Origin of the sequence: Pelosinus sp. UFO1 (genome assembly GCF_000725345.1) — a bacterium.
Lineage (GTDB): Bacteria > Bacillota > Negativicutes > DSM-13327 > DSM-13327 > Pelosinus.
Map to the genome: position 1 here is coordinate 2,512,701 of NZ_CP008852.1, position 57,671 is coordinate 2,570,371.

Annotated in this window: 61 protein-coding genes, 2 riboswitches and 1 other annotated feature (2 of these 64 cut by a window edge); of the genes, 3 read left to right on the plus strand and 58 right to left on the minus strand. The window is 37.6% G+C overall.

Features of this window, described 5'->3' with window-relative positions; translation table 11 throughout:
- The 8 genes from surE to UFO1_RS11830 all read right to left on the minus strand — a co-directional run.
- Positions 1–454: the 5' portion of a 5'/3'-nucleotidase SurE gene (gene surE, locus UFO1_RS11795; RefSeq protein WP_038670979.1), read on the minus strand. It extends 302 nt beyond the left edge of the window; 454 of the gene's 756 nt are visible here — the first part of the coding sequence; its start codon is at positions 452–454; its stop codon lies beyond the left edge, outside the window.
- A 19-nt stretch (positions 455–473) separates the two neighbouring features.
- Positions 474–1,208 (minus strand): 7-carboxy-7-deazaguanine synthase QueE, encoded by a 735-nt coding sequence (locus UFO1_RS11800; protein WP_038670981.1) that lies wholly within the window; start codon positions 1,206–1,208, stop codon positions 474–476.
- 2 nt (positions 1,209–1,210) lie between these two features.
- Positions 1,211–1,588: a 6-carboxytetrahydropterin synthase QueD gene (gene queD / locus UFO1_RS11805; RefSeq protein WP_038670983.1), complete on the minus strand. Its 378-nt coding sequence runs from the start codon at positions 1,586–1,588 to the stop codon at positions 1,211–1,213.
- 167 nt (positions 1,589–1,755) lie between these two features.
- The gene (locus UFO1_RS11810; RefSeq protein WP_038670985.1) at positions 1,756–3,039 is read right to left on the minus strand and encodes a glycosyltransferase family 2 protein; all 1,284 of its coding nucleotides are present in this window, start codon (positions 3,037–3,039) and stop codon (positions 1,756–1,758) included.
- Between the two features lie 193 nt (positions 3,040–3,232).
- The gene (pssA, locus tag UFO1_RS11815) at positions 3,233–3,910 is read right to left on the minus strand and encodes a CDP-diacylglycerol--serine O-phosphatidyltransferase (RefSeq protein WP_038670987.1); all 678 of its coding nucleotides are present in this window, start codon (positions 3,908–3,910) and stop codon (positions 3,233–3,235) included.
- On the minus strand, positions 3,907–4,545 hold the full coding sequence (locus UFO1_RS11820) for a phosphatidylserine decarboxylase family protein (RefSeq protein ID WP_038670989.1): 639 nt from the start codon (positions 4,543–4,545) through the stop codon (positions 3,907–3,909). Before UFO1_RS11820 ends, pssA begins: the two co-directional genes overlap by 4 nt.
- 69 nt (positions 4,546–4,614) lie before the next feature.
- A complete protein-coding gene (locus tag UFO1_RS11825) occupies positions 4,615–5,358 on the minus strand; it encodes a WecB/TagA/CpsF family glycosyltransferase (RefSeq protein WP_038670991.1) in 744 nt (247 codons plus the stop codon).
- Between the two features lie 69 nt (positions 5,359–5,427).
- Entirely contained in the window at positions 5,428–7,392 is a 1,965-nt protein-coding gene (locus tag UFO1_RS11830; protein WP_038670992.1) for a transglycosylase domain-containing protein, read from the minus strand.
- A 150-nt stretch (positions 7,393–7,542) separates the two neighbouring features.
- Between UFO1_RS11830 and UFO1_RS11835 the strand changes: the two genes are divergently transcribed.
- Positions 7,543–8,433, plus strand: a complete 891-nt coding sequence (locus UFO1_RS11835; RefSeq protein ID WP_038670994.1) for a polysaccharide deacetylase family protein — start codon at positions 7,543–7,545, stop codon at positions 8,431–8,433.
- A gap of 32 nt (positions 8,434–8,465) precedes the next feature.
- On the opposite strand, the gene guaB is transcribed toward UFO1_RS11835, so the two are convergent.
- The 6 genes from guaB to UFO1_RS11865 form a co-directional block, all read right to left on the minus strand.
- Positions 8,466–9,920: an IMP dehydrogenase gene (gene guaB / locus UFO1_RS11840; RefSeq protein ID WP_038670996.1), complete on the minus strand. Its 1,455-nt coding sequence runs from the start codon at positions 9,918–9,920 to the stop codon at positions 8,466–8,468.
- A 217-nt stretch (positions 9,921–10,137) separates the two neighbouring features.
- Entirely contained in the window at positions 10,138–10,323 is a 186-nt protein-coding gene (locus UFO1_RS11845; protein ID WP_038670999.1) for a 2-hydroxymuconate tautomerase, read from the minus strand.
- 76 nt (positions 10,324–10,399) lie between these two features.
- Positions 10,400–11,080, minus strand: a complete 681-nt coding sequence (locus UFO1_RS11850; protein WP_038671001.1) for a TVP38/TMEM64 family protein — start codon at positions 11,078–11,080, stop codon at positions 10,400–10,402.
- 96 nt (positions 11,081–11,176) lie between these two features.
- Positions 11,177–11,377, minus strand: coding sequence for a hypothetical protein (locus UFO1_RS11855; RefSeq protein WP_038671003.1), 201 nt, complete (start codon positions 11,375–11,377; stop codon positions 11,177–11,179).
- Positions 11,378–11,561: 184 nt separating this feature from the next.
- Positions 11,562–13,607: an ATP-dependent DNA helicase RecG gene (gene recG / locus UFO1_RS11860; RefSeq protein ID WP_038671005.1), complete on the minus strand. Its 2,046-nt coding sequence runs from the start codon at positions 13,605–13,607 to the stop codon at positions 11,562–11,564.
- 102 nt (positions 13,608–13,709) lie between these two features.
- Positions 13,710–13,907, minus strand: coding sequence for a DUF1858 domain-containing protein (locus UFO1_RS11865; RefSeq protein ID WP_038671008.1), 198 nt, complete (start codon positions 13,905–13,907; stop codon positions 13,710–13,712).
- A 186-nt stretch (positions 13,908–14,093) separates the two neighbouring features.
- On the opposite strand from UFO1_RS11865, the gene rpmB reads away from it, so the two are divergent.
- Positions 14,094–14,285, plus strand: coding sequence for a 50S ribosomal protein L28 (gene rpmB, locus UFO1_RS11870; protein ID WP_038671010.1), 192 nt, complete (start codon positions 14,094–14,096; stop codon positions 14,283–14,285).
- A 76-nt stretch (positions 14,286–14,361) separates the two neighbouring features.
- On the opposite strand, the gene hslO is transcribed toward rpmB, so the two are convergent.
- The 29 genes from hslO to UFO1_RS12015 all read right to left on the minus strand — a co-directional run bounded on the left by hslO (position 14,362) and on the right by UFO1_RS12015 (position 44,202).
- Positions 14,362–15,237 carry an Hsp33 family molecular chaperone HslO gene (gene hslO, locus UFO1_RS11875; RefSeq protein ID WP_038671012.1) on the minus strand — a complete coding sequence of 292 codons (876 nt, stop codon included), beginning with the start codon at positions 15,235–15,237 and terminating at the stop codon, positions 14,362–14,364.
- A 10-nt stretch (positions 15,238–15,247) separates the two neighbouring features.
- Positions 15,248–15,802: a phosphodiesterase gene (gene yfcE / locus UFO1_RS11880; RefSeq protein WP_038671016.1), complete on the minus strand. Its 555-nt coding sequence runs from the start codon at positions 15,800–15,802 to the stop codon at positions 15,248–15,250.
- 39 nt (positions 15,803–15,841) lie between these two features.
- Positions 15,842–16,306 (minus strand): 6,7-dimethyl-8-ribityllumazine synthase, encoded by a 465-nt coding sequence (ribE, locus tag UFO1_RS11885; protein ID WP_084159820.1) that lies wholly within the window; start codon positions 16,304–16,306, stop codon positions 15,842–15,844.
- A 3-nt stretch (positions 16,307–16,309) separates the two neighbouring features.
- Positions 16,310–17,518, minus strand: coding sequence for a bifunctional 3,4-dihydroxy-2-butanone-4-phosphate synthase/GTP cyclohydrolase II (locus UFO1_RS11890; protein ID WP_038671018.1), 1,209 nt, complete (start codon positions 17,516–17,518; stop codon positions 16,310–16,312).
- 28 nt (positions 17,519–17,546) lie between these two features.
- On the minus strand, positions 17,547–18,206 hold the full coding sequence (gene ribE / locus UFO1_RS11895; RefSeq protein ID WP_038671020.1) for a riboflavin synthase: 660 nt from the start codon (positions 18,204–18,206) through the stop codon (positions 17,547–17,549).
- Positions 18,175–19,305 (minus strand): bifunctional diaminohydroxyphosphoribosylaminopyrimidine deaminase/5-amino-6-(5-phosphoribosylamino)uracil reductase RibD, encoded by a 1,131-nt coding sequence (gene ribD, locus UFO1_RS11900; protein ID WP_038671022.1) that lies wholly within the window; start codon positions 19,303–19,305, stop codon positions 18,175–18,177. The genes ribE (UFO1_RS11895) and ribD overlap by 32 nt, the downstream gene beginning before the upstream one ends.
- A gap of 110 nt (positions 19,306–19,415) precedes the next feature.
- A riboswitch (FMN riboswitch) is annotated at positions 19,416–19,547 on the minus strand.
- Positions 19,548–19,587: 40 nt separating this feature from the next.
- Entirely contained in the window at positions 19,588–20,235 is a 648-nt protein-coding gene (gene rpe / locus UFO1_RS11905) for a ribulose-phosphate 3-epimerase (RefSeq protein WP_038671024.1), read from the minus strand.
- A gap of 3 nt (positions 20,236–20,238) precedes the next feature.
- Positions 20,239–21,114, minus strand: a complete 876-nt coding sequence (gene rsgA / locus UFO1_RS11910) for a ribosome small subunit-dependent GTPase A (RefSeq protein WP_038671026.1) — start codon at positions 21,112–21,114, stop codon at positions 20,239–20,241.
- 12 nt (positions 21,115–21,126) lie between these two features.
- The gene (pknB, locus tag UFO1_RS11915) at positions 21,127–23,001 is read right to left on the minus strand and encodes a Stk1 family PASTA domain-containing Ser/Thr kinase (RefSeq protein WP_038671028.1); all 1,875 of its coding nucleotides are present in this window, start codon (positions 22,999–23,001) and stop codon (positions 21,127–21,129) included.
- Positions 23,002–23,017: 16 nt separating this feature from the next.
- Positions 23,018–24,430, minus strand: a complete 1,413-nt coding sequence (locus UFO1_RS11920; RefSeq protein WP_038671030.1) for a penicillin-binding protein 2 — start codon at positions 24,428–24,430, stop codon at positions 23,018–23,020.
- Positions 24,420–25,685, minus strand: a complete 1,266-nt coding sequence (locus UFO1_RS11925) for an FtsW/RodA/SpoVE family cell cycle protein (RefSeq protein ID WP_038671032.1) — start codon at positions 25,683–25,685, stop codon at positions 24,420–24,422. Before UFO1_RS11925 ends, UFO1_RS11920 begins: the two co-directional genes overlap by 11 nt.
- Before the next feature lie 2 nt (positions 25,686–25,687).
- Entirely contained in the window at positions 25,688–26,407 is a 720-nt protein-coding gene (locus UFO1_RS11930) for a Stp1/IreP family PP2C-type Ser/Thr phosphatase (protein ID WP_038671034.1), read from the minus strand.
- 6 nt (positions 26,408–26,413) lie between these two features.
- Positions 26,414–26,884, minus strand: a complete 471-nt coding sequence (locus UFO1_RS11935; protein WP_038671036.1) for an FHA domain-containing protein — start codon at positions 26,882–26,884, stop codon at positions 26,414–26,416.
- A gap of 1 nt (position 26,885) precedes the next feature.
- Complete coding sequence (locus UFO1_RS11940) at positions 26,886–27,650, minus strand: DUF3662 and FHA domain-containing protein (RefSeq protein ID WP_038671038.1); 765 nt, start codon at positions 27,648–27,650, stop codon at positions 26,886–26,888.
- A gap of 120 nt (positions 27,651–27,770) precedes the next feature.
- Complete coding sequence (gene rlmN, locus UFO1_RS11945; RefSeq protein ID WP_038671040.1) at positions 27,771–28,826, minus strand: 23S rRNA (adenine(2503)-C(2))-methyltransferase RlmN; 1,056 nt, start codon at positions 28,824–28,826, stop codon at positions 27,771–27,773.
- A gap of 10 nt (positions 28,827–28,836) precedes the next feature.
- A complete protein-coding gene (gene rsmB / locus UFO1_RS11950) occupies positions 28,837–30,168 on the minus strand; it encodes a 16S rRNA (cytosine(967)-C(5))-methyltransferase RsmB (protein ID WP_038671042.1) in 1,332 nt (443 codons plus the stop codon).
- 26 nt (positions 30,169–30,194) lie between these two features.
- Positions 30,195–30,956 carry a DUF116 domain-containing protein gene (locus UFO1_RS11955; protein WP_038671044.1) on the minus strand — a complete coding sequence of 254 codons (762 nt, stop codon included), beginning with the start codon at positions 30,954–30,956 and terminating at the stop codon, positions 30,195–30,197.
- Between the two features lie 13 nt (positions 30,957–30,969).
- Positions 30,970–31,911, minus strand: a complete 942-nt coding sequence (fmt, locus tag UFO1_RS11960) for a methionyl-tRNA formyltransferase (protein ID WP_038671046.1) — start codon at positions 31,909–31,911, stop codon at positions 30,970–30,972.
- 1 nt (position 31,912) lies between these two features.
- Positions 31,913–32,368, minus strand: coding sequence for a peptide deformylase (gene def, locus UFO1_RS11965; RefSeq protein WP_038671048.1), 456 nt, complete (start codon positions 32,366–32,368; stop codon positions 31,913–31,915).
- Between the two features lie 82 nt (positions 32,369–32,450).
- Positions 32,451–34,883 carry a primosomal protein N' gene (gene priA / locus UFO1_RS11970; protein ID WP_038675150.1) on the minus strand — a complete coding sequence of 811 codons (2,433 nt, stop codon included), beginning with the start codon at positions 34,881–34,883 and terminating at the stop codon, positions 32,451–32,453.
- 129 nt (positions 34,884–35,012) lie between these two features.
- Positions 35,013–36,203 carry a methionine adenosyltransferase gene (gene metK / locus UFO1_RS11975; protein WP_038671050.1) on the minus strand — a complete coding sequence of 397 codons (1,191 nt, stop codon included), beginning with the start codon at positions 36,201–36,203 and terminating at the stop codon, positions 35,013–35,015.
- A gap of 62 nt (positions 36,204–36,265) precedes the next feature.
- Positions 36,266–36,371, minus strand: a riboswitch (SAM riboswitch).
- A 53-nt stretch (positions 36,372–36,424) separates the two neighbouring features.
- Positions 36,425–37,621, minus strand: a complete 1,197-nt coding sequence (gene coaBC / locus UFO1_RS11980) for a bifunctional phosphopantothenoylcysteine decarboxylase/phosphopantothenate--cysteine ligase CoaBC (RefSeq protein ID WP_038671052.1) — start codon at positions 37,619–37,621, stop codon at positions 36,425–36,427.
- Between the two features lie 9 nt (positions 37,622–37,630).
- Positions 37,631–37,837, minus strand: coding sequence for a DNA-directed RNA polymerase subunit omega (gene rpoZ, locus UFO1_RS11985; protein WP_038671054.1), 207 nt, complete (start codon positions 37,835–37,837; stop codon positions 37,631–37,633).
- A 17-nt stretch (positions 37,838–37,854) separates the two neighbouring features.
- The gene (gene gmk, locus UFO1_RS11990; RefSeq protein WP_038671056.1) at positions 37,855–38,472 is read right to left on the minus strand and encodes a guanylate kinase; all 618 of its coding nucleotides are present in this window, start codon (positions 38,470–38,472) and stop codon (positions 37,855–37,857) included.
- Between the two features lie 24 nt (positions 38,473–38,496).
- Positions 38,497–38,763 carry an extracellular matrix/biofilm regulator RemA gene (gene remA / locus UFO1_RS11995; RefSeq protein WP_007934670.1) on the minus strand — a complete coding sequence of 89 codons (267 nt, stop codon included), beginning with the start codon at positions 38,761–38,763 and terminating at the stop codon, positions 38,497–38,499.
- A gap of 58 nt (positions 38,764–38,821) precedes the next feature.
- Positions 38,822–39,706 carry a YicC/YloC family endoribonuclease gene (locus UFO1_RS12000; protein WP_038671059.1) on the minus strand — a complete coding sequence of 295 codons (885 nt, stop codon included), beginning with the start codon at positions 39,704–39,706 and terminating at the stop codon, positions 38,822–38,824.
- Between the two features lie 141 nt (positions 39,707–39,847).
- Complete coding sequence (locus UFO1_RS12005) at positions 39,848–40,447, minus strand: hypothetical protein (RefSeq protein ID WP_038671061.1); 600 nt, start codon at positions 40,445–40,447, stop codon at positions 39,848–39,850.
- Positions 40,448–40,571: 124 nt separating this feature from the next.
- A complete protein-coding gene (dapF, locus tag UFO1_RS12010; protein ID WP_038671063.1) occupies positions 40,572–41,408 on the minus strand; it encodes a diaminopimelate epimerase in 837 nt (278 codons plus the stop codon).
- A 40-nt stretch (positions 41,409–41,448) separates the two neighbouring features.
- A complete protein-coding gene (locus UFO1_RS12015) occupies positions 41,449–44,202 on the minus strand; it encodes a calcium-transporting P-type ATPase, PMR1-type (protein WP_038671064.1) in 2,754 nt (917 codons plus the stop codon).
- Between the two features lie 173 nt (positions 44,203–44,375).
- On the opposite strand from UFO1_RS12015, the gene UFO1_RS12020 reads away from it, so the two are divergent.
- Positions 44,376–46,133 (plus strand): NFACT family protein, encoded by a 1,758-nt coding sequence (locus tag UFO1_RS12020; protein WP_038671066.1) that lies wholly within the window; start codon positions 44,376–44,378, stop codon positions 46,131–46,133.
- Positions 46,134–46,197: 64 nt separating this feature from the next.
- On the opposite strand, the gene pyrR is transcribed toward UFO1_RS12020, so the two are convergent.
- The 15 genes from pyrR to UFO1_RS12095 all read right to left on the minus strand — a co-directional run.
- A complete protein-coding gene (gene pyrR, locus UFO1_RS12025; protein ID WP_038671068.1) occupies positions 46,198–46,749 on the minus strand; it encodes a bifunctional pyr operon transcriptional regulator/uracil phosphoribosyltransferase PyrR in 552 nt (183 codons plus the stop codon).
- A 12-nt stretch (positions 46,750–46,761) separates the two neighbouring features.
- Positions 46,762–47,685, minus strand: coding sequence for an RluA family pseudouridine synthase (locus UFO1_RS12030; protein WP_038671070.1), 924 nt, complete (start codon positions 47,683–47,685; stop codon positions 46,762–46,764).
- Positions 47,678–48,133 carry a signal peptidase II gene (lspA, locus tag UFO1_RS12035; protein WP_038671072.1) on the minus strand — a complete coding sequence of 152 codons (456 nt, stop codon included), beginning with the start codon at positions 48,131–48,133 and terminating at the stop codon, positions 47,678–47,680. The genes UFO1_RS12030 and lspA overlap by 8 nt, the downstream gene beginning before the upstream one ends.
- 164 nt (positions 48,134–48,297) lie before the next feature.
- Positions 48,298–48,657 carry a carboxymuconolactone decarboxylase family protein gene (locus tag UFO1_RS12040; RefSeq protein WP_038671074.1) on the minus strand — a complete coding sequence of 120 codons (360 nt, stop codon included), beginning with the start codon at positions 48,655–48,657 and terminating at the stop codon, positions 48,298–48,300.
- Positions 48,658–48,959: 302 nt separating this feature from the next.
- On the minus strand, positions 48,960–49,124 hold the full coding sequence (locus UFO1_RS12045; protein WP_038671076.1) for a DUF362 domain-containing protein: 165 nt from the start codon (positions 49,122–49,124) through the stop codon (positions 48,960–48,962).
- 129 nt (positions 49,125–49,253) lie between these two features.
- A complete protein-coding gene (locus UFO1_RS12050; RefSeq protein ID WP_038671078.1) occupies positions 49,254–49,958 on the minus strand; it encodes a TVP38/TMEM64 family protein in 705 nt (234 codons plus the stop codon).
- Positions 49,959–50,146: 188 nt separating this feature from the next.
- Positions 50,147–50,797 (minus strand): TraR/DksA C4-type zinc finger protein, encoded by a 651-nt coding sequence (locus UFO1_RS12055; RefSeq protein ID WP_051788918.1) that lies wholly within the window; start codon positions 50,795–50,797, stop codon positions 50,147–50,149.
- An 11-nt stretch (positions 50,798–50,808) separates the two neighbouring features.
- Entirely contained in the window at positions 50,809–51,336 is a 528-nt protein-coding gene (locus UFO1_RS12060; RefSeq protein ID WP_038671080.1) for a nitroreductase family protein, read from the minus strand.
- 18 nt (positions 51,337–51,354) lie between these two features.
- On the minus strand, positions 51,355–51,642 hold the full coding sequence (locus tag UFO1_RS12065) for a DUF5665 domain-containing protein (protein WP_236639181.1): 288 nt from the start codon (positions 51,640–51,642) through the stop codon (positions 51,355–51,357).
- A gap of 77 nt (positions 51,643–51,719) precedes the next feature.
- Entirely contained in the window at positions 51,720–54,506 is a 2,787-nt protein-coding gene (gene ileS / locus UFO1_RS12070) for an isoleucine--tRNA ligase (RefSeq protein WP_038671084.1), read from the minus strand.
- A 36-nt stretch (positions 54,507–54,542) separates the two neighbouring features.
- Positions 54,543–54,759, minus strand: a binding site (T-box leader).
- A 99-nt stretch (positions 54,760–54,858) separates the two neighbouring features.
- Positions 54,859–55,308, minus strand: a complete 450-nt coding sequence (locus UFO1_RS12075) for a DivIVA domain-containing protein (protein WP_038671086.1) — start codon at positions 55,306–55,308, stop codon at positions 54,859–54,861.
- A 19-nt stretch (positions 55,309–55,327) separates the two neighbouring features.
- Positions 55,328–56,113, minus strand: a complete 786-nt coding sequence (locus UFO1_RS12080; protein WP_038671088.1) for an RNA-binding protein — start codon at positions 56,111–56,113, stop codon at positions 55,328–55,330.
- Positions 56,106–56,927, minus strand: coding sequence for a pyrroline-5-carboxylate reductase (proC, locus tag UFO1_RS12085; protein ID WP_038671091.1), 822 nt, complete (start codon positions 56,925–56,927; stop codon positions 56,106–56,108). The genes UFO1_RS12080 and proC overlap by 8 nt, the downstream gene beginning before the upstream one ends.
- 27 nt (positions 56,928–56,954) lie before the next feature.
- Positions 56,955–57,383 (minus strand): cell division protein SepF, encoded by a 429-nt coding sequence (locus tag UFO1_RS12090; RefSeq protein ID WP_038671093.1) that lies wholly within the window; start codon positions 57,381–57,383, stop codon positions 56,955–56,957.
- Positions 57,384–57,400: 17 nt separating this feature from the next.
- On the minus strand, positions 57,401–57,671 hold the end of the coding sequence (locus UFO1_RS12095) for a YggS family pyridoxal phosphate-dependent enzyme (RefSeq protein ID WP_038671095.1). It continues 431 nt past the right edge of the window; the window shows 271 of its 702 coding nt (coding positions 432–702); its start codon lies beyond the right edge, outside the window — the gene reads right to left on this strand; the stop codon is at positions 57,401–57,403.

Below are 57,671 nucleotides of genomic sequence, written 5' to 3' on the forward strand. Positions count from 1 at the left end.
CTATATTCTGTATTAATTTGCTCGTATATTCAGCCGCTGGTGTAAAGTCATAAGATTCCCAAGAATCAAGTGAGACTGCCACTGATGGTACGCCATGCAAAGCACCTTCTATTGCAGCACTCACTGTTCCAGAATATAATACATCTGTGCCGAGATTAGGACCATGATTAATTCCCGATATTACAAAATCTTGTTTTTCACTAATTAAAGTTTCTAAAGCAATCTTTACACAATCGGCAGGAGTACCACCTATACGCCAGCCACAAAGGGAAGAACCTTCAGAACAATATTTATCTACCCGTATAGGGCTATGTACAGTAATCGCTTGGCTAGTAGCACTACGTTCACTATCTGGTGCCACTACTACGACTTCGGCTATCTTAGAAAGTTCTTTCCAAAGAGCTTGAATACCAGCTGCATCAATTCCATCATCGTTTGTTAATAAAATACGCAAACCTATCCCCCCACATTCATTATAGTTGCCCGATGAATTTATGTGTTTGCGGAATAACCCGTACATCATTTAAGGAACTAAGGGCTTGTTCTTGGTATAACAATACTGTATCCGGTTTAACCCCTTCGCAATTGTTAATAGGCGTCACCGGTTGTATTATTAATGGAATATTTTTATCAACGCTTGCTATCAAATTTACAGCCTTGAGAAACTCCGTTGTATTGGTACTACCTGTAACTACTATTTTAACAAAAACATTTCGAGTAGCAGCTAAACGTAAGAATTCACTATGCTCTTGCCACATTTCTTGTCGAATTATACTAGGTAACTTTATGTCCATACTAATGATATCAATATGTGGCAAAACAAGTTCCAATTCATTAGGTAATGTACCATTGCTTTCTAAATAAATACGCCCCTTTATTTGGGGGAGGATTTCAGCAAGAACCTTTGCTTGACATAAAGGTTCTCCACCGGTAAAACTAACAGAATGGTGAGGTATTACTAACAAGCTATTAATATAGTTTGACAACTCTATCACTGAAATTGGATTTACAATTGTCTGAAAATCGCGCCTGCCAGCCGTCTTTTCTATCTGAGCCGCGTTCACCATAGTTCTTGAGGAAGGTGTATCGCAAAATTCACACTCTAGATTACAACCTGCTAAACGCACAAATACTTGTCGATAGCCAACAAATTGTCCTTCCCCTTGAATCGAAGAAAATATTTCCACTACGTTTACGTTTTGAGACACAACTAAGCCTCCTGGGTATAAGCCGCTGCTGAATTCGGCGATTCCCATACTCTAACGGAACGTAATTTTACATCCGGATTAAAAACTGCTGTTTCAGCCAGCTTTTCATATATGTATTGGGCAAGGTTTTCTGCCGTAGGGTTTATTTTGCAAAATGGCTCAATTTCATTAAGATAATAATGATCTAAATTTAGCATAATATCATTTACTGCTGCCTTTAAATCACCAAAGTCGATTAACATTCCTAATTCATCTAGTTTACTACCATAAATATTTACTTCTACCTTCCAATTATGACCATGTATGCGGCTGCACTTTCCTGGATAATTTCTAATACAATGAGCAGCTTCAAAATTAACTGCAATTGTTAATTCAAACATTACGTTATCCTCCTTGTTTTTACAATAATTAATAATACTACATAGATTTAATATTATAAGAAAAACTAAAAATTATTATGATTAATAAACTATTCAAAATTCTAGTCATCTTAATTAAAACTTTATATTCAGTATGTGTAAAAAAAGATGAGTATATTACTCATCTTTTATTTAACAGCTTGCTTGCCTAAAAAATCTTCTTTAGTGAATTCATTTTTTTGTGTTAGCAATACATCCTTATAACTAATGCTCCGTGTATGCTGAGTATGGCTCCACTCACGATCATTACGATGTATAAAACCTAAAATAGTAATAGGTATCCAACTATAAACAAAAAGTGGATAAAAAATCAAATACCACCAAGATTTCCCTTTAGCACCAATTTGCGCTAAGACAAGTACTGGAAATAAGTATTGACCAACACCTATCGCTGTCATAACTTCTACAGGCAATACTTTGTTTATAATATTAGTATAAAAGGGGAAGATGGTATATACATAGCTCATTAAAACAAAACTAGTCGATAAGATTAAAAAATAGGGTTGAAACAAATGTAATACTCCATCTAATATTCTAATATCACGTTGTTTAATTCCCTCATATAGCATACTTGGAATATATCTACCAGCTATATCAAAATGTCCTTGCGCCCAGCGTTTACGTTGCCGCCAAGACTGTTCAAAGGTTAATGGCTTTTCATCATATACAATGGCATCATGTGCCCAGGTGGTCGGAATTCCTTTAAGCAGTACCTTCATTGTAAATTCCATGTCTTCGGTAAGGCAGGTTGCTCCCCAACCAAACTTACGCAGTACTTCAGTAGATATACACATACCAGTGCCACCAAGAACACTTGATAACCCAATATTATATTTCGCTAAATGCCAAATATGGTTGACTACCCAAAATGAAATAGCAAAGGTACCTGCAATCCAGGTATCATGAGGATTTTTAGAATCAAGATATCCCTGAATTACTTTTTCACCTTTACATAATCGATTGTTCATTTCTAACAGAAAATTTCGATCCACTAAATTATCCGCATCAAATATAACTACACCATCATAATTACGTTGCAATTTAAAAAGCTTTGCAAACATCCACTCCATGGCATACCCTTTACCACGTTGTTCTAGGTTAAATCGTTCATAAACAATTGCACCTGATTTTCGAGCAATTTCTGCTGTATTATCTTTGCAATTATCAGCAATAACAAAAATATCATATAGCTCACGAGGATATTTTAATACATGGAGATTTTCCACTAATTGCCCAATTACCTGTTCCTCATTATGTGCAGCGACAATAACAGCAAAGCTGTTTTTAGGTGTCAAAATTTTGATTTCTTTTTTGCGCCATATACCAAAAAAAGCGATAATAAAATAATATAAAGTAAAAAATACTATAATAAGTTGTAACGGGATCATAATATAGTCAGAAATATAATTCATGGATTTTTCTCCTTTAAAGCCTGTTTTTTAAAGTATATCTAGTATACTTTAACTTAAAACACACATAACATTCTAATTCTAATTCCAATAGATTGTCAAGATAAGAATCTTTTCTTATAACATTATAGTTCCTAAAATCACAAAAAAATAAGCATCCAATAATGCGGATACAATTATTTTTTCAATAATAGGATTACGTAACAGATTTAGAATCGAATAACCCAAAAACAGTATTCAGAATCCCAAATAAAGCATATGCAAAAAATGGTGAAAATAGGATTGCATCTTTTGTGATAAAAAGAATATAGCCCGATATAAAAATCGTTATTATAGCTGGAATAATTCTAATTTTTTCACCTTTGCCTTTAAAGTCAGGATATTTTATCGTACTAACCATCAAGTAAGCAAAGATAGTAACTATTATTGGAAATATCCATCCCTCAGGTTTAATCCCAAGCATAATAAATGTAGCTACTACACAACCAGCTGCTGGAATTGGTAATCCCATAAAATATCCTTTGACCGTGCCTGCATTAACATTAAAACGTGCTAAACGTAATGCACCACAAGTTGCAAAAAACGCAGCAACAATATATCCAATAATACCAAAATCTTTTAATAAAAAGGCATATGCTAAAATTGCAGGCGCTACACCAAATGATACTAAATCACACAAAGAATCTAACTCTTTGCCAAACTCACTACTCACCTTTAAATATCTAGCTACTCTACCATCTAATCCATCGCTAATCATTGCTGCCACGACAAATAATGCTGCTCGATAGAACTCACCATTAAAGGTAGAAATAATTGCACATACACCTAAGACCAAATTTAAAGCTGTCAAAGCATTTGGAATTATGCTTCTCATTGTAACAACCTCCCTATAACTGTCTCGCCACCCTTAACTCTGTCACCTTTTTTTACAAGGATTTCTACTGTTTTAGGTACAATCACTTCTGTACATGATGCAAATTTTATCAAACCATATCGCTCACCCAGCTGCAAAATACTCCCAAGCGTAACCCAAGAAACAATACGCCTAGCTAAAATACCAGCTATCTGTGTTACTAATACTTTCATATTATCATTTTCTATTCCTATAGAGTGACGTTCATTTTCACACCCTACAGATTCCTTATAGGCAGGTCGAAACCGTCCACAAGTGTATTGCTGAAATTTTATTTCACCGGCAATAGGACTGCGATTTACGTGTACATCAAAAACCGATAAAAATATGGTCACCTTAAGGCCTACTTGATTTAAGAATTGGTCATCGTAAACTTCACAAACACTCATTACCTTACCATCTGCAGGTGATAAAACTAGACTATTATCATAAGGAATCTTCCTCTTAGGATTACGAAAAAAGAAAGTAATAAATCCCATTAAAACAGCAGGGATAATACTCCAATATGGATCGACAGTTACATAAATTACTACCGTAATAATAGCAAGAACAACAATGTATATGTAACCCTCTTTAACTATAGGCGCTTTAACCATTTATCCACCCCATCTTACTAACCATTTTTTTGTGCAAAACAACTGAGTTCACTTCATATTCTTTTTGCATTATGTATCCTGCATTTTGTGCTTTTTACTAGCTACTACCTTCATAACAAAACGTGGTAAAGCCAGCATACGGATTGCACGTTTAGGCTCTGACAATAATCGGAACAACCATTCTACATTAGCATGTTGCATCCAAACTGGTGCCCGACGTACAACTCCAGCCATTACATCAAATGTTCCACCTACTCCAATTGATACAGGAACATTTATTTGCTCTTTATATTCATTTAACCACTTTTCTTGTCTTGGTACACCTAAAGCAACTAATAATATATCTGGCTGACAAGCTCGAATGTCATTTATAATATCAGGTTCTTCTTTTTTAGTAAAGAAGCCATTACGTGTACCGACAATTTGTACACCTGGATAACGCTCTTGTGCTATCTGCTTCGCTTTTTCAGCGATACCAGGCGCTCCACCAAGCATATAAATCGTATATTTTTCTTTAGTAGCTTCAACTAACAAATTTTGTACTAAATCGAATCCAGCCACACGTTCTGGCATGCTATCACCTTGGTAACGTGCCGCCCAAACCACCCCTGCACCATCAGGTACAACCAAATCTGCATGATTAATAATATCCGCTAATTGTTTATCTTGATTAGCCATCATTATCATTTCTGCGTTAGGGGTGACAACTAGGTGGGACTTCTTTTGAAGAATAAATCCTTTAACTACATTTACTGCTTCTTTCATTGTCACAACATCAATCATCACATTTAAAACAGCTACTCTATTGCGCACTATACATATAGTCTCCTTACTATTTTAAAAATCAAACTTTTAAATTATCTAATATATTGTATCACACTATTACATGCTGGGCAATCGTGGTAACGGAAGTTTCCACCAAGGTGTTTTTTCTTTCTCCTTATCAGACGGCTCTGGTTTTTCCTTTGGTTGATTTTTAGGACGAATTTGGGTATCAATAACTATAGGTTCTGTTCCCTTAACAAAGGCACTGTACTCGATCTCTAAACACCCAGGTGTAGCCCTTTTACCAGAGTCCGTACAAATCGGTATATTAGTTACTACATTGGGGGGGATAATAAAAGTTGTCGGTTTAGTGCCACTGACTACTTGTGTCATCATTTTTCCCCACAATCCCGCTACCTGGGTACCTGAAATGCCTACTGGTGTCCTATTATCATTTCCAACATAAATGCCAACTAATAATTCAGGCGTGTAACCCATAAACCAGGCTGTTTCATAATTATCAGTTGTTCCTGTTTTACCAGCTGCCATACGCCCAATATTAGCAGGTGTACCCGTACCATCTTCAATGACACTTTGTAACATGTTTGTTAGAATATAGGCAACCTCGCTACTAAGTACAGATTGCTGTGTTATATGTGCCTCTTCTAACAACTGATCATTTTCATCAAGTACTTTCAAAATCGATATTGGCCTAGATACTATACCGCCATTTGCAAAAGCAGTATAAGCAGTTGCCATTTCAAACAAATTAACACCTTGTGTTAAGCCACCCAAAGCGGCAGCTAAATTATTATCTTGTGGAACCAAAGTGGTGATCCCCATATTCTTCGCCAAATCAAGTACTTTATCAATTCCCACCTGCTGTCCAAGCTTCACAGATGCTACATTGACTGATAAGCGAATTGCTTTTTTTAAGGTGATTGGTCCATGGAATTTTTTATCATAATTTTGTGGAGCATACCCGTTAATATTAATTGGTTGATCAATAATAACTGAATTGGCAGTCAATCCTTGACTAAGGGCAACAGCATATACGAATGGTTTAAAAGCAGAGCCTGGCTGACGTACTTCTACCATGGTTCTATTTAGTTGACTTTCTTCATAACTACGTCCACCTACCATAGCTTTGATATAACCCGTGCGAGGATCAAGTGCTAATACCCCACCTTGATACTGGCCTAAGACTGCTTCGGCCCCCTGCTGGACAACACTATCTAGTGTTGTATAAACTTTTAAGCCGCCCTTATATACCCGGTTGGCACCATACCGTCCAACAAGTTCATTTGCAACATAATCAAGAAAATAAGATGCCTGTACCACTCTTTTCTTTTTGCCGATTAATACGATAGGCTGTCTTTGTGCTTCTTCGGCTTGCTTTTGTGTAACATACCCTTCCTTCACCATACCCGCGAGGACAGTCTTCCTACGTTCCAAAGCTGCCTGATTATCAATATATGGCGAATAAAGATTTGGTCCACGTGGCAACCCTGCCAACAACGCACTTTCTCCTAACGTAAGCTCACTTGCATGTTTCCCAAAGTATACTTGAGACGCTGCTTCTACTCCATAGGCACCTTCACCAAAATATACTTGATTTAAATATGCCTGTAAAATTTCCTGTTTGGAAAACTTACGTTCAATGATAATAGCCCAAAAAGCTTCTTTTATTTTCCGTGTAAAAGTACGCTCCTGAGTTAAAAACATGTTTTTAGCTAGCTGTTGTGTTAACGTACTTCCCCCTTCTACTAAGCCACCTGACCGCAAATTAACCCAAATAGCACGAACAATACCGATAGGATCTATACCAATATGGTTAAAAAATCGACTATCTTCGTTAGCAACAATCGCTTGCTGCAGATAGGGAGATATATTATTTATTGAAACCACAATGCGATTTTCTTCAAACAATTTCGAAATAAGCTTTCCATTAGAATCAAAAACTTGGGTTGCTGCGACTAAATTTAAGTTTTCCAAAGAATCAATTTGTGGTGTAAAAAAAGCACATCCATTATTTGCAAATAGGCTTACAATCAGTATAACGATAATACATAAACGCTGCATTTCACCACTCCCTTCTTAGCTTTAGTATTCCAAATCTAGGCGAAATTTACGCGCAGGAATATACCCTTACATGTCGAATATGCAATTTATATGATAAATTTCGATAAATTTTTAAAATATAATTTACAGCAAAAGATTCAGGGGGAAATTATGGTAAAAAAGTATAGTCTATTTAGTATTTTTGGCCTTATTGTTATTATTTCATTTATTTGCTTCGTATCCACTCCTCTTTCACTTGCTATACCTGCCTTACAACAAACCTCTCCGCCGACCCCCGCTTCAGAAATAAGCTCTTCACCAGATGTGTACTATATTACGGAAACCGCGAATATTGTACCAACTAACGAAAAACCTGAGTATGATATTTTTACGAATAAAGAGCGAGAAGAACGACAATTATCAACTGTCTTACCAATAATTGAACCTTACTACGAAAGTAAAAGAGTATACTTAACTTTTGATGATGGCCCTGACCCGGAAAATACCCCCTTGGTTTTAGCCATTCTTAAGGAAAACAACATAAAAGCAACTTTTTTCTTAGTCGGAACAGAAATTGAAAAATATCCTGATATTGTAAAGCAAATCTTCATGGAAGGACATGCTATAGGTAATCACACTTATAACCACACTTACCGTGACTTATATCAATCGCCTACTACTTATACCGAACAACTAAATCTTAATGATACTATCATTAAGAATATCCTAACTGTACGTCCTCGCATTTCTCGAGCACCCGGAGGTTCCGCTGGGCATTTTACTAAAGAATACTGGAGTGCTCTAAAGAGGCAAGGCTATATAGAAGTAGGATGGAATATTAGCTCGGGAGATGCTTCTGCTGCAAAAGCAAATGACATCCTCAATAATATAATGTATCAAACAACTAAAAACACTTTTTTATGGGATCACGCTATTGTGTTACTGCATGATGGGAGGGGACATGCTGAATCCGTCAAAGCATTACCTTCTGTTATTAAATTTTATAAAGAACAAGGTTTCCAGTTTCATGTTATAAACGCAAAGACACCGCCTGCCTGGTAAAGCATACGGTGTCTTTTTCTTTATCATAATAATTAGAAACTATAATTAGGTGATTCTTTCGTAATACTGATATCATGAGGATGGCTTTCCTTTAGCCCAGCTCCTGTAATGCGAATAAACCGAGTATTATTAATTAACTCCTCAATGGTATGCACACCACAATATCCCATACCAGCTCTAAGTCCACCCAACAATTGAAATGCCGTATCAGCCAATGTACCCTTATACGGTACGCGCCCCTCGATACCTTCTGGGACTAACTTGTCCATGTTCTCTTGAAAATAACGATCTTTACTGCCTTGTGCCATAGCCCCTAAAGATCCCATGCCACGATAAACTTTATAGCTACGTCCTTGGTAAATAACAGTCTCACCAGGGCTTTCTTCTGTTCCAGCAAACAAATTACCAAGCATAACAACACTAGCACCAGCAGCAATCGCTTTTACAACATCTCCAGAATATTTAATACCACCATCAGCAATAATCGGAATGTTATGTTCCCTAGCTATTTTTGCACAATTATACACGGCAGTTATTTGGGGTACACCAATACCGGCAACAATCCGAGTGGTACATATAGAACCAGGTCCAATACCAACTTTTACAGCATCAACCCCTGCCTCGATCAAGTCACGTGTCGCTTCTGCTGTAGCCACATTACCGGCAATTAAATCTACTTCAGGATACATCGATTTAATCTTTTTAACAGCTTCTATTACACCTTGCGAATGCCCATGGGCAGTATCTACTACAATAACATCTACTTTCGCAGCAACAATAGCCTCCACCCGTTCTAACATATCAGCCCCAACACCAATGGCAGCACCTACTAATAGTCTACCACGTTTGTCTTTCGCTGAATTAGGATATTTTTGTGCCTTTTCAATATCCTTAATTGTAATCAAACCTTTTAAATTACCGTCTGCATCTACTAATGGTAATTTCTCTATTCTATGTTTATGTAGCAATGCTTTAGCATCTTCTAAAGATGTTCCGACTGGAGCTGTAATAAGATGTTCAGTTGTCATACAATCATGTAATTTTCGAGTTAAGTCTGTTTCGAATCGCAAATCTCTATTTGTTAAAATACCAACTAATTTATCATTTTGGGTAACAGGAACACCTGATATGTGATATTTTTCCATTAAGTTTTGGGCATCTTGCAACGAATTCTCAGGGGATAAAAAAATAGGATCAACAATGATTCCATGCTCTGAGCGCTTTACCTTATCAATTTCACTTGCTTGCCTTTCTATTGGCATATTCTTATGAATGACACCAATACCACCTTCACGGGCAATAGCAATCGCCATACGCGCTTCTGTTACCGTATCCATGCCAGCGCTAATTATCGGTAAATTCAACTTAATATTCTTAGTTAAATATGTAGTAACATCAACATCTTTTGGTAAAACATCTGATTTTGCTGGTACCAATAAAACATCATCAAACGTCAAACCTTCTTGCATAAACTTATTTTCAAACATATATATACTCCTTTCGCACAATTAGGACAAGTTATTTCAAATATAATAACATATTTAAACTTACCTAATCTACTCTTTTTTATGCAAATTTAAAATAATATTGGTATTTCTATTTCTAAAAGTTATTAGATTTGCAAAAATAAAACTAATACTATAGAAAATAAAGAATCCTCATTGTATTTCAATGAGAATTCTTTATTACTTACTACGAAATATATTACTTATCTAACATTAAAACTCCAGCTTTTGCTATATTACTCTTAGCTGCGTCCCGAATAACAATTGTTACTGCATCAGCAGGACAATTGGCAGTTTCCGTAATTGCTTGTGTCACTTTTTTTGCCATTTCACGTTTTTGTTCAACGGTGCGTCCCTCTATCATATCAATTTGTACGATTGGCATAATCCATCCTCCTCATAAATTTTATATATTTCAATTCGCTATTAATCGTGAGATCCCTGCCATTTATTTCATTTTTTTAGTATTTAATCTTATTTTGATCTTTGTGCCGCTTATACCACCATAATCCTACGTATACACCAATTACTACTATGACTAATACGATTAGACGTGTCATGTTTTCCCCAGCAAAAACGATGTCGTGGCCAATGAGAACTTTAATAATCACTGGCGGTAATTTACCTAAAATAGTTGCTAGCATGAAATCTTTAAAACTAATGCGGCTTATCGCTGCAACAGCAGTAATAATCCCTGAAGGTGCTAAGGGGAGTAACCGAGCAATCAGCAAAGCCTTAAATCCGTTAGCAGCACTATAATCATCCACTTGTTTCAAATATTTGCTTTTTGTAATCCACCCCGCTATAATCTGCCTAAAAAAATAGCGTGCAAAAACAAACATAACGACTGCACCAATTACTTCTCCCGTCCATGAAATAACAATTCCCCAAAACAAGCCATAAATAATACCAGCTGCACCTGACAAAATCATAAAAGGAAATACAATTGTAAATGTCATAACAATAAATAAAATAATTGTTACAACAATTGACCATGCACCAAAACTTCGTAGATACTCTGCCAACGAAACAATATCGCCATGTTTAAGGATACTATATGAATGTTGAAAAAAAACTGGTTGCCAAAGATATGTTGCCCCAAGTAAAAAAATCAAAAACAGCCATCCGAAAAACCTAGCCATCCTAACCCTCCATGATACTAAACAATAAGTGTCTCCAATACTGTACTATACTAAAATTCTTAGTAAAAGGCAACCAAAAAAAAGCCAGGTATCCGCCTACTTACTATTTATTTCACGCTGAAAAATATCACAATCGCCGCCTAACCAATTAACACAATCACTGCACCTTTGAACAAAATCATCAGGAGATACATTTAGCAGCGAATATCCATACCCCATAGCGTTAATAATATGCTCAAACTCTTGACACTCAACGGCAATATCTCGCATTTTCTTTTCATCATGGATAGGTTTCATATTACCATCACCCCTATTATTAATGATTTATAATAGTGTGTGCTAATTATCAATATAATATTTTTTTTTAAAAAGCTAAATCTAGGTATAAAGAGGCTACATATGTGGCACAATGATAATGTAAATTTTCTCCTCTCCCATAATTGGCGACCTTATGGTCGCCCCTTTTTATTTTTTCGTTTTGTCAATTGCTAAATATTCCACCAAATTCTTGACCAAACCGCGTAATTAATGCCGGTCGTATATAATTAAAATCTTCAGACGTAGCCATTGTGCTTTCTGCAGCCTGTCTAGCCTCTAAAAAAACACCTATATCATTTATAATGTCCGCGATTTTTAAATCCGGTAAGCCATGTTGTCTAGTTCCAAAAAATTGTCCAGGGCCACGCATCTTTAAATCTTCTTCGGCCAGTACAAAACCATCATTCGTTTTCGTCATAATCCCAAGCCGTTCTTGTGTTTCCGAGTTTTTGTTATCAGAGAGCAAAATACAGTAAGATTGGTGCTCACCCCTGCCAATTCGTCCCCTGAGTTGATGTAGTTGAGCCAAGCCGAAGCGTTCTGCATTCTCAATAACCATAACCGTTGCATTTGGCACGTTGACTCCAACTTCAATCACCGTCGTAGCCACCAAAACTTTGATTTCACCACGATAAAACCCATCCATAACTAGCTCCTTATCTTTACCTTTCATCTTGCCGTGTACTAGGCCACAAGGTATACCATCTAATTCGGTTTGCATTAATTCTTCATATAACTCTACTGCAGACTGGGCATTAATCTTTTCTGATTCTTCAACTAGAGGGCAAACTACATAAGCCTGACGCCCATTCTTAACTTCATTCTTAATAAACTCATAGACTAACCGTCTACGATCTGATCCTCTTACAAATGTTTTTATTTTTTTACGCCCAGGTGGTAATTCTCTAATCGCAGAAACGTCGAGATCTCCATATACGGTTAAAGCCATCGTCCGCGGTATGGGTGTAGCTGTCATCACCAATACGTCTGGCGCATTCCCCTTTCCCTGTAACTGAGCTCGTTGACGAACGCCAAAGCGATGTTGTTCATCTGTAACTACTAGCCCTAGACATTGAAACTCAACTGCTTCTTGAATCAAGGCATGGGTACCTACTACCACATGTGTTAAACCGCACTGAATCTCTTGCAAGGCTTGCTCACGAACACGCCGCGATAGTTTACCTGTAAGTATTCTTACCTTAATTCCTAATGGCACAAATATACTTGATAATGTATGAAAATGTTGCTCTGCTAGTATTTCTGTGGGAACCATCATAGCTCCTTGATAACCATTTTCAACTGTTTTAGCTAACGCCAGAGCAGCAATGACTGTTTTGCCGGAGCCTACATCACCTTGTAGTAAGCGTTGCATGGGTTTCATATCTTCCATATCGAGCTTAATCTCTAACAATACCTTTTTTTGGTCATCAGTAAGGGTAAATGGTAATTGGCCTTTCACTTGTGTAGAAACACTACTGTCAGGTCCATGTTTTATGCCAACAGTGTTACTTCTATTTTTCTTTTTGATATATAGCAGGCCACACTGTAGCAAATATAATTCTTCAAAGACCAGCCTTCTTCTCGCACGCTGAAGCATTTCCATACTTTGAGGAAAATGAATGTTTTCAAAAGCTTCTCTACGGTCTAGCAAAGAAAATTGAGTCAAAATCGTAGAAGGTAATACTTCATGAATATCACAATAACCATGAAGTACCTGTTTAATGATCGTTCTTAAAAAGCGCTGATTAATACTTTCACTCGCGGCATACACTGGTACAATTTTTCCAGTATCAAACTCTTCATCTGTAATGATCTCAATTTCCGGGTTTTGAACTTCCACTTGATATGTTTTTTTTACCTTACCGGTTATGAGAAGTTCTACACCAGGCTTATACATTTTCTTCATATGGGGCTGATTAAACCATACTAACTGAGCTACTCCAGATGAATCATTTACTGCAATTTTGGTGATATGTAAGCCAGGACGAGGTTTACTCTCCATACAGCCGATAACCCCAGCCCTAAAAGTCTCTACTTGTCCATCCGTTACATTTCTTATCATGGTAATTTGGCTACGATCATCGTAACGATGAGGGAAATGTTCAAATAGATGACCAATTGTAAACAATCCTAATTTAGCCAAAGAATTTGCTTTTATCGGACCTACACCCTTAATATATTGAATTGGATCTCTCCAGCAATTCCCCAAAATAACCACCCTCGTAAAATAACCATTTCGATTATTACATTTTCTCTACACTACAAAAGATTTTAGCACCTATATATTAAGAAAATAGGCAAATTTGTTTGCCTATTTTTTCAAGCACAATTCATTTAATTCCTTTAGCAGTGCCTCAACATCAATATCATGCATTTTAGCTCCATTTTCAATTGTCTCAGTTGCTGCTCCCATGCATCCGATACATCCCATACCATGTTTAGCAAAAACCTCACGTACCAAGGGATGAGATCGAAGAAGTTCAATGATTGATGTTTGTCTAGTAATCACGATATATACCTCCCATCTCTTATCTATATTATTATATGTTATTTCAATATTTATGTTAAATCTCCTGCCATATAGGTCAGATAAAGAATTATCCTTAAGTCCTTGCATTTAGTAAGCAATTTGTGCTAAAATACTAATGTTATTGTAATAAGGATATCTTGTCCTTCATCAAAGGAGGTGGAATACATGGCAAATCTTTGTGAAATCTGCAGTAAAAGCCTAACTAGCGGCTCTAATGTCAGCCACTCTCACTTAAAAACTAAACGCACTTGGAAACCCAACATCCAACGGGTTAAAGCGGTTGTTAACGGTGAAACAAAACGAATTAATACTTGCACTCGTTGTTTACGTTCTGGAAAAGTTCAGCGTGCTATCTAATTTTATTTAAAAATCATTATAGATTATAATTAGGGCACAATAAAAAGACTGGGAAATTCCCAGTCTTTTCTTTTTGCTATTCTCCTTTAATTAGGGTTAATACTAGCTCAAGATCGCCTTTGTTAAATTGATATTTTTCACTGCAAAATGGGCAACACACTTCCGCATGTCCATCGGTAACGAGAATATCATTAATTTCCATTTCACCAAGACTAACAAGCACTTTCTGTACGCGTTCATAAGAACAAGGACACTCAAATTGCAGGGGAACTTCTTCATACATACTAACTGGTAAGCCTGCAAAAATTCTATTGATAATACCTGCAGCATCAATGCCCTCACTTACCAATTGAGAAACTGGGGGTAGTGCTGCTATATTCTTCTCTATTTGGCTTAAAACTTCATCATCTGCATCAGGTAAAGCTTGCACCATAAATCCACCTGCCGCTGTTACCGTTAAATCTGGTTGAACTAAAACACCTAAGGCTACCGTTGAAGGTGTTTGCTCTGATACTAATAAATAATTAGTGATATCCTCTGCTATTTCACCACTAACTAAATCTGCATTGCCAGTAAAAGGCTGTTTTAAGCCTGTAAATCTTGTAACAGAAATTTGTCCATTACCAACGCCTGCCCCAACGTCAAGTTTATTACCACGTAAAGGCAAATCAACATGTGGGTTTCTTACATAGCCCCGTACACTTCCACTAGCATGAGCATCCGTGACAATTTCACCAAGCGGCCCATCTCCAGAAATACGAATTGTAATACTTTCATCGGTTTTAAGATTGACAGCTAACAATAATGCTCCAGTCATGGTACGCCCTAGGGCTGCCGCAGCGACTGGATAACAATCATGGCGCTTTCTTGCCTCTTCAACTAATGTAGTAGTTACTGCGGCAAAAGCGCGCACCCCACCAACTGTAGTCGCTCTTATAATATGATCGCCCATGATTCCCCTCCTATAACAATTCCGAGATTACTACTTGCCCTGTAATAACGTCTATTACTTCAACAACACGATCCCTAAGCCTAGCAAACGTAGCAAGTCCATCAGGTCGCTTGGACATAGCAGGCGAACCCGGGTTCAAATAGACAATGCCATTATGTTTTTCTAATGAGGCCACATGGGTGTGTCCAGTAATAAATAGATCTGCTTTAAACTTGCCTGCCATTTCTCTCTTCGTCTCTTCGTTAAAGTTATGCCCGTGATTTGCTACGATACGCAATCCATCAACCATAATATATGCATATGGTGATTGAATAGGCATAGTTAGAACCATGCTATCCACATCCGCATCACAATTGCCACAAGCCGCTATGATTGGGACTGGAGAATTATTTAACAATTCAGCTAGCCGTTTAGGATCATATTCTTTTGGAATATCATTGCGAGGACCATGATATAGTATATCTCCAGCATGAATAATAAAATCACATTCGAAAAAATATTTGTTATATATTTTTTCCCAAGTATTCGCACAACCATGGGTATCACTAATAATCCCAATATTCATTTAATCACCCACTATTTCCTTGGAAATATTTTACTATTTTTAGATTTGTTTTAATAAATTAGCCATTTCGATTGCTGTTACTGCAGATTCAAAACCTTTATTTCCAGCTTTTGTACCAGCGCGTTCAATAGCCTGTTCAATACTTTCCGTAGTAAGTACACCAAAGATAGTAGGAACCCCTGTAGCCATGCCGACGTGAGCGACTCCTTTGGATACTTCCGAGCAAACATAATCATAGTGAGAAGTGCTACCTCGAATGACTGTACCTAAGCAAATTACGGCATCATACTTTTTGCTGACGGCCATTTTTTGAGCTACTAGGGGTATTTCAAAGGCCCCTGGAACCCAAAGTACTTCTATATCTTCTTCCTTTACACCGTGTCTTTTAAGGCCATCCAATGCACCATCTAGCAATTTTGAATTGATAAATTCATTAAACCTTGCAACTACGACACCAATTTTCAGTCCTTCTGCTACTAATTGTCCTTCTATAACTCTTATCATTTTTTATTCCTCCCCATATTGTTTTAGCATATGTCCTAATTTAGACTTTTTAACTGATAAATAACGCTGGTTAAATTTATTAGCTTTCATTTCTACTGGCATTCTTTCAGTAATAGTTAAGCCATATCCCTCTAATCCAGCTCTTTTCCTAGGGTTATTCGTCAATAAGCGAATGCTTGATAGACCTAGATCTACAAGTATCTGAGCACCAATACCATAATCTCTTAAATCTGGCGCAAAGCCTAAAATTTCATTCGCTTCTACGGTATCTTTTCCCTGATCTTGCAATGCATAGGCACGAATTTTATTGGCAAGACCAATGCCACGGCCTTCCTGCCGCATATACACTAATACTCCTGCTTCTTCTTGGCTGATGCGTTTTAAAGCACTTTCCAATTGTTCCCCACAATCACAACGTAATGATCCCAAAGCATCGCCTGTTAAGCATTCAGAATGTATGCGTACCATTACATCCTTTTTGCCAGCTACATCACCTTTTACCAAGGCAATGTGACATTGATTATCTAATTTGCTTTCGTAGGAAATTAAGCGGAAATTGCCATATTTAGTTGGCATTTTTGTTTCTGCACCACGTATAATAAATGTCTCATTTGCTTTACGATATTTTATCAACTCAGCAATAGTAATAATTTTTAAATTATGCTTAGCAACAAACTCCATTAAGTCTGGCACTCTAGCCATTGTACCATCTTCATTCATAATTTCGCAAATTACCCCTGCTGGATAACACCCTGCCATTTTGGGCAAATCAACTGCTGCTTCAGTATGGCCTGCCCGTCTTAAAACACCACCTTCTACATAGCGTAAGGGGAAAATATGACCAGGTCTTCTAAAATGTTCAGGTAATGCATTCGGATCCAACATTGTTTTAATCGTCTCTGCTCTCTCATGGGCTGAAATTCCTGTTGTTACAGTATGTGCATCAACAGACACAGTAAAAGCAGTGCAATGATTGTCTGTATTCTCACATACCATAGCACCAATACCAAGCTCGTCTAATCTAGAGCCAATAACTGGCATACAAATAAGTCCACGTCCATAAGTCGCCATAAAATTAATGGCTTCAGGGGTAACTTTATCAGCAGCCATTAATAAATCGCCTTCATTTTCCCTATCATCGTCATCTACTACCACAATTATCTTGCCATTTTTTACATCTTCAATTGCTTCTAAAATAGTATTAAATTTCATTTTTACCTCCAAGTATTTCGACTTATTTTTATGATGTGAACCCATTTTGCTGTAAAAAATTCATACTGAGAGTACTTGCTTTAGACTGTTTATCAGCAGTCTGTAATCCCAGCAATTTCTCTACATATTTTCCTATTACATCAGCTTCTAGGTTTACAGTGTCACCTGTTTTTTTAAATCCTAAGGTAGTGACAGATGCACTATGAGGAATCAAAGAAACTGTAAACCAATCTTGTCCATACTCAACAATTGTAAGGCTTATACCATCAATGGCAATAGAGCCCTTTTTTACGATATAACGCATCACTTCAGGCCCTGCTTCAATTTTTACGATAACAGCATTATCATTAACATCTTTAGCACGAATCATTCCAATGCCATCAATATGCCCGCTAACTATATGACCACCAAAACGGTCACCAATGCTAAGAGTCCTCTCAAGATTCACAATTGCTCCGTTTTTTAAACTCGCTAACGCAGTACTATCAACTGTTTCCGGCATAACATCAGCAGTAAAACAAGTATTATTATACTCAACTACAGTAAGACATGTTCCATTTACAGCAATACTATCACCTAACTTAACATCACTAATGACCTTACTAGCCTGAATTGTTAAACGTACAGATTTAACACCACGGACAATCGCCTTGACTTTACCTAATTCTTCCACAAGTCCGGTAAACATCTCGTCCCTCCCGGTTGCGCATATAGGCGCTAATTAATATATCTTCCCCAACAGATTCTGTTTCTATATCTTCTAGCAAATTTGCCTTATTAACATCAGCTATTCCTTGACCAGCTATTGGTCCTGGTGCGCTATTACCACCAATAATCTTGGGGGCAATAAACCAATGTACCTTATCAACTAGATTGCCCTCTAACACGGAAGCATTAATACTAGCGCCACCTTCAACTAATAAACTAGTAATTTGTCTTTTCCCTAATTCTTTAAATAATAAAGACAAATTAACACCATCTTGTTTGCTCTCAGCTACCAGAACTTCTACGCCACAAGCACGCAAAGCATTGACTCTTTCCCCTGGCGCCTTATCAGTAACGGCAATGATAGTTTTGGCTAAACCATCTGTTACTACATTAGCCGTCAGAGGTGTTCGTGCCATGCTGTCAACAATCACTCGAGTCGGATTCTTCCCCTGGTACGATAGTCGAGTCGTCAAACTAGGATTATCGGCTAATACAGTACCAATCCCCACCAGAATTGCATCACAAGTATCTCGTAAGGTATGTACGCGATTTCGCGCAGCAGGCCCTGTAATCCACTGGGAGTGTCCTGTGTAAGAAGCAATTTTTCCATCTAAAGACATTGCACTTTTCAAATGGACAAAAGGCAATTTTGTGGAGATCCACTTTATGAAAACCTCATTTAATTTTGCAGCTTCCCTTGACAGCACACCTTCTACAACTTCAATGCCAGCTTTTCGCAACTTATTAATACCTTGTCCAGCTACTAAAGGATTTGGATCTACCATCGCGACAATTACTCTCGTAATACCCGCCAAGATTAATGCATCAGCACATGGTCCTGTCCTACCGTGGTGAGAACAAGGTTCCAGCGTAACATATATAGTTGCCCCCTTCGCCAATTCTCCAGCTTGCTGCAATGCATTAATTTCGGCATGGGGTGTGCCTGCTTGCTTATGCCATCCCTGTCCCACAACTCGTCCTTCCCGTACAATTACAGCCCCAACCATAGGATTTGGACTTGTCCGGCCAGTAGCGTATTGAGCCAAAGATAGCGCCTGCCTCATATACTCTTCATCCATAATTGACCCCTCCAAAAAAATTAGGCTGTTAAAAAAGTTTAATACTTTTTAACAGCCTAATAGAACATTAGAAAAATGCAATAGCTATTAAGCCTTATCAAAGACTTAATAATAACCTTTTTCCATCCAGACTATACTGTCGGCTCCGGAATTCCACCGGATCAGCCATACGGCTCGCGGGCTAATCACCGCCGGTAAGGAGTTAAAAGATTTCTCTTTTTCACCTTGCCCCAAAGGCTCCTTATTCAATTATGTATATGTTACCAGTATTCATGAAAATAATCAAGTGCCTTTAATTTCAAAAATTGCTTTTTTAATATCTTCTGATTGGTATACAGCAGATCCTGCGACCAAAATTGTAGCACCAGCAGCTATTACCTGGCGAGCAGTTACAGCATTAATTCCACCGTCAACTTGGATCTCTACAGCTAAATTCCTTTCGGAAATCATAGATTTTAACCTAGTAATTTTATCAAGCATGCTTGGAATAAATTTTTGGCCACCAAATCCAGGATTTACGGTCATTAATAACACCATATCTACTTCACTAAGCACTTCTTCAATTACCGAAAGTGGCGTAGAGGGGTTAAGAGATACCCCAGCTTTTAGCCCATGCTCTTTGATGGTCTGCAAAACTCTATGTAAATGAGGGGCTGTTTCAACATGAATTGTTAAGAGATCAGCACCTGCTTTTGCAAACGCTTCAACAAAATCTTGCGGATTGCTCACCATAAGATGAACATCGAAAAATAATTTAGATACTTTGCGAATTGCCGCAACAACAGGAGGACCAAATGTAATATTAGGTACAAAATGTCCATCCATTATGTCAATATGAAGCATATCCGCACCTGCTACTTCTACTCGTTTTATTTCTTCAGCTAATTTAGAAAAGTCAGCTGAAAGAATTGATGGTGCTATTTTAATCATAATTTAAAATCCTTTCTTTTTTTCCTGAATTTCTGATAGTATTTCAATATATGAATTATACCGCTGTTCATTAATACGCCCCTCTAATACTGCCTGTTTTATAGCACATTGGGGTTCTTTCATATGCAGACAAGTATTAAATTTGCATTCCTGTACAATTGCTGCTATTTCGGGAAAATAATACATAAGATCATTTTTTTTCACATCATCAAACTCGGTAAAACTAAAACCAGGCGTGTCGACAACAAAGCCACCGGTAGTTAATGGTAACAGCTCTGCAAAGCGAGTCGTGTGCTTACCGCGACCAATTTTTTCACTAACTTCGCCTGTTACTAGTGTAAGCCCCTCTTCAATTGTATTTAAAATCGTGGATTTGCCAGCCCCTGAGGGACCGGCAAATACGCTAATTTTATCAGAAAGGGCATCTCGTAATTCCCTAATACCAATTCCCAATTTAGCAGATAATGTAATAACCGTATAACCAATACTGCGGTACAATGCAAGAAGAGGTTCTAATTCTTGCATATCCGCCAAATCAGTTTTATTAATACAGATGATTATATCTAAGTCCGACATTTCTGCCAGAACTAGAAATCGATCTACTAAAACTGCATTAATATTTGGATTTACTGCAGCAAAGGTAACAATAACTTGATCTATATTTGCAATCATTGGTCTTTTCAACATGCTACGGCGAGGTAATATTTTTTCAATTATCCCTTTATCATTTTCAGTAACATCATATTCAACTTCATCGCCTACTAAAAGTGAAAACCGTTCTTTTTTAAAGCGTCCTCGCAAAGTGCACATAATCACCTTGTCATTTGTTTTCACATAATAAAAACTATTATATGTTTTTAGTATCACCCCATGCTGCACTTGCTATGCCTCCTATATTGTTTGCTCTTGCAACAATACACCATTAATATACACTTGTACTCTAACTTGGCCTACACCATCCACGGTTTTTTCAACCTTATCACCAGGCTTATGGACATTTTCATAAACAACACGTCGGCCATTTGTATCAGTTAAAACAACTTGGACTGCCTGGCGAGTGGCACCTTCAGGTACTGTTATTTGCACAACCGCTTTTTTAGTTGCACTACCGCCGCCTTTTGCTACTATGAAATCTACCGAAGCACCCTCTGTAATTTCCGCTGAAGGACTAGGATTTTGTCCAATAATAGTCCCAATTGGATACTTATCGCTAACTTCTTCAGTTACTTTACCCACTTTTAGTTTTAGACTCTCAATTTGGGTGTTTACCGTATTTATCGGCGTACCACGAAAATCAGGTAAGGCAAATTTACGTGGACCAGCACCTTTACTTATAACAAGATCAACCGTAGAATTCTTATTGACTTGAGCCGGAGGGCGTGGCTGCTGATTAATAATTGTATCCGCTGGAACGTCAGCGTTAAACTGTTCATCAATTCTTCCTACGACTAAACCAGCATTTTTAATTTGCAGTTCTGCATCCCTTCGGCTGAGTCCTCTAAGATCAGGCACTATAGTAATCTCACCACCCTTGCTAATAACAAGATTAACCATACGCTGCTCTTTTACTACTGTATTTGCCTCTGGATATTGAGAAATGACGTTTCCAGCTGGTACTTTATCACTAAATGATTCTGATACTGTGACACGCAAGTTCTGCCCTGTTAAAATACTGCGGGCAACTTCTACTTGTTTGCCAACAACATTTGCAACGGTAACATCATTATTGCTCCAAAACTTACCAAAAGCAAAAAAAGCACCTATCATAAAGCCAAATAATAATAGCAATATTAAGCCCCATACTCGCTTCTTGGATTTATTACTTCTCGTTAAACTATTATTCTCTGGTTCGGCCCCAACCATATTTGCCTTGTTAGAAATGGGTTCCTCTATGCGTGGTAGTATCTGAGTAGGGAAATCCCCTCTTGACAGACGGCGGGTATGGTCATCCCTAAAATAGTTTTGTACTGATTTTAAGTCAGCAATCATCTCGCTAATGTCAAATCGATTCGCTACATCTTTTGCCATTGCCTTAAGAACAATCGCCTCCAACAAAGGTGGAACTTCTGGTTTTAGTTCCCGTATAGGACGTGGTTCTTCTTGTAAATGTTTCAAAGCAATGCTGATTGGCGTTTCGCCATTAAAGGGTACTGTTCCCGTCAGCATTTCATAAAGAACAACACCTAATGAATAAATATCTGACTTCGCCCCAACCACTGTTCCTTTTGCCTGTTCAGGAGAAAAGTAATGTACTGATCCTATTATTGTTGAAGTATGATGCATCGTAGCTGAGCTTACTGCTCTTGCAATACCAAAGTCAGTCACTTTTATACGCCCAGCGCGAGTCATAAGTATGTTATGAGGTTTTATATCACAATGTACTAAATTATTCTGATGCGCGTGTTCTAATGCTTCAGCGATATCTGCGGCAATCCGAACTGCCATTTCTATAGGCAGTGGTTCTCGTAAAATACGTTCTTTAAGAGTTTCACCTGATATATATTCCATAACAATATAGTGTACATCTTCATCTTTTCCGACATCATAGATATTTACAATATTGTGATGAGATAAACGAGCTGCTGCTTGCGCTTCACGCCTAAAACGGGTCACAAATTCTTCGTCATTTGCAAATTGTGAACGTAAAACTTTAACTGCTACAGAGCGATCTAACAGTTTATCATGTGCCCTATAAACATCAGCCATTCCACCGCCACCAATATGCTCCAAAACAGTATATCTCTTATCAAGAGTTCGATTAATCATGTGAACCATCACCCCCTTATTGTAATGCTGCCCTAAACACTTGACGGGCAATTGGCGCTGCAATGCTTCCCCCATAACCAGCATTTTCAACAATTACCGCAATTGCAATTTGCGGATTATCTGCTGGTGCGAAACCAATGAACCAAGCATGTGAATCCCCCTGAGCATTTTCTGCGGTACCAGTTTTACCAGCTACTTTTATACCTGGTAAAGAAGCTGATTTACCTGTACCACTTTCAACAACTTTGACCATCATTTTACTAATATCCTCAGCTAATTGAGGGCTAGTCACAGTAAGCCATTCTTCCTGAGAATATGATTTAATTACAGTACCATCAGGATCCGTTATCTTATCTACAAGATATGGCTTCATAATTACCCCCTTATTAGCAAAACTACTTGCTAGCATAGCCATCCGCAAAGGTGTAACCAATAAACTGCCCTGGCCAATGCCCGTTTGTGCTAAATCTCCGTTGCCCAACGAAGAAAAATTCGGCAAATGAGAAGTAGCTTCTTGCAACTCTTGAGTGACAGGTTGTTTAAAACCAAATCGCTCAAAGGCATTCGCCATTTTGCTGCGTCCTAATTCTAAAGATATGGTACCAAAAAATACGTTAGACGAGACGGCTAATGCTTCAGCCAAGTTAATCTTACCATAGGACTCTAAATGACTTTCTTGCAAAGTATAATCTGGTGGTATCTTTAAAATACCCTCACAATCTATGGTTCTATTTAGGTCTATTACCTTCTCTTTTAATGCTGCCTCGGCAATCATAACTTTAATCGTAGAGCCAGGCGGATATAATCCCTGAGTCACCCGATTTAGTAAAGGACTATTTCCATCCGTGGAAATACTTTTCCACTCCTGGTCAATTTGATTAGGATCAAAACTAGGTTTACTTACCGTGGCTAAGATTGCTCCCGTACGAGGATTTATCGCAATTACAGCTCCACGATGATTTCCTAGTGCTTTGTAAGCAATTTCTTGCAGTTTAACATCCAAGGTTAATACTACATTATTACCTGCCTTATTGGCAAATAAATGGCTGATTGCTCCTAAATGAGCCATTGCGTTATTACTCCCTGTTAGGTACGTATTGTAAGTACTCTCAATACCGCTTTTACCATAGGTTACACTATCATAGCCCACTACTTGGGCAGTAGTAACTTTATAGGGATATTTTCGATTAAATGTTTCTCCTTCTTTTTGACTTAACGCCAACTTCTCACCATTTCTATCTAGGATCATACCATAGGGAATCATGCGAGCAGTTTCATTCGTTCGCCGATTTAGCGGATGAGTTGCTAAAAACTCACTCTGGATTACTTGTATATAGGACAAATAGATTAATAAAATAAGTAATAGACTCATCAACCCATAAGCTACTCTACGTATGTTATTAGCTATCTCATTCATATCATTTCGCATGGTAATCTCTCACTTCCGATATGGAAAATAGCATACCTAGCAAAATAAAATTAGATACTATCGAACTACCACCATAACTGATAAACGGTAATGTAATTCCTGTTAATGGGAAAAATTTAATAACCCCACCAATAATTAAGAATATCTGTAGTGCCATAGAGGCTGCTAATCCACCGGCTACCATCATAGTAAATGGCATACTTGCCAAAAGGGATGCTCGAAATGCACGATAAATCAGAAGAATATATACTATAATTACCGTACCTGCTCCGATTAATCCCATTTCTTCTCCGATAGCAGAAAAGATAAAGTCAGTATGAACTTCAGGAATCATCCCCGGAAAACCATAGGCAAGACCAGTCCCCATAATGCCTCCAGATCCCAAAGCAAATAAAGATTGGACAATTTGATAAGCTCTGCCATTTGGATCGGCCCAGGGATTTAGCCAAATATCCACTCGGGTTTGAATATGTCCGTATAATTTATAACAAATTACTGACCCCAATAAAAACAAAACGAGACCAATCACCACATAGCTTAGTCGCCCACTAACCATATACGCCATAAGAATAGCAATACCAAAATACAATAGTGCTGCCCCCATGTCACGTTGTAAGATAAACATAAGCATTGTAATACCCCATACTGCTAAAAGAGGTGCAGCAAATCTTGGATGTGGTAATACAAATGGCCCATAGTGTCTTGTAGCCTGAGTCAATAACTCACGTCTTTCACTTAAATAAGCAGCCAAAAATAAAACAATAAAGATTTTTGCAAATTCGGAAGGCTGAAATCGAACAGGCCCCAAAACTACCCAGTTTTTATTTCCACCAATATCTACCCCAAAAATAATGGCTGTTAATAATAAACTAACACCAATAAACCCACAAATATATTTAAAATAAGCCACCTGCTCTAGTCGCCTAGAAAGAAATACAGATACTAAAAATGCACTCAATCCAACACCTACCCATAGCACCTGTAAGAGAAAAAGATCTGGTTTTATTCTAAAAACAGTGGTTAGCCCAATTCCCACTAGTAAGGCTGTTAAAGGTAGCAATAGAGGATCACCAGCATGTCCCATTCTACGCAACAGTGCATTTACTATCATAAATCCAGCAAAGATAGAACATATAGCTCCTAACGCAATATAATTAATGACCCCGTGAGCCAAGCTAACAGCTGCTACACCATGTAACATAATGATACCAGCAACCACAAGCAAATTGCGCTCAAGTTGTCCTATGTTACTCATAGTTATGCATCCTCTTCTTTAAGTAAGATAGTCGTAATATTATCGAATCCACCCGCATTTTTAGCTTGCATCACCAGTTGCTCTACTATAGAGCTAGGATCGCAGTCTTTTCTTTGCATTAATTTGCAGATTTCTTCTTCACTAACCATATTCGTTAATCCATCCGTACACATTAATACAACATCGCCTGCTTCTAAGGAAAGGGTGCCTGTATCAACGCTAATTAAACAACTCGTACCAACCGCACGAGTTAATATATTTCGTTTTGGATGATTCTGCGCGTCTTCTCTCGTTATACTACCGCTTTGCACTAATTCCCAAACCAGTGAATGGTCATTTGTTATTTGACGAAACTCTCCATTACGCAATAAATAGATACGGCTATCACCGACATGGCCCCAATGAAGCTTTTTCCCATCGATATATACGGCCGTTACCGTTGTCCCCATACCACTAAAATCTTCTTTAGATAGAGCCATCTGATAAATTGAGGTGTTAGCTTGAATTATTGCTTGTTTGAGTAACAATTCAAGATTATCCTTCCCCACATGTTCTTGAATATAACCATTGACTGTTTTTACTGCAAGTTTGCTTGCAATTTCTCCAGCCACATGCCCTCCCATACCATCAGCCACAATGAACAAATGTGGTGGGCTACAGACATAACTATCCTCATTTGTCTCCCTAACCAAACCAATATCAGAAATTACATGTGCCAGCAATACCCCTCACCCCTTAAAACTAAATGTAACCGATCCAACTTTAATTAGATCACCATTTCTCAACAAAGTTGCCTCGACAATAGGCTGACCATTAAGATATGTTTTATTAGTGCTATGTAAGTCAGTCAGCCAATACCCCTGTTGATTCTTATGAATACTAGCATGTTCATGTGATATAAAAGAATCCTCAATTACGATTCCATTATTCTCGTTACGCCCAAGATATACCGTTCCTTCTAAAAAAAAACTAGTTTGCGCTAGATTAACATGCCCACTATCAACTACTAATAATTTTGCCTCAGTAGAACCATCAAACTTATTCTGAACATTCTTTACTGATACTTTTTTATGCTCGGATAAATTTAAATCAGTATAAATTAATTTTATGACTTTATATAAAAAATAATATAACAATCCAAATAAACTATATTGTAGTATAACGCCAATGCTATTTAAAATGAATACCTTGCTCGGCAATTCAATTCACCTCATATAAAATAACAGTATTACCTATTTTTATATGATCACCATTCGTTAATTCTTTGCAGCTAATTCGATGATCATTTACATAAGTACCATTTAGGCTTTTCGCATCATATATCACATGATTACCATCTTCAAATATCACATAGGCCTGTAACCTTGATGTATTTAAATCGGTGAGTGGCAGTTCATTACTAGCCCTACGTCCAATATTCACCCTGTTGGTTGTCATATCAACCTTTACACCTGCATCAGGTCCTTCTAAAACACGTAATTCCCCATGTAAACAAGCTTGTTTTAATATATTACATTCCACTTTATCAAATATGCGAGTATCGGAAATTTCTTGTTGTTCTATATTCTCACTTACTACCCCTTTTTCATCAGGCAAGGGCTCGCTAAAGCAGCTTACTACACGAAAATTACCCTTGATAACAGACTCATCTTGATAAAACTCAATTATAGGCATACCTATGATCGTATATTTCCTTTGTTTCGCCTGCTCCATTAAGTGAGTAGATAATTCTTGGGAAATAGACTGGCTATAAGAAGATATTCGATTATAATCAATGTCGTTTAAATAAACCATATATAAATTAGGAACATACGTTTTTGAAATACCGACTGTTTTCTCGTCCTCCATACTCCTAACCAATTGCTTACCAATTTCTATTGGCTGTAAACCACTAGAAAATTTACTATTAAAGAATCCTTCGATATACTTCTCAAACATATTTTCCAGGCCTCGAACAAACTTCATGACTATTACCTCACCAATTTAATCTATTTTATTATACTTTATATTACCATCATAGTCAAAATGAGGTACTTTTATCCTCAAAATCTTATCGAAATAATAAATCGAAAAAGCAAGGCATTATCACCTTGCTTTTGGACTATTATTTACTACGTTATTTCTAAGCTGTCCACAAGCAGCCCGTATATCCGTACCCATTTCGCGACGTACTGTAACATTAATTCTTTTGTCAAGAAGATTTTTTTCAAACTGCTGAATTCTTTTATTATCAGGCCTTAATAATCCGCGTTCCATAACAGGATTAACGGGTATTAGATTGACATTAGCCAATCGCCCTTTCATCAGCGCCGCTAACTGCCCCGCATGCTCTATTTTATCGTTAACATCAGAAATTAATACATATTCGTAAGTCACCCGTCTACCTGTTTGCTCAGCATAGTAATCGCCTGCATCCATAACTTCAGATAATGAATAGCGATTATTAATCGGCATTAGTTGGGAACGAATTTCGTTAGTAGGTGCATGCAAAGAAATAGATAAGGTTACTGGCAATCCCTCTCTAGCTAACTGATTCATTTCTGGCACTAAGCCTGAAGTGGATAATGTAATACTGCGATAACTAAGGTGAATACTATATTCTTCGTGACACAATCGGATAAATTTTAGTACGTTGTCATAATTAGCCAACGGTTCTCCAGAGCCCATAATTACAATATTATTGACAGCAGCCTGTTCTTGCTGCAACAAGCTATTAATATACAACACTTGTGCTAAGATTTCGCCACCTGATAAGTTTCTGATAACCCCATTTAATGTAGAAGCACAGAACACGCAACCCATGGCACATCCAACCTGAGTTGAAACACATACACTATTTCCATAAGGCTGACGCATTAATACAGTTTCTACTGCAGAACCATCATGAAAACTTACTAAGTATTTACTTGTCTTACCATCAGACGACTGTTGCACAGCTTGTGTTACCACCGTATGAATGACAAAATTATCCATCAGCAGGGCTCTATGATCTTTAGACAAATTCGTCATATTATCAAAATCATAAACCCCGCACTGGTACATCCATTTTGCAATTTGCAAGGCCCGATACTTTGGTAAACCATAAGGGTGAATGACTTGAGCAATTTCATCTACAAACATACCGAAAATATCAATTTTCATTATTATTCACCTATTTCACCCGTAGTAAGCGAGAAATAAAAAAACCATCTACCTGATCAATATGTGGCCATAACTGAACCATTTCCCCCTTATGCTCTTCTGAGGGAAAGAATTGGCCTGCATGCTGAAGTGTGAAATCCTGATTATCTAACAAGAAACTATCAATAATATCTTGGTTCTCTTCAGGTTCTGTTGTACACGTACTATATACTAAAGTGCCACCTATTTTTACGCATTCAGCAGCGCTCTTTAAGATCGCCTTTTGTAAGACAGGTAAATCTTTAAACATAGATTCCGTTTTTCGCCAGCGTGAATCCGCTTTACGCCTTAATACACCAAGACCAGAGCAAGGTGCATCCACCAGTACTCGATCTGCTTGCCTTAAGTACTGATCGCTTAAGGTTGTCGCATCAAGTACCTGTGTTTCAATAATGCTAATACCTAATCGTTTTGCATTCTCACTAGTTAGTGCTAATTTATGATCATAGATATCAGTTGATAAAACACGCCCCTTATTTTCCATCAACGCGGCTATATGGGTGCTTTTACCTCCAGGCGCACCGCAAGCATCAATAATAAACTCACCTGGTTCGGGAGCGAGGACATGAGCAACTAACATAGAACTCTCATCTTGTATTTGGAATAACCCTTCGTTTAAGGATTTCAAAGTGCTCAATGCTGGATAACTATGACATACAATACCTTCTGGGGTCCAACGAGAGGGTTCAGCACTTACTCCTTCTTTTGCTAAAATATCTAGAAGTTCTTCACGGGTAACTTTTAGCGTATTTGTACGTAAGGAAAGAAGTGGTGTTACGTTATTAATTTGACATAATTCTTCAGTAGCTTTAGGTCCTAGGCGCTTTAACCAACGAGCTACCATCCATTGTGGGTGAAAGTATTTTAAAGATAAAAAGCTAAGAATATCCTTCTCCCGATCTGGATATACCACCTTATCAGTTCCGCGACCCGCATTACGTAGGACAGCATTAACAAATTTAACAGTACCAGCATGTCCATACTTTTTAGTCAGTTCTACGGCCTGATTACAGGCTGCCGATACTGGCACTTTAGACAAAAAGAAGATTTGATACATACCCATACGTAAAATATTCAAAATAATTGGGGCTACTTTATCTAATGATCTGGTGACATAATGACCTATAATCCAATCTAATGTCTTACCAGCTTTAATCGTACCATATACTAATTCTGTAACGAAACGACGATCTTGATCGGATATTTTATGACGATTGATCTCCCTTACCAAAGCTATATTTGCATAAGCTTTATTATTTGTTACATCATTTATAACCTTTAGCGCAATCTCTCTAGCATCCATATATTCACCTTTTACACCTTTATATATTAAGAAATGAAATCTTTTACCGCTTCCTCTACTCGTTTAACATCAATTCGTGTGTTGCAACAAGGCCCATTCGGCCTTTCATTTAACACACCAATAACTGGAAGTGGAAAAACGTCCTGAATACCACTTGTCAAATCTCGTTCACAAGCAATGGCGAGCACTGCATGGGGACGAAGGGTTTTTATAACTTTTCGGGCTAATGTCCCTCCAGTAGAAATTGTTACATGTACCCCATATTTTTCTGAGATGGTTAGCAAATCTCCAACCTGACAAGCTCCACATTTACGACAATTGGCAATATCATGAGTCACTTTATATTGGCATAATTCTTGCTGAATACAATGAGGTGTAAGAATTAATAATTTATCAGGTGAAACTTTAATGTGTTTCTGATGAATTAAATAATTACTCACCTCAATAAAAGAACGTTCTACTCTTTCTTTTTCTACATCAAAAATTTTTCCAATTTGGATGGCCAGAGGAAATAGCAAGTTAATTGCAGACCACGCTGGTCCTTGAAACAAAGATAAGGTAGAAAAACCTAAGATGGCTAAAATAATGCCGCCAACCCCAATCCCAATAGCCAATAAAACCATTCCTAACAAAACTCCAAGAACAACTGGCAGAAAAGTACTAATATTAGCGAGACCAGGAAAACTGACCATCCACAATCCATAGGTAGAAAGAGTGGCTAAAAACAGACTAGCCAATATGAGCGCCAAAAACAATCGTTTCTTGGGACGAGCTATCACCTCAATCACTACCATTCACCTTCTATTCTAATATGTCGCCAACACGCAGCCCATAACCACAAGTAAAGTCACTTGCGCTCATACGCCTTTTACTGTCAGGCTGAATTTCTAAAACTTCTAGCATTCCCTGCCCTGCTTCTACTACAAAACCATCTGCAGTAATCTTTGTTATTCTACCAGGATGAGTTACTACCTCGTCAGACGGATAAACCCTAGTCCGCCAGGTTTTTAGGTTTTTACCTTGGTAACAACAATAAGCACCGGGCCAAGGATTGAGTCCCCTGACTAAGTTATGTATATCTAACGCTGACGCTTGCCACTTAATACGCTCTAATTCTCTATTTAGCATAGAAGCATAGGTAGCAGATGCATGATTTTGTGCCGTACGCGGTGCTTTATTACCCGCAATTAATTTTATTGTTTCACTAAGAACGTTAGCACCAACACACTTCAACTTATCATGAATGTCCCCAGTCGTTTCCGTTTCTCCAATGGATACCTCTTCCTTTAGTATCATATCACCAGTATCCATTCCAATGTCCATATACATAGTAGTAACACCTGTAATTTTATCCCCTTTAATAACGGACCAATGAATCGGTGCAGCTCCACGATAAAGAGGCAATAAGGAGGCATGCACGTTAATACAACCTAATAAAGGTAAATCTAATATACTTTTAGGTAGTAATTGTCCAAATGCAACAACAATAATAATATCCGGTTTTAATAAAGATAATTCAGCTTGGAACGCAGCCTCTTTTACTTTAGCTGGTTGCAAAACAGGTAAACCATAACTTAGTGCTGCTTGTTTGACTGGCGATTCAGCTAATTTCTGCCCCCGCCCTTTGGGACGATCTGGCTGGGTTACTACTGCAATAACATTATAGTTATCTGCCATTAATTTATCCAAACAAGGGACGGCAAAATCTGGCGTCCCCATAAATACCACACGTAAATTTGACATCTTATTTACCCCTATGAATGGTTTGCGCTTTTTCAATAAATAATATGCCATCCAGATGATCAATTTCATGCTGTAAGGCTCTAGATAACAAACCAGTTCCTGTAATACTTATATTTTTCCCAAAACGGTTTAACCCAGTCACTGTAACTTCCGCAAATCGTTCTACTTCGCCAAAAACACCTGGTATACTTAGACAACCTTCATTTCCCAGTTCACAGCCTTCACTTTTCGTAATAACTGGATTTATTAGTTCAATCAACTCTTCATTTACATCAATCACGATCACTCTAAGAGACACACCGACTTGGGGTGCTGCCAAGCCTACTCCATCGGCACTATACATTGTCTGTGCCATATCATCAAGAAGTTTCCTAATTCTTTTATCAACATGTAACACTGGCTCCGCTTTCGTTTTTAATACCTTATCGCCAGCTTTTCGAACTTCCATTATAGCCATAAAAACCTCCTAGTGGATAAATCATGCCAAAATTCTATCATAGAAACATATAAAAATCCACGTTTAATATAAACAATATTTTTCACATAATACTAACTGGTTCAACATCAATAATAATATCTGGTCGCGAAGTTAGGCCCATCGCAACTATATGAGGCTTTACGTCCACAAGATTGTCTGTTTTTACAATGATATTCATACGAAAAATATCATTTACCTTAGCAACAGGGGCTGGAAATGGCCCTATTACTTCTATATTTTTATTTTCTTTTACTAGACTTCGTAATTCTGTTATTAGCTTATCAGCTTGATTACGAGCCTTTCCTTCCTCATCAGCCTGAACTGTAAGTTTAAGAATTTGACCATAGGGTGGGTAAGAAAGGGCTTTACGAAAACCGATTTCAGCATCATAAAAGCTTCGGTAATCATGCTCAGCACCCGCTTTTACTGCATAATGCTCGGGATTATAAGTTTGAACTACAACTTTGCCTGCCTTCTCACCACGCCCTGCCCGACCTGCGGCCTGAGTTAATAAGGCAAACACACGCTCTGCTGCCCTAAAGTCAGGTAAATTCAATATACTATCAGCTGCTATGATACCCACTGCCGTAACACTTTTTACATCATGCCCTTTAGCTACCATTTGCGTACCAAGTAAAATATCATATTCGCCTTTTGAAAATCCATCTAAAATACGATCATAAGCCATCTTCCCGCCAGTAGTATCTTGGTCCATCCGCACTATACGTACATCCGGAAATAGTTTCATTAACTCTTCTTGCAATTTTTGCGTGCCTGTGCCAAAGAATCGAATATAACGACTACTGCATTCTGGACAAACATCGGGCACCTCTTCAACACATTGGCAGTAATGACACTTCAGTTTTTTACCTATAGAATGGTACACTAAAGAAATATCACAATGCTTGCATCGTACAATATGCCCACATTCTCGACACATTACAAAGGTAGCATAACCACGACGATTCAATAAAATAATAGCCTGCTCACCACGGTTTATTGTCTCAGTTAGCAATTCTTGCAAAGGCAAGGAGATGACACTACGCCTTTTATTACGTAATTCTTCACGCATATCAACAATTGTAACAGCAGGCAACAACGCATTTGCAATCCGCTTTGACATAGAGAGCATTGTATGGTGCCCCTCTAAAGCTTGATAATATGTCTCAACTGATGGCGTAGCACTTCCCATTATTACCACTGCACCTGCCAAATTTGCTCTCATTAAAGCTACCTGTCTCGTATGGTAGCGCGGTGTTTCCTCTTGCTTGTAAGTAAATTCATGCTCTTCATCCATTATAATTATTCCGACATCTACCAAAGGTGCAAAAATTGCTGAACGAGCACCAATAACAATACCTGCTTCTTTTCTACGAAGACGCTGCCAAGCATCATAACGTTCACCAGTAGATAGTTTACTATGCATGACTACCACATCATCACCAAACCTAGCCTTAAATCGTGAGACAATTTGGCTTGTAAGGGCAATTTCAGGGACTAAAACAATAGCCTGACGGTAATTTTGACGAGCTACTGCCACTGCTTCAATGTAGACTTGGGTTTTACCACTTCCAGTAATACCATGAAGTAAAAAAGACTCAAATTCCTTGGCTTGCATTTTTGGTATAATTTTTCCCAATACCTGCTGTTGTTCAGTCGTTAATGAAACGGTATTTTTTGTTTCAGATAAATCAGCATAACTATCACGAACTATCTGAACTTTTTCAATTTTAACAATGCCCTCTTGTACCAATTTTTTGACAGTATCATAACTAGTATTACTTTTTTTCAGGTCATCGTAAGAAAGCTGCCCATACTCTATTAAATAATTCAACAAACGGCATTGTGCTGGTTTTCTAACTAAACTGCTAATAAGCGTTTTGGCGGATTCAATAGATACATCTAAATAGATTACACTTTTATAAAGATGTGTACCAGTCTTTTTTCCGATTGACTCTCCTACTATTACTTTCTTACGTAGTAAATATTGTATGACTTTTAATACACCAGCACCAAACTGTTTTTCTAATTTGGATGAAAGTACCGATCTCTGCTCATATATATATAATAATACTTGGTAATATTCTGCTGATTTAGCTAATAACTCAGTTAATGTTTTCTGAATATCCTGATCAGTGCCTACTGAATAAAGTGTAACACTTTTTATGCCTGATTTCCCTGGAATAAACAAACGCATCGCATCAACTAAATTACAAAGATAATATTCACTAATACACCTAGCAGTATGCATCATATGCTCATCAAACCATATGTCATTATCCAATGTATCTAAAATAGGTTTTAGGTTAATTATATCAGAATCTTCACCCTGAGTAATATCAATAATAAAACCCTCTAATTTGCGATTGCCAAAAGGCACTAATACACGCCAACCTACAGCAACGCAATCTAAGTGTTCAGGAATATGATATGAAAAAGCTTTGTTAATGTTTTTAGTTGTAAGATTTACTAAAACTTGTGCTATACGTTGCATTGTTACCACCATTCCATGATACTTAATAAAATTAAAAAGGGGGAATCTCACTGAGTCCCCCTTTTATCATTAGCTATACCTATAAAATTCGTATGATGAGATAAAAACCCTGCAAGAAATTATTAAAAATTAAAGATTTGCTTCCTTACGTAAAATTTCTGCTTTATCGGTGCGTTCCCAAGGCAAATCAATATCAGTACGGCCAAAGTGTCCGTAAGCTGCTGTTTGGCGATAAATCGGACGACGCAAGTCCAAGGTTTTTATAATGCCAGCTGGGCGCAAATCAAAATGTTTTTTAATCAGCTCGGCAATCAGTTTTTCATCTACTTTAGCCGTCCCAAAAGTCTCTACCATAATCGAAACTGGATGCGCCATACCAATAGCATAAGCTAACTGGATCTCACATTTATCTGCTAATCCTGCAGCAACTACGTTTTTGGCAACGTAACGAGCCGCATAGGCAGCTGAGCGATCTACTTTGGTACAATCCTTACCAGAGAATGCACCGCCACCATGACGTGCCATTCCACCATATGTATCAACAATGATTTTACGGCCAGTCAAACCAGCATCGCCTTGAGGTCCACCTATTACAAAACGACCTGTTGGGTTAATATAGTATTTTGTATTTGCATCTAATAGATGAGCTGGAACAATTGGTACAATAACTTTTTCAATCAAATCTTTTTCAATAGTTGCTAATTCAACTTCAGGACCGTGCTGGGTTGAAATTACGATCGTATCGACACGAAGAGGTTTTCCATCTTCATATTCTACCGTTACTTGTGTTTTTCCATCAGGACGTAAATAATCAACTTCTTCATTTTTACGGACTTCTGTTAAACGACGCGCTAACTTATGTGCTAAAGATATTGTCAATGGCATATACTCTGGAGTTTCATTGGTTGCGTAACCAAACATCATTCCTTGGTCACCAGCACCGATTGCTTCAATATCATCCATTTGTCCTTGTTTTGCTTCTAGCGCCTTGTCAACACCCATCGCAATATCAGCGGATTGCTCACCTATGGAAACCAATACACCACAAGTGTCGCCATCAAAGCCATATTTTGCACGTGTATAGCCAATTTCTTTAATTGTATCACGTACTATCTTAGGAATATCCACATAACAATTCGTTGTTATTTCGCCAACTACATGTACTTGACCTGTTGTCAACAAAGTCTCACATGCTACCCGTCCCATAGGGTCTTTCGCCATTATGGCATCTAATACACCATCTGAAATCTGATCCGCCATTTTATCAGGATGTCCTTCAGTAACAGACTCTGAAGTAAATAATACGCGTTTTTTTTCCACAATTTTTACCTCCAATAATTAATAAAAAAACTCCCCTAAGGGAGGGTGATGTTACTGTCACTCTCCCATCTTGCGATCTTTACCGCAGGAATTGGCACCGTTTTTGGATATTCCAAATGGTTGCCGCGGTTTCATTGGGCCATTCCCTCCACCATCTCTTGATGAGCCAATATATAATTCTGCCAAATCAAATTTTAAAGTAAAATAGAACAAAAATCAACCTATTTTCGACATTCTATGTGAATTTTATCCAAAATAACTTCTGCTAGCCTTTTTTTAGACATTTGAGGCAATTCTTCTATACGACCATCACGGTACAACAATTTTGCTATATTCGTGTCCGTATTAAATCCGGCGCCAGGTATAGTAACATCATTAGCGACAATCATATCTAAATTTTTTCTTGTTAATTTATCTTGTGCATGAACTAGTAAATCCTGAGTTTCAGCAGCAAAACCAACCAATATCTGATGTTTCTTTAGGCGCCCAAGCTGTAGTAAGATATCCGGATTTTTCTCTAGTATCAGATGTAGCGTCTCACCAGTCTTTTTAATTTTATGCTCCGACATACTCTGTGGACGATAATCCGCTACTGCCGCTGCCTTTATCACAATATCACTTTCCGCAAAATGAGCCACTACGGCATCCTGCATCTGTGATGCTGATTGTACAAATTCTATTGTAACACCAGGTGGCGAAACCAAATGAGTGGGTCCCGATATTAAAGTGACTTTTGCTCCCCTGTGCGCAGCAACCTCCGCCAATGCATAGCCCATTTTCCCACTAGAGCGGTTACCGATATATCTTACGGGATCAATTGCCTCCTGCGTTCCACCTGCAGTAATTAATATCTTTTTCCCTGTAAAATCATGATTGGTTTTTAGTATCTCAATTACCTTTCCTACAATAGCCTCTGGTTCAGGTAAACGTCCTACACCCTCTGTACCACATGCTAGCTTACCACAATCTGGATCCATAAAGTAATAATCTAATTGAGTCAGCTTGCTAATATTTTGCTGAACAATGCTATTTAAATACATATTCGTATTCATAGCTGGCACCATTAAGATTGGTGCCGTTGTCGCCATAACAGTAGTAGATAACATATCATCCGCTATACCATTGGCTATTTTACCAATAATATTTCCCGTTGCAGGAGCCAATAAAAATAAATCTGCTCTACTAGCTAATGCAATATGTTCAACATTCCAATTGGTAGCTTCTGCCCACATATCAACTACAACCGGATGTCCACTTATTTCTCGGAAAGTCAACGGGGTAAGAAAGTTAGTCGCTGCCTTAGTCATAATAACATATATGTTGGCGCCCTGTTTTTTTAGACGGCTAACGACATCCACTACTTTATAAGCAGAAATACCACCAGCTACGCCAACAACAATATTCTTTCCCTTTAACATAACGACCTCCTACTTTATACCACTTTTGGTCCGTTCATAGGATATTTTATCTTGCGCTACTTCCTCTAAGGCAATGGTAACTTGCTTATTCGACTTGCTCTCAACCATGGGTACTGAACCGTCCATAAGTTCTCGAGCACGCTTAGCCGCAAGCACAACCAATGTATATTTACTATCAACTTTAGTCACTAAAACATCTAATGATGGATGAATCATAGTAGTCCCCCTAAGTTTTATTTATTAAAATTAGTTAATATTTCTTCCACTATATTGTCATTACGTACCACTTGGCACTTTTCTGCAGTAATAATTGATAAAACCTTGTTTGTTGCTTCTTGCACCTCATCATTTACTACTATGTAGTTATAATTATGTACGTATGTCAATTCATTATTAACACAACTGAGCCTTTTCTTTATCACATCCAAACTGTCAGTACCTCTTTTATGAATGCGATTCGCTAGCTCATCCAAGGACGGTGGTGCAATATAGATAAACACTCCTTGGGGGAATCTTTTTTTTATCTGCGTAGCTCCCTGTGCATCTATTTCTAAGACAACATCCTTACCATTTTGTAATAAATCCTTTACTTGACGGCATGGTGTTCCATAAAAATTGCCATAAACTTCAGCCCATTCCAACAACTCATCATTTTTTATCATATTCTCAAATTCTTCACGAGAAACAAACCAGTAATTAACCCCATGTTTTTCTCCTACACGTGCTGCCCGTGTAGTGGCAGATATGGAATAGTTTAATTCAGGATATCTACGCAGCAATTCTTGACAAATTGTCCCTTTACCTGCTCCAGATGGACCAGATAAAACAAGTAAAATTCCCTCTTTTGTCATACATGCTGCTCCTTTCATCATCTGCTATTCTGCAGTGTCCTCGCTAGTTTCTTTGCTGGCAAGGCGATGAGCTACGGTTTCAGGCTGCACTGCGGATAAAATTACATGATCACTGTCAGTAATAATTACAGCTCTAGTACGTCTTCCATAAGTTGCATCAATTAACATTCCTCTGTCACGAGCTTCTTGAATAATTCTTTTAATTGGCGCCGATTCAGGACTAACAATAGAAATGATTCTATTCGCAGATACAATATTACCAAAACCAATATTGATAAGTTTTATTTCCATAAAAAATCCCCCTTATTTTTTATATCGTTAGCATCTACCTATGGTTCTCTATTTGATTCTACTCTACATTTTGAATCTGTTCTCTGACTTTTTCAATTTCACTTTTAATTTCTACGACTATGTTGGCTACTGTAAAATCATTCGCTTTAGAAGCAATTGTATTCGTTTCACGATTAATCTCCTGCACGATGAAATCTAATTTTCTCCCTACTGCCTCGTCAATATGTAATGCAGTATGGAATTGTGCCAAATGACTTTTTAAACGCACTAACTCCTCGGTTATATTCGTTTTATCAGCAAATATCGCTGCTTCCTGTACCAATCTGCCGACGTCAGGTTCTTCTCCTATCATCCCCAATAAATCACGCATACGTCCCAATATCTTTTCCCGGTACTCTACTAAAACTTGAGGAGCACGCTCTTCTACTGAATTAATATATGATTCAATCACTGCGATGCGCGCTATCAAATCTTGCTGAATATTTAACCCTTCTGTTATACGCATCTGCATGAGATTATTGACCGCTATAGAAACGGCTTGAGACAATTTAGGCCACAAAGATAAAGCATCTTCTGTTACTTCCTCAGCTCGAATAACATCAGGATATTTTGCTATTTGATAAATTCTATCCTTTACTGGCATAGCAAATAATTCTGATAATTCATCTAAAGCTTTATTATAAGCCACTGCTAATTCTTTGTCAATCCGAACAGCTCTTTTCTTTTCTCCATACTCGTCTATTGTTATAAAAACATCAATACGGCCTCTTACTAGTGCACTGGATACACTGCGCCGAATTTTATCTTCAAGTGGGCCTAAATTCTTAGGCATACGAATAACGATTTCATTATAACGATGATTTACAGCTTTAATTTCTACAATTAGTCTGTATTCATTATCCATATATTCGCCACGACCAAACCCAGTCATACTTTTTATCACACTAAGCGGCTCCTTTCTTTGCACATTTTTATTATTAACGATAATATTACAATTATCCAAATCTCTTTAAATACTTCTCCATACTTTCCCTAAATCCCTTTTTCGCTCATTATCTAGGTATACCATTCTTTAAATAATCTTTTATTTTATCTTTGCAATATCAAAGTAGAAAGAATGTTCTATTTTATCGTTTGTTTTAATCAGTAATATAATAGGAATATCAAGTACAATGTCTTTTTCTATAAAATAAAAGTAACATTGAGCAGTAAACGTATTTTGTCCTGATTCTCCAGTATTCTTTTCGGCTTTAGAAGGAATTACCACCTGATACGCCTTAATTTCTTTCCCAGCCTGTTTAAGTACTACATTAGCGTTTTGAGTGAAATCCTGCTTCCCCCCAAACAAAACTGTACTAAAGCTTAATAAACCTGAGTAATCTGCCAATATACTTTCACTATCTAACGCAGTAACATTACGCCCTAATAAATTCTTTTCTCGAGCGTCTGTTGCTATGAGCAAAAAGGAAGTGTATAAATAGGAGCGTTCTGCTGTATCATTTAATTTTATCGCTTTCTCTTCATAAGACATCCATGGCAGCAAGAAATCCTTTAATTGATTTTGTGCATTCGATTTACCATAATCCTGCGCCTCTTTTATAACATCAATATTAACCGGAGATATTGCAAAAGCCTGACTAAATGATAGTAATAAAAAAATCACTGTCAAAGTAAAAAACCTCACTATAGCACCTCCCTACTCTTATGAGGTATATTATTACACCACAAATAGAAAAATTCCTTTCAAATAAAAAAATCCAACTCCTAATTTTTAGAGAAGTTGGACTTTTCTTTATTATCTAGAAAACTCAAAGATACTTGCCACGAAAAACTTCTACTGCTGGGCCAGACATATAAATATGATTATCCAAACCCCATTCAATAAACAAAGTACCCCCATCTAATTCAATTGTAGCTTGCCGATCTGCTTTACCATTGAGTACCGCTGCTACTAATGTAGCACAAGTTCCTGTACCACAGGCCATAGTAACACCAGCACCGCGTTCCCAAACACGCATACGTAATTTTTGCTTATTTAATACTTGCACGAATTCAACATTCGTTTTCTTCGGGAAGATAGGATCTGTCTCAATTTTTGGTCCAATTACAGATAGATCAACTAAAGTAAGGTCATCAACAAATATTATACAATGAGGATTTCCCATAGATACGCACGTAATGTTGTATTCAACATCGCCAACTCGTAATATTTCGTTAATTACCTGTTCATCAGCGTTCCCGTCCATTGGTATCTCACTTCGCTTAAGGCGTGGTTCTCCCATATCAACTCTTACGGTATCAAGTATACCATTGGTAAAAATTAATTCTGGTTTAATAATACCGGCTTTCGTTTCTAAAGTAATTTTTTTCTTATCTGTTAGGCCGTGCTCAAACACATAACGAGCCATGCACCGCGTGACATTACCACACATTTCAGCCTCACTACCGTCTGAATTGAAAATTCTCATTTTAAAGTCAGCTATTTCCGACTTTAATAATATAACTAATCCATCTGCTCCTATTCCAAAATGCCGGTCACAAACCTTAATCGCCATTTCTTCATAATTTTCAATACTTTCTTCCAATCCATTAACAATTACAAAATCATTTCCCAAACCATGCCATTTACTAAAATTAAACTTCATGTCCTATTCTCCTCATTTTAAACTTAAAATCTCAATTCTATTAATGTACCCGCCCCAAAACGGAACGAGGCACCCGCCTCCGAAAAAATAGATGTTTAATCGCACCTATAATAAAAGTCCACCCAGAAATGCACAGCACTACTAACCAATCCGACAAACCAAGAGGAATCGTAGCAAAAATTTCCCTCATAAAGGGATGATACACAACTAACAATTGCATAAACACAGAACATACCGTGGCAAAAATCAGATATTTATTTTTAAACATGCCAATTTCAAAGATACTAAACGTTTCGGACCGACAGTCAAAAACATGAAACATCTGACAAAAAACTAAAGTACAAAAGGCCATTGTTCTAGCCAGTGTTAAATCATTTTTCAAAAAATATACTCCTGCAAAAACCAATACTGTACTAATACCGATTTGAAAACCACGAGTAATGATTTTAAGGCTTAACCCACGAGAAAATACACTTTCTCGCGGCTGCCTTGGTGGTCTATTCATAATATCATGATTGTTAGGATCTACTCCTAAAGCCATAGCCGGTAGCCCATCAGTAACTAAATTAACCCATAAAATTTGTACGGGCAACAAGGGTAAAGGCAATCCAGCGAGTGTAGCAATAAACATGGTGAGCACTTCGCCTAAATTACAAGATAGCAAATAGCGAATAAATTTACGTATGTTATCATAAATACCGCGACCTTCTTCTACAGCAGCAACAATAGTAGCAAAATTATCATCCGCTAAAACCATCGCTGCTGCCTCTTTGGTAACATCAGTGCCTGTGAATCCCATCGCTATTCCAATGTCAGCTTCTTTGATAGCAGGTGCATCATTAACACCATCTCCAGTCATAGCTACAATATGCCCCTGACGTTTTAACGCTTTGACAATACGCAACTTATGCGTTGGGGATACACGAGCATATACGGTAACACTATTGATAATCTTAGCCAATTCGCCATCATTTAATTCATCGAGTTCATTACCAGTAAGAGCTTGGTTTTTCTCTTCTTTAAACATTTGCAGTTCCTTAGCAATTGCTACTGCGGTATTACGATGATCCCCCGTAATCATAATCGTCTTTATTCCAGCTTGCCGACATAAAGCAATTGCAGGCTTTACTTCTTGTCTAGGCGGATCAATCATACCAATCAAACCAACAAAAACTAAATCCTTTTCCAAATCTTCGCTTACATGACTGGCCTCCATCTTTGTAATCTGTCGGTAAGCCACGGCCAATACCCTAAGAGCCTGATCTGTCATGTTTTCATTTTGTTCCAGAATTTCGTTTTTTATAGCCGCAGAAAGCGGTGATTCGATGCTATTATTCATATAATGTTGACACATATCTAAAATAACATCCGGAGCACCTTTGACATAAATAACATTTTTGTTATTTTTCTCATAGAGAACCGACATTCGGCAACGTTCTGATTCAAAAGGGATTTCAGCTAAACGCCGCTGATTTTTCTCCATTTCACTGCGCCAAATATCTGCCTTAGCTGCCGCAATCACTAACGCACCTTCTGTAGGATCCCCTTCAATAGACCACCCACTGGTAGTTGCACGTCGCCATAAGCCACTTATTCCTATATTATTATGCTTTAAAATACTATTATTACATAATGCACCTATTTCTAAGCACTGTAGTAAACATTTATCCCTTTTAGGATCAAATTCCTGCTTATTGTATAAAAAATTCCCCTTTATTTCATAACCAGTCCCAGTTAGTTCATAATTTCGACCTACAACAAATACTTTTTGCACAGTCATAACATTTTGTGTAAGAGTACCCGTCTTATCAGAACAAATGACCGTAGTACAACCTAGTGTTTCAACTGCAGGTAACTTTCTTATTATCGCATTCCGTTTTATCATACGCTGCACACCTAATGCTAAAGCAACTGTAACGATGGCTGGTAACCCTTCTGGGATCGCAGCCACCGCCAAGCTAATACCTGCCATACACATTAAAAAAAGCGGCTCTCCTTTAAGTACGCCAGTTACAACAACAATCACACAAATGATTAAACATCCCCACACCAGCCATCGCCCTAAAGATTCTAATCTCAGTTCAAGAGGTGTACTTTCATGCTTCACATCCTGAATCATATCTGCAATACGGCCAACTTCAGTGGCCATCCCAGTAGCACAAACTACTGCCTTACCTCGCCCCTTAATAATGCTTGTTCCAGCGTACACCATATTCTTACGATCACCAAGGGAACTAGTTTCCCCAATTTGTTTATCTGCTACCTTTCTAACAGATAATGATTCACCTGTTAATGTAGCTTCGTCCACCTCCATATTGTGTACATCGATTAATCTAGCATCAGCAGCAATTTTATCACCTGACTCTAAGACCATAATATCTCCTGGAACCATCTCACGGGCCGCTATTTGCTGTAAAATACCGTTACGAATAACATGACTCATCGGTGCAACCATCGTTCTTAACGCATCCATAGATTTCTCTGCACGATGTTCTTGAAGAAATCCTAATATAGCATTGATTAGCACAATAGACAAAATAGTTGCTGCATCAGCATATTCCCCTAAAAATGCTGAAATCAAAGTGGCAGCTAGTAAAACCAAAACCATAAAATCCTGGAATTGAGCAAAAAATCGTTTCCACCAAACGGGTTTTTGTTTTTCCACCAATTCATTATATCCAAATTCAGCTATTCTACTTTTCACTTCACTAGAAGATAATCCATCTTCTTGATCCGTTCTCCAAAAATCAATTGCCTCTTGTGCTGTACGTGTATACCACTTGTCAGTATCCACTATGCCACCTCACTTACTATGTGTTTTCTTATTCATGTTATTCCAAACGGCCCCTAATTAGACCTAAATTGACCGTGGAAACGCAAAATGGTATACTAGTGAAAATTATACTAAAGGTACATAGAGAAACCTATACCTATATCAGAATCAGTATATATAAATGGAGGAAGGGCATGAGTCTTGACGGAGTATCCTTATCAGCTTTACTTGCTGAATTAAATACAAAACTTACAGGCGGAAGAATTGACAAAGTTTTTCAGTCCGATAAATATACATTAATATTATGGATAAGACAATCGAATGAAAATCTACGCCTACTAATTTCAGTTAATCCAAAGCATCCTCGCATTCATCTGACTGCAGGCACTTTGGAAAATCCCGCTACACCTCCAGCCTTTTGCATGTTATTGCGAAAACATTTAGAAGGAGGGCGCATTGCTAGCATTCTTCAGCATAGTCTCGATAGAATCGCTTTAATGTCTATCGATTTCCGTAATGAAGATGGTACCATTATAACTAAATGCCTTATCTCTGAGTTAATGGGCAAACATAGCAATATTATCCTCACACAAGATCAGGTTATTATTGATGCTATTAAAAGAGTTGGTCTAAGTATCAGTCGCACCCGACAGGTTTTACCTCGAATGGAATATACCTACCCACCTGGTCAAATGCGCCTGAATTTTTTCGAGACTCCTATACCTGTTTTTTTTAATACGCTTAAGACACTCCAAACAACTCCTGTCACCAAAGCCATTATTCAAACAGGTATTGGTGTCGGACCTATAACTGCCAAAGAAATAATTTGGCGAGCTGGGCTACCTGCTGACATTCTAGTTGAAGCCTTAGATAATTCTGATATTATCGCTTTACAAGAAGCAACCGAGAGTATTATTACTCATTTAAAATCAAAAGAAATAGAACCTACAGTAATTGTTAATGCCGAAAATCAGCTAGTTGGTATTGCATCTTTCAACTTAGAACATTTAATACAAAAAAATACGAAACATCATTTTTTCACTATGAGTGAGGCTGTTGAATTCATAGATAGTCTTTCAGGGAAAAAAAAGCTTCCTGAACAAACTATTTTATTCAAGATTGTCACAGAAGAGAGCAACCGCTTACAACGAAAAAAGATAATTCTTACTAAAGAATTATCTGATGCGACATCTGCGGATTCCTTTCGAAAATTTGCTGATATTATCATGGCGAATCTTTATTCAATACCTGAAGATCAGAATCAGATCACCTTACCCGACTTATACCACGATTCCCCTGACGATAATCAAATAAGTATAGTTATTGACACTAAACTTTCCCCATTAGAAAATGCCCAATCTTATTATTCAAAATATAATAAATTAAAGAGGGCACAGGAATTACTCAAAGAGCAGCTCTTCCAATGCATACACGAAACATCCTATCTAGAAAGCATTTTAGTTGCCCTTGAACATGCTACAAACAGTTCTGAGCTTGCCGATATTCGCGAAGAATTGATTAATAGCGGTTATCTTAAAAAGGCTAGCAAACGCCGCATTCCAATTCCTGCTTCCAAGCCACTAACAATCACCACGCAGGATGGCCTAACCATTTTAGTTGGAAAAAATAATCGTCAAAATGACATTGTAACATTTAAACAAGCACAGCATAATGATATATGGTTTCATACAAAAGACATCCCAGGATCCCACGTTATTTTACGCTCCGGCAGCCAAACCCCATCATTACAGTCGCTTCAATTAGCAGCACATTTAGCTGCCTATTATAGCAAAGCCAGTCAATCATCTAATGTGCCAGTGGATTATACACAACGTCGTTATGTAAAAAAGCCCTCCGGTGCGAAACCTGGTTTTGTTATTTATGATCACCAAAGTACTATATATGTAACACCAGATGAAAACCTGGTTAACTCCGTATTAAAAAAGTCCTAAACAAACAATTTATAGAAAAAGACATTTCCTATCCCTACTACTGCGGGATAGGAAATGTCTTTTTTTATTCTACAATTTCTTTAATTACTACCTTATCCGCTTGATCAACAGGCATCAACTGGACACCTACTACTTCTTTACTGGAAGTAGGCACGTTCTTCCCTACATAATCCGCCCGAATTGGCAGCTCACGATGACCACGATCTACTAACACTGCTAGTTGTATAACCTTTGGTCTTCCAATATCAATAATCGCGTCAAGAGCAGCCCGCACAGTTCGTCCCGTATATAATACATCATCAATTAACACAATTGTTTTTCCACTAATATCAACAGGAATCTGCGTTTGATGTACGATAGGCTGATAACTAAGAGTAGACAAATCATCCCGATATAAGGTTATGTCTAAAATCCCTACCGGTAATTCTACTCCTTCGATTCTTGCTATTTCAATTGCTAATCGTTCTGCCAGAGGTACGCCACGAGTTCTAATTCCTACTAGTACTAAATCTTTTATCCCTTTATTGTTTTCAATAATTTCATGGGCAATACGAATGAGCCCCCGTCTGATCGCTTGTTCATCCATGATGACGGTCTTTTCTACTAAATTAACCATAAAAAGCCCTCCCTAATTATGTATTTTCCGTAACTCTCTTAAGATTAGTTCCATATCCTCAGGCAAGTTCGCCGTAAATATCATATTTTCCTCAGTAACAGGATGAACAATCTTTAACTCAGCTGAATGCAACGCTTGCCCTATAATAGAAAACTGTCTTCGATCAGGTCCATATTTGGGGTCACCAACTACTGGATGTCCAATGTAAGCCATATGCACCCTAATTTGATGCGTACGTCCCGTAAGTAACTTGCATTCTACCAGGGTGTAAGCCCCAAACCGCTCTATCACACGAAATTTTGTTGTTGCTTCTTTGCTATTTACAAACGTTACCGCCATCCTCTTACGATCTGTAGGATGACGACCAATAGGTGCTTTAATAACTCCCTGCTCTTCCTTAATATTACCATGCACTATAGCTAAATAACGCCGACTTGCTGAACGTTCTTTTATTTGTTTTGCTAAACTTATATGTGCTCTATCACTTTTCGCAACTACCATAACTCCTGAAGTATCTTTATCTAAACGATGGACTATCCCTGGGCGGGCAACCCCATTTATCCCTGATAAATCTTCGCAATGCTCTAATAACGCATTCACTAAAGTACCATTATAATTCCCTACAGCTGGATGCACTACCATGCCTCGGGATTTATTAACAATAATAATATCTTCATCTTCATACAAAACTTCAAGCGGAATTTCTTCAGGCATTAGCTCTAGGGGTTTTATTCCGGGCATGGTGACTTCAACACCATCTAAATATTGCACCTTATAATTAGACTTTACTAATTTTCCATTTACAGTAACATCGCCATTAACAATCAATCGCTGCACTGTAGAACGAGATACATCACTCATGTACTTAGTTAAAAACACATCCAAACGTTCGCCAATTTCGGCCTCATTCACCTTATAATGAATTAAATCAGTCATTTTTTATTTCATCCTCTTTATATAAATATATCATAGTAAAAATAATACAGCCAACACCGCATACAATGGCTGTATCGGCAATGTTAAATACTGGCCAAATCCGAAAATCAAAAAAATCAACTACATAACCTGTTTTTATGCGATCAATAACGTTTCCAATTGCCCCTCCTACTAGTAAACCTGTGCCAAAACGTAATAATCCATATTGCTTGGGAATACGGGGGTAAAAATAAATCGCTGCCCCTACCAAACTAACTGCCACGAATAAAAAAAACAGGGTTTGATGTTCAAACAAACCAAAAGCAGCACCTGGGTTCAAGACATAAGTAATATGAAAGATGTCCTGAATGACAGGAATAGACATACCAGGCAACATATGTACCAGGATGTAATTTTTTGAAAATTGATCAATTAATACAACAATCAGTACTACTAATAATATTGGCACAATTTTATCTCCTATCCAAAAATATATACTTTTTATCAAAAAACATTTGTCTTTTTTCCTACTACTGTATATCAGCAATAAAGTTCATATTATATATAATAAACAAAAATTGGTTAAACGTAAAGTTTTATACTAAATTATCCTTTACATCTAGCCAACTCCTCTTATGCTTTTTCAATTTTGTCCAAAAATTTCAGCAAAGGAACAATTTTGACAATGAGAGGAGCACCTCGCATCCAAACTTGTTGCCTAAAAACCTCCACAATCTCTTCTTTCGTTGCACCATTACGTACCGCTTTTAATAATTCTAATTTAGCGCGTGTATCATCTTCACTATATACAGCAGTAGCTAAGGCCATTAAATATCGATATTTAATGGGGATAACACCTTCACCCCATATTAAATGGTGATATTGGCTAATAAGATCCCCCATGTCTTCCCCTAGTTCATTAGCCCCTACATTACAAGGCGGAAAAAAACCAAATTGGTCTTTAAATATTTGCCTAATTTCTTCTGCTTCCATTTTAGCCATCTCCCTTTGTTTCTCAAAAACATTATTATCTCTAAACTTATTGACCTTATTATATTTTATACATTCCCCAAATACTGTGATTTATATCATAAGAAAAGACTTGGCTTAGGCCAAGTCCTCAGACGCAGGCAGAAGCCTTAGTCGTTCTTACTTGGAATCAAGGAAGTGTTATACTTTCTGATTCCGTAAAAAAGACTTAGCTTATGCCAAGTCCTAGTAAATTCATTTATTTGTATACGGAAATAAGTAAAAAAAAGAAAAGCCCAGAAATCTGGGCTTTTCTTATATTACACTTATTCTGGGCTGATTGCTCCTACTGGGCATGTTGCTGCACATGAACCACAGTCGATACACTTTTCATCAATAACATATTGTGCTTCGCCTTCAGAAATAGCTTCTACTGGACAAACAGCAGCACAAGCGCCACATGAAATACATTCGCTACTAATTTTATACATGAAAATCACCTCCTATGTAGATAACTGTATACTATTATACTATAGACTAGCAATAAATCACATAACTAATATTATTTTAATACGATATTTTTTTACATTATGCTTAATTTTTAGCAAACTAATCTCAATTCATTCTTCTCTGGAGAAAATTATCTTCTCTATCTCTTCTCGATAATGAAACAAAATAGCACCAATAACCACTAACAAAGAAGTTATTAAAATAGTTATGCTTATATTACGTGTAAGATTTTGACCAATGACAGAATATAATATAATTGCAGGAGCTTGCCCAATTGCGGTTGCAATTACAAATCTGCAAAATGAAAGTGTCGTTAATCCAACTCCATAACTCACCACCTTAAATGGAATAATCGGCGTTAAGCGCGTAATAAATACAACCCAAATACCATGCTTTCGCAGGTAAAGATCTATCATTTTTAAGTACTTACCCGTAATAAACTTTTCAACTACCGGACGACCATACCATCTTGCTATAGCAAAATCCAGACTAGCTCCTAGCAATGCGCCAACCCAAGAATATATTGCCCCAAAAGCCCATCCAAAAATCCAGGCATTTGCAATTGTAATAACTAAACCCGGAACAAAGGGTACTAAAGATTGTAATGTCATAAGCATAATGCTACAAATTGGCGCCCACACACCATAATCAAGAATAAATTGACGCAAACCATCAAGATTACGACGTTTTAAGTAAGTAACTCCATTTTCAAAGAATTCTCGTATTCCAGGTATATAAAAGTAAGCAATAGCAGCAACGACCAAGACACCAACCCGGTACAAAATAGCTCTTGTTCCCATCATTGGTCTTGCCATAAATAGAACCTCCTAGCCTTATCTACCAACAATACCTAGACTAAACATTTTACTCTTCTTTATATTATCTTATGCTTACATACAAACAATTCCTGCTAATATGCAAAAAACTGAGCTTAAGTTAAGCCCAGTTTTAATCATTTAATATGACTGAGTACTTTTTTAAAACGTTAATTATATTCTTATTTCTAACTATTTTTATCTTTATTATGTTCTAGTATATTTTCTTTCACAGGAATAGCATCTATAGGGTCAACAATTCCCTCATGTTCATCGCTAGCTGGGAATAGATCATTATAATCACTTGAACCGGGGAGATCTTGCGGAGAATCGGAGCTACCATAACGTAATACTGCCTGCAAAGCATCTTCACCATCAAAACCTACAAATTCATTCTTATCATCATCTAAAAAAGTTCGTTTGAATGGAGGCGTAAGAAGTTGTTCTTCTATCGGCCTGCGCGACAAGTCTAAACTATCATCTTCTTCTTGGCATTTTACGCACTCATTCGCCCAAGGAATTACCTCTAATCTAGAAACGGGTATCTTATTTCCACATTTACTACAATATTCGTAGTTCCCTTTTTTTATTTTTTCAAGAGCATTTTCTATTCTTTCTAATAAAACATGGGCATTGTCTCGCAATGCGAGATCTTTGCTTCGTTCAAATAATTCACCACTAATATCAGCCGGGTGGTTATCATATACGGATAATTCACCGATAGAATCCGATAAACTGTTTTCTAATCCGTTTTTTTCCAAGCGGGTAATCTGTTCAAGCAACCTTTTTTTCTCCAGATTCAAGTTTTTCATCAGTTCTTTACTTTTCTCAGCGTCCAAAGTACCCTCTCCTAATGAATAATCTTTGCTACATCTAGTACTCTTAACCTTTCCTTAGCAGGCGTATGCACTTCATTACTGTATCCCAGACAAATAATTGCGACTGCTCTAAGCCTAGGAGGAGCTTCTACAGCCTTTTGTACCTGAACCTCGTCGAAAGCCCCTATCCAGCATGTAGCAAGTCCCAATCCATGAGCCGCCAATATCATATTTTCTGCTGCAACTGCAGTATCCTGCAAACAATATAATTGAGCTCCACGTTCTCCGTATTTTTCATTAGAGCGTGCTGGGTCTGCTAATATCACAATACTAACTGGCGACTCTTCTACCTGATTTTCTCCAAAACAAGCTTTTGCTACCTTTTGCTTCACTTCTTGATTCTTGACTACATAAAAATACCAGGGTTGTAAATTACCAGCACTAGGAGCCCAACAACCTGCTTCTAAAATTCGTGTTAATGTAGGTTCTAGTATTTCCTGTTGTGTAAAATTTCGAACACTATGACTTTCCCTCATACAATCAAATACATCTTTTGTCATATTCATCACTCCTCAACTTCAAAACTTATTATTTTTAACCTCTACAATATGAACGATTTCAGCAACAAAATCTCCAATCCCTGGTATATTTAGCAAGATAATTTGATGCAATAAATTTAATACCAGGGCAAAAATAACAGTAGCTCCAATCGCTATCCCTAGCCCCCTTGCTAGTCCAGCAATTAAGTTTATTAAAATAAGCTTACCTGGACGTTCTAATAGTTCCATATATTCAGCAATACGTAATGACTCTAAATGACGTACTAACTTTTCTAACTGTTTATGAATTACATCCTTTTTTTCCACAAAACATTCCTCCATTTATATCATCTCCATAAGATTAAAAAAAAACCGGAATAAAAATTCCGGTTTTTAAATTACAATTATAATTTTTCAACTACTGAACTACAGCGCTTGCATAATGTTTTATGTTCTTGCATGTTACCTACAGTATCACTATAAATCCAGCAACGTTCGCATTTTTCGCCTTCCGCTTGTGATACGTCAATTGTCAAAGCCATATCTTCTACTTGGTAAGCGTTTTCTGGAGCTTTACTCCTATCTTCTACAACTACTACCTTTGACACAATTAGAATATTGGCCCACTCTTCACTCATAGCAGATAACTGAGTAAAGACCTGTCCATCGGCATAAACAACAACTACCGCATCTAGAGAGTGTCCGATTACCTTATTACGGCGAGCCGTTTCTAATGCTTTTGTAATCTCACTACGCATTGCCAAGATTGAAGTCCACTTAGCTTCTAATTCCGCGTTTAAATATTCGCCATGAGCAATTGGCCAATTCGCTAATTGTACGCTTTCCGGCATATTTTGTTCTCTATGCATATGTTGCCAAACTTCTTCAGAGGTAAATGTAAGAACTGGGGAAACGAGACGAACTAACGTATTCAGTATTTCATACATGACAGTTTGAGCTGCACGTCTTTCTACTGAAGCAGGTAGAGCTGTATACACCCGATCCTTTAAAATATCCAAGTAGATTGAACTTAAGTCTACCGTACAAAAGTTATGTACCGTATGATAAATTAAATGAAATTCGTAATCTTCATAGGCTTTCGTAACTTTTTCACGAACTTGCTCTAACCTTAAAAGAGCCCAACGGTCAATCTCTAACAATTTTTCATAACTAACTTTGTCAGTGTCAGGATTAAAGTCATGTATACTACCTAAAATATAGCGGAAAGTATTACGAATTTTACGATATACTTCCGATAATTGTTTTAAAATATCATTGGAAACACGAACATCTGCTTGATAATCCGCAGAAGCCACCCATAAGCGCAGAATATCTGCACCATATTTTTTGATAACATCTTGCGGGAAAATAACGTTACCCACTGACTTAGACATTTTACGTCCATCACCATCTACTACAAAACCATGAGTTAGGACAGCTTTATAGGGAGCGGTTCCCTTAGTTGCCACGGAAGTTAGCAAAGACGATTGGAACCAGCCTCGATGTTGATCGCTACCCTCTAAATATAAATCAGCAGGCCAAGCAAGTTCACTCTGCTGCTCTAGAACAGACGCATGACTTGACCCACTATCAAACCAAACATCCATAATATCTGTTTCCTTACGGAAGGAATCGTGGCCACAGTGAGAGCAAGTAAATCCAGTTGGTAAAATTTCAGCTGCTGTTTTCGCCCACCAAGCATCTGAGCCTTCTATACGAAACAAATCTTTTACAGCAGTAATCGTCGTATCATTGATTACATGTTCGTTGCACTTTGCACAATAAAAAATTGGAATTGGTACTCCCCACACCCTTTGGCGTGAGATACACCAATCGTGACGGTCTGCTACCATATTATGAATACGATCTTCTCCCCAAGTTGGAACCCATTTGACTTCTTTTATTGCCTGCAGGGCGTCCTCTCTAAAACCATCTACGGATGCAAACCATTGTTCTGTTGCCCGATAAATTACTGGGTTTTTGCAACGCCAGCAATGTGCGTATTGATGTTTCACTTTGCCTTTACCAAGCAGCATGCCACGTGCAGCTAATTCCTTAATCACCGGCACATCCGCATCATGAATTAACATTCCTTCAAAAATGCCACCTTCAGCCGTAAAGCGTCCTGCATGATCCACAGGATTGATAACTGGCAGTCCATATCTAATACCCGTCTCAAAGTCGTCTGGACCATGTCCTGGAGCTGTATGTACACACCCCGTACCTTGTTCAAGGGTAACATAATCAGCTAAGACAATAACTGATTGACGTTCGATAAATGGATGGGTAAAAATTACTCCCTCAAGAGCAGCACCTTTCATTGTTGATAATATTGTGTAATCTTCCAACTTATTATCTTTGGCTACCGCTTCGATTAATTCAACTGCCAAAAGATATATTTCCCCCTGACATTCCACCCACGCATACTCAAGTTCCGGGTGAACAGCAATCCCAACATTAGCTGGCATGGTCCAAGGAGTAGTTGTCCAAATTACGCCATATACATTATCAGCACTTACTCCTACAGGTAAAGTACCTTTACTATCCACCAATGGAAATTTAACATATATAGTATGAGATTTCTTTTCGGCATATTCAATTTCAGCTTCCGCTAATGCAGTCTCACAGGAGGTACACCAGTACACTGACTTTAAGCCTTTGTAAATGTGACCTTTTTTGGCCATTTGTCCAAATACTTCGATTTGCTTTGCTTCATAAGCTGGCCGTAATGTTACATAAGGATTTTCCCAATCCGCACCAATGCCCAGACGTTTAAAATCCTTACGTTGTGTGTCAACAAATTTCAAGGCGTACTCTTTACATTCACGACGTAAGTCTAATGGCTTTAATTCGTGTCGATTGAGTCCCAATATTTTTATAGCAGCATGCTCAATGGGTAAACCATGGGTATCCCAACCAGGTACATAAGGAGTATTGTAACCACATAGCGATTTATATTTCAGAATCATGTCCTTTAGAATCTTGTTTAAGGCATGACCAATGTGAATATCCCCATTTGCATAGGGTGGTCCATCATGTAAAATAAATTTAGGTTTGTCGATCTGAGTTGTACGTTTCTCATAAATTTTTTGCTGCTGCCAATATTCTAGTAATTCCGGCTCCCTATCAGGTAAGTTACCTCGCATTGGAAAATCCGTTTGCGGCAAATTAAGAGTTTTACTATAATCCAAAATAACACCTCCAAAAAAATAAAACCTCTTCATCCCTAAAGGGACGAGAGGTTGTTTCCCGTGATACCACCCTAATGACTGCTTACACAGCCACTCAAAAACGAAATAACGCTCGTCAAACGGCAAAACTTAATTAAGTTTCAGTTTGCAGTTCAGGAGTGATATTCACTATGATTGATTTATTAGGCTCACACTCTTCCTAACTCGCTGCAAAATCACATATCCCAGCTACTGTCTCCATCATTACTTGTATAACTATGTACATATATAACGAATTTTATTATACCGAATTTAATTCTCTGCGTCAAATTTTTCTTACCTATTAATTCAAAAAAATAGTTAACACATGTAACTATTCATCCTCATTGGGTTCACCAAGTATTTCCAACTGAGCCTGTACCAAGGTTCGCATACGAACACGGTATACATCAACTTGCTTCTTTAGATCCTGATACTCATCAGCCATGCGCCTTACTTTATTGGAGGCTTCTTCTGCTAATTTTTGCGCGTTAATTTCAGCCTCTTTCAACATAAGTTCCGTCGTTTTCTTTGCATTAAGTTTGACTTCTTCAGCAGTTTCTTGTGCAATGATCAATGTATTATGCAAAGTAGTCTCCATATGCTGAAACTGCTCTAATTTACCTGTAAGTCTATCAATACTTTCTTTTAATTCAATGTTTTCTCGATATAGCTGTTCATAGTCTTTTATTACGCGATCGAGGAACTCATCTACATCATCTTCATTATACCCTCGGAAACTTCTTTTAAACTCTTTATTATGAATATCTAATGGGGTTAACATGTATTATACCTCCACCTATCTATATAAATCGTTTTAACAAAATACTGATTCGCCCTTTTTTAGTTTGACCTAATACTTCACAAACTTCAACACGCCCACGGCCACGCATAGAAATAATATCTTTTTCTTTAATATTTTGGGCACTATTTTTGCTTTCTTGCCAATTAACTTTTAATTTACCAGCCACAATCTCGTCAGCCATCCTGCTACGAGAAGTCCCAAAGCCTGCTGCTGCAATAACATCAAGCCTAAGAGAAGCTACTGTTGTCTTAATTTCTTTCATTTTTTCTTCTTTAGGAACAATTGCAGATAGTTCTAGCTGGGAAACAACTATAGGTGCCGCACCAATCTTATTAAAGTTTTGCATAATAAAATTTAACAAGGAAGCATCCGCAAGGATTTGGCAGCCTTGTCCGCACATTATGATGTCACCAAGTATTTCCCGTTTAATACCAAGACCCATTAATGCTCCCAGTACATCTCGATGAGTAATTTCATAATATCTTTCATCCCATTTTGCCGCTAAGACTTCTAGCCCAAAGTCAGGATTTCCTCGAAATTCTTCATTAACAAAAGCAGCTTTTACTCGTTCTGCCCCATTATAACCACCACTTGACAAAAGTTCTAATCGATCATAATGAGCAGCGATTGATTCCGCTATACTATAACCAAATGGATCAAGGAATTCTGTAACCTTATATCTTCGATTACGCAAAGCAGTTTCTGCCAAATCAAGTAGTCTAGCAGCTAAATCACCTTCGCCACTAGCTTGATAATACCGTAGGATTTTTTCCCGTTCATTCATGCTTTTTTTTCCCCATATCTTGTGATCGTTTCGTAGCTGCTTGTACTGCATCAATTAAGGCTGCCCGCACACCATGTTGTTCCAAAGAATGGACTCCCGCAATGGCAGTTCCGCCTGGGGAAGTAACCATATCCCTTAGTTTCGCAGGATGTTCACCTGTTTCAAGAACCATTTTGGCAGCTCCTAATAAAGTCTGGGCTGCCATAATTAACGCATTATTCCGCGTCAAGCCCACCCTTACGCCAGCATCTGTTAAAGCATCAATCATAACAAAAGCATAAGCAGGCCCACTACCCGATAATCCAGTTACTGCATCCATAGCATTTTCATCCATAATAATAGCTCTACCGACAGCTGCAAAAATAGTCAATACTAGCTGACCATTTTCTTCACCGGCATATTGACCCAAGGCAAGAACCGACATACCTTCTCCTACTGCAACTGGAGTATTTGGCATAACCCTAATAATAGGAATTCGCGCTAATTTCGCTTCCAATACTCCAATCGTAATTCCTGCAGCAACGGATACTACTAGTGTTGATGGCAGGAGAAAGGGTGCAATAGCATCTAAAACACTATTTATAATCTGAGGTTTTACTGTTAAGAACAATATATTTGAGGTTTTTATGATTTCCTGGATATTTAAGGTTGTATTAATACCAAATCGATCAGCCATATGATCTAAGCGATCTCGTGTTACGTCATTCGCAGTAATTTGACTTGGCATCACTAATCCAGCTTTTAATATTCCATCAATCAATGATTCAGCAATCGCTCCGCTACCAATGAATCCAATCTTTTTATCTTGCAACATCTTCCAAATCCCCCATTTTTAAAAAACCTATTTATTCCATGGCAAAAACTCTTTATCGCTACCTTCTTCATGAGGGCTATAAGTAACATCCACGTTATTAGGAGCACATAAAAAGATATTATTCCCAATTTTTTGTATACTTCCTGCTAAAGCATAAGTAGTTCCACTGATAAAATCAATCATACGTTTGGCAACTTCTTTATCACAGTTTTCAAAATTCACTACCACTGGCTTGCGATTTTTCAGATGATCCGCAACATGCTGGGCATCATCAAAGGCAAAGGGCTCAACCACCATTACTTTCATTTGCTTTTGAGCCGTAGGCAGATTAACGATATTGCCACCTTTTTTCCCTTTTGCTAATTCATATTCTTCAGCCTTAGGTTTTAGTTCCTCTTCTGCCTCAACAGGTTCAAATAAGCCTAAACTTCCCCAAACCTTTTCCATAAACTTCATCTTTTTTATGCCTCCCTTTAATATTGACGCTGACCAAATATCCCAGTACCAATACGTACTAAATTTGAGCCTTCTTCTACACCTATCATATAATCATTCGTCATTCCCATTGACAACCACTCTATATTTGTATGTGCCAAATTCGCAGTCTTTAGTTCCATAAATAATTCATACATGCTGCGAAATATTGGTCTCACAAGTTCTCTATTTTCATAAAAAGGAGCAATTGTCATTATTCCACATAACCGAACATGCTCTAGGTTACTAATAGCTCGTCCTAACATTAAT

Excerpts from the sequence above, each read along its gene's own strand:
- queD (WP_038670983.1), bottom strand. The coding sequence starts at position 1,588 with ATGTTTGAATTAACAATTGCAGTTAATTTTGAAGCTGCTCATTGTATT.
- UFO1_RS11810 (WP_038670985.1), bottom strand. The coding sequence starts at position 3,039 with ATGAATTATATTTCTGACTATATTATGATCCCGTTACAACTTATTATA.
- pssA (WP_038670987.1), bottom strand. The coding sequence starts at position 3,910 with ATGAGAAGCATAATTCCAAATGCTTTGACAGCTTTAAATTTGGTCTTA.
- UFO1_RS11820 (WP_038670989.1), bottom strand. The coding sequence starts at position 4,545 with ATGGTTAAAGCGCCTATAGTTAAAGAGGGTTACATATACATTGTTGTT.
- UFO1_RS11830 (WP_038670992.1), bottom strand. The coding sequence starts at position 7,392 with ATGCAGCGTTTATGTATTATCGTTATACTGATTGTAAGCCTATTTGCA.
- UFO1_RS11835 (WP_038670994.1), top strand. The coding sequence starts at position 7,543 with ATGGTAAAAAAGTATAGTCTATTTAGTATTTTTGGCCTTATTGTTATT.
- guaB (WP_038670996.1), bottom strand. The coding sequence starts at position 9,920 with ATGTTTGAAAATAAGTTTATGCAAGAAGGTTTGACGTTTGATGATGTT.
- UFO1_RS11845 (WP_038670999.1), bottom strand. The coding sequence starts at position 10,323 with ATGCCAATCGTACAAATTGATATGATAGAGGGACGCACCGTTGAACAA.
- UFO1_RS11850 (WP_038671001.1), bottom strand. The coding sequence starts at position 11,080 with ATGGCTAGGTTTTTCGGATGGCTGTTTTTGATTTTTTTACTTGGGGCA.
- UFO1_RS11855 (WP_038671003.1), bottom strand. The coding sequence starts at position 11,377 with ATGAAACCTATCCATGATGAAAAGAAAATGCGAGATATTGCCGTTGAG.
- rpmB (WP_038671010.1), top strand. The coding sequence starts at position 14,094 with ATGGCAAATCTTTGTGAAATCTGCAGTAAAAGCCTAACTAGCGGCTCT.
- hslO (WP_038671012.1), bottom strand. The coding sequence starts at position 15,237 with ATGGGCGATCATATTATAAGAGCGACTACAGTTGGTGGGGTGCGCGCT.
- yfcE (WP_038671016.1), bottom strand. The coding sequence starts at position 15,802 with ATGAATATTGGGATTATTAGTGATACCCATGGTTGTGCGAATACTTGG.
- ribE (WP_084159820.1), bottom strand. The coding sequence starts at position 16,306 with ATGATAAGAGTTATAGAAGGACAATTAGTAGCAGAAGGACTGAAAATT.
- UFO1_RS11890 (WP_038671018.1), bottom strand. The coding sequence starts at position 17,518 with ATGAAATTTAATACTATTTTAGAAGCAATTGAAGATGTAAAAAATGGC.
- ribE (WP_038671020.1), bottom strand. The coding sequence starts at position 18,206 with ATGTTTACCGGACTTGTGGAAGAATTAGGTAAAGTCAAGGCGATTGTC.
- ribD (WP_038671022.1), bottom strand. The coding sequence starts at position 19,305 with ATGGATGAAGAGTATATGAGGCAGGCGCTATCTTTGGCTCAATACGCT.
- rpe (WP_038671024.1), bottom strand. The coding sequence starts at position 20,235 with ATGATTAAAATAGCACCATCAATTCTTTCAGCTGACTTTTCTAAATTA.
- pknB (WP_038671028.1), bottom strand. The coding sequence starts at position 23,001 with ATGATTAATCGAACTCTTGATAAGAGATATACTGTTTTGGAGCATATT.
- UFO1_RS11920 (WP_038671030.1), bottom strand. The coding sequence starts at position 24,430 with ATGCGAAATGATATGAATGAGATAGCTAATAACATACGTAGAGTAGCT.
- UFO1_RS11925 (WP_038671032.1), bottom strand. The coding sequence starts at position 25,685 with ATGAGTAACATAGGACAACTTGAGCGCAATTTGCTTGTGGTTGCTGGT.
- UFO1_RS11940 (WP_038671038.1), bottom strand. The coding sequence starts at position 27,650 with ATGAAGTTTGTTCGAGGCCTGGAAAATATGTTTGAGAAGTATATCGAA.
- rlmN (WP_038671040.1), bottom strand. The coding sequence starts at position 28,826 with ATGAAAATTGATATTTTCGGTATGTTTGTAGATGAAATTGCTCAAGTC.
- rsmB (WP_038671042.1), bottom strand. The coding sequence starts at position 30,168 with ATGGATGCTAGAGAGATTGCGCTAAAGGTTATAAATGATGTAACAAAT.
- fmt (WP_038671046.1), bottom strand. The coding sequence starts at position 31,911 with ATGTCAAATTTACGTGTGGTATTTATGGGGACGCCAGATTTTGCCGTC.
- def (WP_038671048.1), bottom strand. The coding sequence starts at position 32,368 with ATGGCTATAATGGAAGTTCGAAAAGCTGGCGATAAGGTATTAAAAACG.
- priA (WP_038675150.1), bottom strand. The coding sequence starts at position 34,883 with ATGCAACGTATAGCACAAGTTTTAGTAAATCTTACAACTAAAAACATT.
- coaBC (WP_038671052.1), bottom strand. The coding sequence starts at position 37,621 with ATGTTAAAGGGAAAGAATATTGTTGTTGGCGTAGCTGGTGGTATTTCT.
- rpoZ (WP_038671054.1), bottom strand. The coding sequence starts at position 37,837 with ATGATTCATCCATCATTAGATGTTTTAGTGACTAAAGTTGATAGTAAA.
- gmk (WP_038671056.1), bottom strand. The coding sequence starts at position 38,472 with ATGACAAAAGAGGGAATTTTACTTGTTTTATCTGGTCCATCTGGAGCA.
- remA (WP_007934670.1), bottom strand. The coding sequence starts at position 38,763 with ATGGAAATAAAACTTATCAATATTGGTTTTGGTAATATTGTATCTGCG.
- dapF (WP_038671063.1), bottom strand. The coding sequence starts at position 41,408 with ATGAAGTTTAATTTTAGTAAATGGCATGGTTTGGGAAATGATTTTGTA.
- UFO1_RS12020 (WP_038671066.1), top strand. The coding sequence starts at position 44,376 with ATGAGTCTTGACGGAGTATCCTTATCAGCTTTACTTGCTGAATTAAAT.
- pyrR (WP_038671068.1), bottom strand. The coding sequence starts at position 46,749 with ATGGTTAATTTAGTAGAAAAGACCGTCATCATGGATGAACAAGCGATC.
- UFO1_RS12030 (WP_038671070.1), bottom strand. The coding sequence starts at position 47,685 with ATGACTGATTTAATTCATTATAAGGTGAATGAGGCCGAAATTGGCGAA.
- UFO1_RS12040 (WP_038671074.1), bottom strand. The coding sequence starts at position 48,657 with ATGGAAGCAGAAGAAATTAGGCAAATATTTAAAGACCAATTTGGTTTT.
- UFO1_RS12045 (WP_038671076.1), bottom strand. The coding sequence starts at position 49,124 with ATGTATAAAATTAGTAGCGAATGTATTTCATGTGGCGCTTGTGCTGCT.
- UFO1_RS12050 (WP_038671078.1), bottom strand. The coding sequence starts at position 49,958 with ATGGCAAGACCAATGATGGGAACAAGAGCTATTTTGTACCGGGTTGGT.
- UFO1_RS12060 (WP_038671080.1), bottom strand. The coding sequence starts at position 51,336 with ATGACAAAAGATGTATTTGATTGTATGAGGGAAAGTCATAGTGTTCGA.
- UFO1_RS12075 (WP_038671086.1), bottom strand. The coding sequence starts at position 55,308 with ATGTTAACCCCATTAGATATTCATAATAAAGAGTTTAAAAGAAGTTTC.
- UFO1_RS12080 (WP_038671088.1), bottom strand. The coding sequence starts at position 56,113 with ATGAATGAACGGGAAAAAATCCTACGGTATTATCAAGCTAGTGGCGAA.
- proC (WP_038671091.1), bottom strand. The coding sequence starts at position 56,927 with ATGTTGCAAGATAAAAAGATTGGATTCATTGGTAGCGGAGCGATTGCT.
- UFO1_RS12090 (WP_038671093.1), bottom strand. The coding sequence starts at position 57,383 with ATGAAGTTTATGGAAAAGGTTTGGGGAAGTTTAGGCTTATTTGAACCT.